The sequence below is a fragment of the Pseudomonas sp. R2-7-07 genome, from assembly GCF_003852355.1.
Taxonomy (GTDB): domain Bacteria; phylum Pseudomonadota; class Gammaproteobacteria; order Pseudomonadales; family Pseudomonadaceae; genus Aquipseudomonas.
This window is the reverse complement of record NZ_CP027759.1, coordinates 3834071-3891741: the sequence shown is the minus strand read 5'-3', so window position 1 is coordinate 3891741 and position 57671 is coordinate 3834071. Positions and strand designations below refer to the sequence as shown.

Sequence of the window (57671 nt, the reverse complement as noted above, 5' to 3'; positions counted from 1 at the left end):
CGGCCGTTGTCCTTGATCGCCCGTACGGCGGCGCCGATGGTGTCCAGATGCGCGGAGACGGCGCGGTCAGGGCTGTTCTTCTGGCCCTTGAGGGTGGCGCGAATCGTGCCGCGCCGGGTCATTTCAAACGGGATGCCGAGCTCTTCCAGGCGTTCGGCGACGTAGCGCACGATGGTGTCGGTAAACCCTGTGGGGCTGGGAATGGCGAGCATTTCCAGCAGGACTTTCTGCAGGTAGGCGAGATCCGGTTCGGGAATGGTTCGGGTCATGGAAACTCCTGATGGGTTGAGGGCGATCGTTCCCACGCTCTGCGTGGGAATGCAGCCCGTGACGCTGCGCGTCACAACAACGGACGCAGAGCGTCCCTTGAGGCATTCCCACGCGGAGCGTGGGAACGATCAGAGGTCAAGCGGCCGGCTGACTATGTGGAAACAACAAATCCACAAACTTCTCAGCGGTAGGTTGCGGTTCATGATTGGCCAATCCGGCCCGTTCATTGGCTTCAATGAACACGTAGTCGGGTTGATCCGCTGCAGGCACCAGCAGGTCCAGGCCGACCATGGGGATGTCCAGCGCACGGGCGGCGCGGACGGCGGCGTCCACCAGGGTCGGGTGCAGGGTCGCCGTGACGTCTTCCAGGCACCCGCCGGTGTGCAGGTTGGCGGTGCGACGCACGGCCAATTGCACGCCGCGTGGCAGGATGCTCTGGTAGTCATACCCGGCGGCTTTCAGGGTGCGCTCGGTTTCCGCGTCCAGCGGGATCTTGCTTTCGCCGTCGGTAGCGGCCTGGCGCCGCCGGCTCTGGGCTTCGATCAAGGCACGGATCGAATGCTGACCATCGCCTATCACTTCGGCCGGGCGACGAATCGCGGCGGCGACCACTTCAAAACCGATCACCAGGATGCGCAGGTCCAGGCCTTCATGGAAGCTTTCGAGCAGCACCCGGCTGTCGAACTGGCGCGCCGCGTCAATCGCCGCTTGTACTTCCTCGATAGTTCGCAAGTCCACCGCCACGCCCTGGCCCTGCTCGCCATCCAGTGGCTTGACCACGATGCGTTGGTGCTCGTCGAGAAATTCCAGGTTGTCATCGGCGCTGCCTGCCAACTGCTGCGAAGGCAGCTGCAAACCAGCGGCCTTGAGCACCTTGTGGGTCAGGCTCTTGTCCTGGCACAGGGTCATGCTGATGGCGCTGGTCAGGTCGCTCAACGACTCTCGGCAACGCACGCGGCGCCCGCCGTGGCTGAGGGTGAACAGCCCGGCATCGGCATCGTCCACGTGCACATCGATACCGCGTCGATGGGCTTCTTCGACGATGATGCGCGCATAAGGATTGAACCCCGCCTGTGGCCCAGGGCCGAGAAACAGCGGCTGGTTGATGCCATTCTTGTGCTTGATCGCAAAGGTGGTCAGTGCGCGGAAACCGAGCTTGGCATAGAGGCTCTTGGCCTGGCGGTTATCGTGCAGCACCGACAGGTCCAGGTAGCTCAAGCCACGACTCATGAAGTGTTCCACCAGGTGGCGCACCAGCACTTCACCCACACCGGGGCGCGTGCATTGCGGGTCTACCGCCAGGCACCACAGGCTGCAACCGTTTTCCGGGTCGTGAAAGGCCTTCTGGTGGTTCAGGCCCATCACGCTGCCGATGATCGCGCCGCTGTCTTCGTCTTCTGCCAGCCAGTACACCGGGCCACCTTGATGGCGCGGGGTCAGGCGTTCAGGGTCGATGGGCAACATGCCGCGTCCCTGGTACAGCAGGTTCACCGCCTGCCAGTCGGCCTCGCTTTGTACCCGACGGATACGAAAACCGCGAAACACCCGCGTGGCCGGGCGGTAATCGCTGAACCACAGGCGCAGGGTGTCGGAAGGGTCGAGGAACAGCTGCTGCGGATCGATCCCCAGGATCTGCTGGGGTGCGGCGACATACAGCGCGATGTCACGCTCGCCGGGCTGCTCGTTGAGCAGCTCCTGGGCGAGGCTGGCGGGGTCTGGGAAGGTATGCCCGATCAGCAAACGGCCCCAACCGCAGTGCACGGCAATCGGTTCGGGACCTTGGGCGCTGCCGTCTTCGGCAAGCCGGGCCTGCAGGCGCTCGTAGGTCGGCGCCTGGCCCTTGAGTAAGCGTTGGCTATATGCCGCAGCGTTAGGTTTCATCGATCAGATTCCTTGTTCGCTGAGCCACAGGTTCAGCGCCGCCAGTTGCCACAGCTTGGAGCCGCGCAACGGGGTCAATTGGCCCTGTGGGTCCGTCAGCAAGCGGTCAAGCATGGCGGGGTTGAACAGGCCACGGTCCTGGCTCGGGTCCAGCAACAGCTCGCGTACCCAGTTGAAGGTGTCGCCCTGTAAATGCTTGAGGCCTGGCACCGGGAAGTAGCCTTTCTTGCGGTCGATGACTTCGCTGGGGATCACGCGGCGCGCGGCTTCCTTGAGCACCTGCTTGCCGCCGTCGGGCAACTTGAACTTGCCCGGCACGCGGGCCGAGAGTTCCACCAGGCGGTAGTCGAGAAACGGCGTGCGCGCCTCCAGGCCCCAGGCCATGGTCATGTTGTCGACGCGTTTGACCGGGTCGTCCACCAGCATCACCGTGCTGTCCAGGCGCAGGGCCTTGTCTACCGCAGCGTCCGCGCCCGGCATCGCGAAATGTTCGCGCACGAAGTCCCCGGCGGCGTCGTTGGCGGTCAGCCATTTCGGCGCGACGGTGGCGGCATAGTCGTCGTAGCTGCGGTCGAAAAATGCCTCGCGGTACGCCGCATACGGGTCGCTGGCGCCGTCCACCTGCGGGTACCAGTGGTAGCCGGCGAACAATTCGTCGGCGCCCTGGCCGCTCTGTACCACCTTGCAATGCTTAGCCACTTCCCGCGAGAGCAGATAGAAGGCGATGCAGTCGTGGCTGACCATCGGCTCGCTCATGGCGCGGAAGGCCGCTGGCAGCTGCTCGATGATCTCGCTTTCGGCGATGCGCAATTGGTGGTGACGGGTGCCGTAGTGCTTGGCGATCAAGTCCGAATACTGGAACTCGTCGCCGCGCTCGCCGCCGGCGTCTTCAAAACCGATGGAGAAGGTCGACAAGTCTTCGACGCCCACTTCGCGCAGCAGGCCGACCAGCATGCTCGAGTCGACGCCACCGGAAAGCAGCACGCCGACGTCAACCGCCGCGCGTTGACGGATAGCCACGGCTTCGCGGGTGCTGTCGAGCACGCGGTCGGTCCAGTCTTCCAGGCTCAGGTTTTTTTCGTCATCACGGGGACCATAGGGCAGGGTCCACCAGGTTTGCTGTTCGGTCTTGCCGTTCGCCTCGATGCGCATCCAGCTCGCTGGCGGCAGCTTTTCAATGCCCGCCAGCAGCGTGCGCGGCGCAGGCACCACGGCGTGAAAATTGAGGTAATGGTTGAGTGCGACCGGATCGAGAATCGGGTTGATATCGCCGCCCTTGAGCAGCGCCGGCAACGCCGAGGCAAAGCGCAGGCGCTGGCCGGTGCGCGACAGGTACAGGGGCTTTACGCCGAGGCGGTCGCGGGCGATGAACAGACGCTGGGCATCGCGCTCCCAGATGGCAAAGGCAAACATGCCATTGAGCTTAGGCAGCAGCGCTTCGCCCCAGGCGTGATAGCCCTTGAGCAGCACTTCGGTGTCGCCGCCGGAATAGAAGGCATAGCCCAAGGCTTCCAGCTCTTGGCGCAGTTCCGGGAAATTGTAAATCGCGCCGTTGAACGCCAGGGACAAGCCCAGTTGGGCGTCGACCATCGGTTGGGCGGAGCCGTCCGACAGGTCCATGATTTTCAGGCGGCGATGGCCCAGGGCAATCGGCCCTTGGGCATGGAAGCCCCAGGCGTCGGGGCCACGAGGGGCGAGGTGATGCGTGATGCGTTCCACGGCTGCCAGGTCGGCAGGTTGATGATCAAAGCGTAACTCGCCAGCTAATCCACACATAAGTTCCTTACCGGTTTTTCCGTTGGGGAGGGGTCAATACTCAATACGCACCAAAAGGGCGCTTACCCAGAAACTGACCCCAGGCACAACCCGGGAGTTTTAGAACGATAAGTTATAAGTGGACTTTGGCTAATGGCACCGCCGCTTTCGCCGTTTCGCGATCAGGGCGCTGGTCGCGCTTTGCCGCGAATCAGTTCGCGCAGGGCAAACCGATTGGGATGACAAGCCTGGGCAACGCTGACGGGCAACGGCAGCGGTTCGTTATCCAGCCACGCCGCCAGCAGTTGCGCCGATAAAGGCGCGGTGATCAGGCCGCGAGAACCATGGCCGCTGTTGATGTACACACCGTCCAGCCACGGGCACGGCGTATCGGGTACCTGGCGGGCGTCCTTGGCCAATACGCCATACGCCTCGGCAAACGCGCTTGCATCGGCCAGCGGACCGACAATGGGTAGATAGTCGGGGCTGGTGCAGCGGAAGGCCGCTCGGCCCTCCAGGCTTTCAAGCGGCTGGGTGTCGGCGTGCAAGGCGTGCAGCAGGGCCGGGGAAATTTCCCGCAGCAGCGTCAGGTTATCGGCGTGTTCGGCGAGGGTAGGCGTGAGGCCCTCGCTCTTGAAATCGAAACTGGCGCCCAGGGTGTGTTCGCCCAAACGTGCCGGCGCGACATAGCCTTGCCCGCACACCACCGTGCTCAACGCTCGGCTTTCGACAGTCTGCGCAAGGCTCGTGATTTGCCCGCGAATCCGCTTGAGCGGCAGCGCGGCGCTGAAGGGAAAGCGCTTGATCTCGGCGGCGCCGGCGAGCACCACCACGGGCGCGCTGGCGACCAGCGTGTCACCGTTGCGGGCCTGCCATTGGCCGTCGACGCGCTGCAAGGTGAGCGCCTCCTGATGCAAGCGCACGTCCACGCCGGGATGCCGCGCCTGCCACGCGCACAGGGCGGGCGGATTGACCCAGCCGCCCTCAGGGAAAAACAGCCCGCCCATCTCCAGCGGTATACCCGCGTGGGCTTGGGCCTGGGCCGCATCCACGCGGTGCAGCAGGTCCGGCGCGAAGGCCTCGGCCAGCTGGGCCTGGCGTTCGGCTTCCTTGGGATTGAACGCCAGTTGCAGTACACCGCAGGCGTCCCAGTCCACCCCGCGCTGCAAATGCTCCAGCAGCCGACGGGTGTAGCCGAAGCCGCTGACAATCAACTGCGACAGCGCCGTGCCATGGGCCGACAGTTTCAGGTACAGCACGCCCTGCGGATTGCCCGAGGCTTCCTGGGCCAGGGCCGCATGACGCTCCAGCAGGCACACCTGCCAGCCGCGCGCGGCCAGACTGGCTGCGGTGCAGCAACCGGCCAGCCCACCGCCAATCACCAAGGCCCGGCGTTCGCCCGGCTCCGGCGCCGGCCGGGCGAACCACGGCGCGCTGGTGACGGGACGCGTTGTGTGCTCGGGCCAACCGAGAAACTCCCCGCGCAAAATCTCCCACTTATGGCCAATGCCCGGCGTGCGTTTCATCTTGAACCCGGCGGCGTTGATCAGCCGCCGTACCCAACCGGTGCTGGTGAAGGTGCTGATGGTCGAGCCCGGTGCCGCCAGGCGCGCCAGTTCAGCAAACAGCTCGGCGGTCCACATGTCAGGATTTTTCGCCGGGGCGAAGCCGTCGAGAAACCAGGCATCGACCTGCGCATCCAGTTGCGGCAATTGCTCCAGGGCATCGCCGATCAACAGCGTCAGGGTCACGCGGCCGTGGTCCAGCACCAACTGCTGGAAGCCTGGATGGATGGCGATGTACTGCGCCAGTAATTGCTCGGCATAAGGTGCCAGCTCCGGCCACAGGCCCAGGGCGCGTTGCAGGTCGGCATGGCTCAGCGGGTATTTCTCCACGCTGACAAAATGCAGGCGTGCCCCGGCCACCGCGTGTTGGGCGAACAGCTGCCAGGCGCACAAAAAATTCAAGCCCGTGCCGAAGCCGGTCTCGCCGATGACCAGCCGCCCGCCCGCCGGCAAGGCGGCGAAGCGCTCCTGCAAACGGTTCTGTTGCAGGAACACATAGCGGGTTTCTTCAAGGCCTGACTGGGTGGAGAAATACACGTCGTCGAACATCCGCGAATGCGGGCGGCCGTGGTCGTCCCAGTCGAGCTGGGCGTGGGCGATGGGGGTCATGGGCGGCTCATAAATAGACAGCGGGCAAACACAGGCGGCCATTCTAGCCGATCGACACGCCATGAATTGAGCCATGGCAAGCCTCGGTGGAATTTCCTGCCGCGTGCCGCTGCCCAATCCGCTAATCTTGAGCCATCTTGAAACGGAGCTGCCCATGTTCGAATCCGCCGAAATCGGTCACGCCATCGACAAAGACACCTTTGAGGCCGCAGTGCCGGCCCTGCGCGAAGCCCTGCTGGAAGTGCAGTACGAGCTGCAGCAGCAGAAGCGCTTCCCGGTGATCATCCTGATCAACGGCATCGAGGGCGCGGGCAAGGGCGAGACGGTCAAGTTGCTCAACGAGTGGATGGACCCGCGCCTGATCGAAGTGCGCACCTTCGACCAGCAGACCGATGAGGAACTGGCGCGCCCACCGGCCTGGCGCTACTGGCGGCAATTGCCGGCCAAGGGGCGCATGGGGATTTTCTTCGGCAACTGGTACAGCCAGATGCTGCAAAGCCGCGTTCACGACCAGATCAAGGACGCCCGTCTCGACCAGGCCATCGCCGGGGCCGAGCGCCTGGAGAAGATGCTCTGCGATGAAGGTGCGCTGATCTTCAAGTTCTGGTTCCACCTGTCCAAGAAACAGATGAAGGCGCGGCTCAAGGCGCTGGCCGATGACCCGCTGCACAGTTGGCGCATCAGCCCGCTGGATTGGCAGCAGTCCGAGACCTACGACAAATTCGTGCATTTCGGCGAACGCGTGCTGCGCCGTACCAGCCGCGACTATGCGCCGTGGCATGTGATCGAAGGGGTCGACCCCAATTACCGTGGGCTCACCGTGGGCAAGATTCTGCTCGGGGGCCTGCAGAATGCCTTGAAGCTGCCCAAGGGCAAGGCCAGCGGCATGAACCCGGCGCCGTTGATCGCGTCGGTGGACCAGAAGAGCCTGCTCGACAGCCTCGACCTGAGCCTGCGCCTGGACAAGGACGATTACGAAGAACAGCTGATTACCGAACAGGCGCGCTTCTCCGGCCTGATGCGCGACAAACGCATGCGCAAGCACGCCCTGGTGAGTGTGTTCGAGGGCAATGATGCGGCCGGCAAGGGCGGAGCGATCCGTCGCGTGGCCGCCGCGCTGGACCCGCGCCAGTACCACATTGTGCCGATTGCCGCGCCCAGCGAAGACGAGCGCGCCCAGCCCTACCTGTGGCGGTTCTGGCAGAAGATCCCGGCGCGGGGCATGTTCACCGTGTTCGACCGCTCCTGGTATGGCCGGGTGCTGGTGGAACGCATCGAAGGCTTCTGCACCCCGACCGATTGGATGCGCGCCTATGGCGAAATCAATGACTTCGAAGAGCAATTGCGCAATGCCGGTGTGATCGTGGTCAAGTTCTGGCTGGCCATCGACAAGGACACCCAGCTGGAGCGTTTCCAGGCCCGCGAAGAGATTCCCTTCAAGCGCTTCAAGATCACCGAAGACGACTGGCGCAACCGCGACAAGTGGGATGACTACCGTGCGGCGGTGGGCGACATGGTCGACCGCACCAGCACTGAAATCGCGCCCTGGACTCTGGTGGAAGCCAACGACAAGCGCTGGGCGCGGATCAAGGTGCTGCGCACCCTCAACCGCGCGCTGGAAGACGCGTTTGCCAAGAGCGACAAGCACGACAAGAAGAAAAAGAAATAGCGGGCTGCCCAGCTCAATAATGTGGGAGGGGGCTTGCTCCCGATAGCGGTGGGTCAGCTTCGAATGTGCTGACTGACCCATCGCCATCGGGAGCAAGCCCCCTCCCACAGTTTGACCTCATTCACTCAAGCCAGTGGCCGCACTTCGGCAACCCGCAGCTGGCATTGCCTGGCGCGTGATCCCTGACAACGCAAATCAAATGTGGGAGGGGGCTTGCCCCCGATGGCGGTGGGCCAGCTTCGAATTTGCTGACTGATACACCGCTATCGGGGGCAAGCCCCCTCCCACAGTTTGACCTCATTCACTCAAGCCAGTGGCTGCACTTCGGCAACCCGCAGCTGGCATTGCCTGGCGCGTGATCCCTGACAACGCAAATCAAATGTGGGAGGGGGGCTTGCCCCCGATAGCGGTGGGTCAGCTGCGAATTTACTGACTGACCCACCGCCATCGGGAGCAAGCCCCCTCCCACATTTGATCTCCACACATCAGGTAGACCGCATCCCGGCCTCATGCTTTTGCATCCATGCAGTGAATGATCATCGCGCCTGCCCAGGGCCCGGCTCTATCCTCGATCCACAACCACAAGATCGAGGAAGCCCCATGCGTGAAGTAGTGATCGTCGACAGCGTGCGAACCGGCCTGGCCAAGTCTTTTCGCGGCAAGTTCAACCAGACTCGCCCTGATGACATGGCGGCCCATTGCGTCAACGCGCTGTTGAGCCGCAATGGCATCGACCCGGCGACGGTGGAGGACTGCATCGTCGGCGCCGGCTCCAACGAAGGCGCCCAGGGCTACAACATCGGGCGTAACGTGGCGGTGCTGTCACAGCTGGGCACCGGCACGGCGGGCATGACGCTCAACCGTTTCTGTTCGTCGGGCTTGCAGGCGATTGCGATCGCGGCCAACCAGATTGCCTCGGGTTGCAGCGACATCATCGTCGCCGGCGGCGTGGAATCCATCAGCCTGACCATGAAGAGCGTCAACACCGACCACCTGATCAACCCGCTGCTCAAAGAGCAGGTGCCCGGTATCTACTTGCCCATGGGCCAGACCGCCGAAATCGTCGCACGGCGCTACCAGGTCAGCCGCGAGGACCAGGACCTGTACGCCCTGCAAAGCCAGCAGCGCACGGCACAGGCCCAGGCTGATGGCCTGTTCGACGATGAAATCGTGCCGATGGCGGTCAAGTACAGCGTCGAAGACAAGCACACCGGCCAGGTGCAGGTACTCGATGGCGTGGTCGACCGCGACGACTGCAATCGCCCCGACACTACACTGGCCAGCCTCAGTGGCCTGAAGCCGGTGTTTGCCGAAGACGGTTCGGTGACGGCGGGTAACTCGTCGCAGCTGTCCGACGGCGCCTCGATGACCCTGGTGATGAGCCTGGAAAAAGCCCTGGCGCTGGGGCTCAAACCCAAGGCGTTTTTTCGCGGTTTTACCGTGGCCGGTTGCGAGCCGGACGAAATGGGCATCGGCCCGGTGTACTCGGTGCCTAAACTGCTCAAGGCCAAGGGCTTGCAGGTGGCGGATATCGACCTGTGGGAACTCAATGAAGCGTTTGCCTCACAGTGCCTGTACGCCCGTAATCGCCTGGAAATCGACAATGCCCGCTACAACGTCAACGGCGGCTCCATCGCCATCGGCCATCCATTCGGCATGACCGGCTCGCGGCAAGTGGGGCACCTGGTGCGGGAGCTGCAACGGCGTGATTTACGCTATGGCATCGTCACCATGTGCGTGGGTGGCGGGATGGGGGCAACCGGGTTGTTTGAAGCTGTGCGCTAGGCTCTATCAAAGGCAGGAGTCCTGGCACCTCGCGATCCAAATGTGGGAGGGGGCTTGCCCCCGATGGCGGCCCGACAGCCGACACAGAATGTTGGATCGAGAATGAACAAGCGTTGCACGCAAGCCATCCTGCACCGAAAAGATCAAAGTTTTTTAAACTGTTCCGTCAGCAAGGCTGCGAATGTGTCTTTCGCAGGATGAAACTTGACGTGTTTATTCCAGATGAAATAGTTCTTTATGGGTGGTAACTCACTGAATTCATAGCCGCTGATTCCACCCATTTTCCGAAACTGCTCATACATCCCCTTAGGCACTAACGACACTCCCGCCCCGGAACTGACGCACCCCAGTATGGTGCCATAGCTGGCAATGCTTGTGATGGTGCTTGCTACGTCGCAATCAGCCAGCCAGTTTTTCAGTGACTTCCTATAAGGACATCCTTCGGGCCACATGAATATGTTTTTCCCGCCAAGATCCTGCGGCCCTCGAATTGTCCCTGCAGACGCCGACGCAATTAGCACGAGCTCTTCCTGGTAGATTTCCACAGATTCAATATCTGCGTGCTCAGGGCTCACAGCAATAATTGCACCATCCAGCTTAAGGTCAACCACATCATTAACCAACTGTGACCAGGTTGCCGTACTGAACTCCATTTGCACGGCAGGGTAGTGTTGATGATAAGCGGATAGCAGCTTGGGCAGTCTTCCTGTCGCAGCAGACTCTATTGCACCAATCTTCAATACCCCGCAAGCCACTGATGCAGGGTCAAGCGCTCTTCGAGATTCCTGGCACAGTGACAAAATTTTATTTGTGTATTCAAGAAACAATCGTCCGGAAGGGCTGATGACCAGCCCGCGGCCTTTTCGTATGAATAAGGAAGCGCCAAGCTCCTTCTCTAACGCTTTTATTCTGTTTGTTATGTTTGATGGGACGCAATGCAATAGTTCGGAGGCTCGAATGATACTGCCCTGATCGGCAACCACCTTGAACATAGTCAACTGTGAGAGTTCCATTGCATTGCTCACTAAAAGTGAATGATCGGCTCAGTATAAGTTACTTGTTGCAAGCTAATCAATAAATTATGTTATTGGCCCTGAACCTGAATGCTGGCCGGAAATTCATATGGATTTTGAACACGCTGTGATTGCATTAGGGTTCTTTGCTTTTTGCGGCGGGTTAATAGACGCTGCTGTTGGCGGCGGAGGGCTTGTACAATTGCCAGCGCTGCTGCACGCTTTACCTCAGTACAGTCTCGCCACGGTGTTTGGAACAAATAAGCTTGCCGTACTGGCGGGGAATTGTTCCTCTATATTCAGCTACCTGAAAAGGATAAAGATCATATGGAAGTTAATGCTTCCCACCATGGTCTCGGCTTTTATTTTTGCGTTTGTTGGGGCCATGTCCGTCTCTATCATCCCTAAGAGGCTGATGGAGTACGTTGTGTTCTTTCTCTTGATAGCCATGGCAGGCTACACGTTTATCAAGAAAGATTTAGGATTGGCGAGCTCACACAAGCACTGCGGCACCAGGGAAGTTTTGTTGGGCATTTTCTTCGGTGGTGTAATTGGTTTCTACGATGGTGTGTTTGGGCCCGGCAGTGGCAGTCTATTGCTCTTTGTGTTCGTTAAATATTTCGGTTTTGATTTTCTAAATGCCTCCGCTTCTGCAAAGCTGGTTAATTTAGGGACTTTCAGCGCGGCCCTTATATTTTTTGTGCCGTCCGGCAACGTGTTGTGGGCAATAGGTGGAGTGGTGGCCCTGTGTAATATTGCAGGTTCCCTGACCGGGGTTTTCCTGGCGCTAAGATATGGCAGCAGGTTTATCAGGGTGTTCTTTTTGATTCTGCTGATATTTTTAATAGGAAGAATGGGGCTGGCGCTCGGTTCGTAGCCCGTTGCCATCACCTATCCGTTCGGACATACCCCCCGCTCCGCAGCTATATTCTTCGGTTGCAAATCCCCAATAAAGTTTGTTGTTTGTTTAGTGCGTGTAGCCCTATTCTTACGGACATGCCCTGCGCTAAATTATTCGCATTAACTCGCGTGTAGTCCCATTCCTTCAGTCAATTTCAAAGTTTTGGCAAAGTGCCATAATTTTCCTGCAAGCCTTGATATCAAAGGCTACATCGTTAAAAGAAACAGCTGGCTTACTTCTTCAAGTGTGAAGCGGACACTTGCCCGGCGTTGAGTGTGGTCCTGAAATGCAATACAAAAAGTTGGAAAAGCAGCTCAGGAACACCCCCCTCAATGCATGGGTGAAACCGCCTTTTTAACCAGCCCTGCGCCTAACGGTGACAGGGCTTCTTAATGACACTTGTTAAGTGGGAATCTGTAGATGAAAACCAAAATGAAAGCTGTGCTGTTGTCTGTCGGTCTGCTGGCGGGTTCGGTGTCTATGGCGCACGCGGCAGATGGAACGGTTACGTTTTTGGGGTCGGTCCATTCGGGCGCTTGCTCTATCAAGCCTGACTCCGTTGATCAAACTGTTCGCCTGGGGGCAATTGCCAAGCATCAGTTGCAATCGGGGGGCAAGTCGGAGGCCCGGCGCGTGCTGATCGAACTGGAAGGGTGCGACCTGACGGGCCTCACTGACAATACGGTCACCACCACCTTCACCGGTGCGCCATCCGGCGCTGTACCGGGCGCGATCGGTACGGTCGGCGGCGCGGGCGGCGTGGGCATCATGATGACCCACGGCGGCGCGCCGGTTGAGTTGGGCGTACCTACCGCCCCGCAAATCATCGCCGCTGGGGATAACACCCTGGAATTCGGTGCCTATGTACAAGGCGCCGCCACCGCCCCGATCGTGCCCGGCGACTTCAGCGCGGTCACCAATTTCACCTTGGCTTATCAGTAAGTTGTGCCCCCGCCACCCGGTGTGGCGGGGGAACGCTGACGGGAGATCCAGGTGAACACATTCCTACGTCTGGCTATCGCCTCTTCACTGACGACGTTCATCAGCCCTTGCGTGGTCGCCCAGGCTTCTGCGCAAGGCGATGGGGTCGTGCAGCTGGGAGGGGAAGTGGTTGATTCCGCCTGCGGGCTGGAATTGGCCAGTATCGATCAAACCATCGAGATGCCGCCCGAACCGGTTGGCCGGCTCCTGCGCAACACACGGGGCGAAGACCATCCCTTCCAGTTGCGTCTGGTCAATTGCTCGTTGACCCGCCCGGACCCGTTGCGCCCAGGTGAAACCCTGCCGGACTGGGAGCACATGCGCGTGACGTTCGATGGCCCCACCGACAGGGCAGGGCTTTCCTTCGCGGTCTTTGGCGAGTCGCAGGGGGTTGCCCTGCACATCGTGGACGCTGCCGGCGAGGAAAGCCTTCCGGGGCAACGCATGGCGCCGGTGCCGCTGGCGGAGGGCGACATGACACTCAACTACCGGTTTTTCCTGGTCGGCAACGGCTTGCCATTGGCAGTCGGGGCTCACAGTGCCGCGGTGCGGTTCAAGTTGGAATACTTTTGAACAGTGATGGACAGGCTTGCATGTTGAATACGTCGAAAATCAAAAATACGCTCCGTCCCGGACTGTTGGGCGGGTTGATGTCACTGGCGGGCACTGCAATGGGCGCTGGCGATATCGAGTTCAATACCGACGTTCTCGATTTGGGTGATCGCACTAATATCGACTTGTCTCGATTTGCGCGCAGCGGCTTCATTCTGCCAGGCACTTATACAATGGCTGTGCAACTGAACGCCCAGCCTATTCCTGAACAATCGGTGGCGTTCTATCCCCCCGATAATGACCCCAAGGGCAGCCAGGCCTGTTTGTCGCACAGTCTGGTCGAGCAACTGGGCCTGAAAGCCTCCGAAGCCGACAAACTGACCTGGTGGAAAGACGGCGAGTGCCTGGATATCACCAGCTTGCCGGGCATGGAGGTGAGTGGCGATCTGGCCACCTCGAGCCTGAGCATCAACCTGCCCCAGGCTTACCTTGAGTACAACGCCATCAATTGGGACCCACCTTCGCGCTGGGACGAGGGGGTGCCGGGGCTGCTGCTGGACTACAGCCTGACGGCGCAGTCCAACTACCAGAAGAATGACGGCCAGCGCAAAAACCTCAGTGGCAACGGCACCGTCGGGGCCAATGCCGGCGCCTGGCGCCTCAGGGCCGATTGGCAAGGGCGCGTGGAGAGCGGCCGGCAGGAAGCGGCGGGGCCGCAAAAGCTGGAGTGGAGCCGCTACTACGCGTATCGCGCCATTCCTGCGCTGCAGGCGCGCCTGGTGGTGGGTGAGAGCTACCTGTATTCGGACCTGTTCGACAGCTTCCGCTTCACCGGCGCTTCGCTCAACTCGGATCAGAGCCAGCTGCCCCCCAACTTGCGTGGTTACGCGCCGGAAGTGGTCGGGGTGGCCAAGACCAATGCGAAAGTCATCATCAGCCAGCAGGGGCGTGTGCTCTACGAGACGCTGGTCGCGGCCGGTCCTTTTCGCATTCAGGACCTCAATGATGCGGTGACCGGCAAGCTGGATGTGCGCGTGGAAGAACAGGACGGTTCGGTGCAGACCTTCCAGCTCAACACCGCCGGTGTGCCTTACCTGACGCGCCCGGGCCAGGTCCGCTACAAGCTGGCGAGCGGGCGACCGTCCAATCTGCAGAACGGCTCCGATGGCAACGTCTTCGGGACCGGAGAGTTTTCCTGGGGCGTGAGCAATGGCTGGTCGTTGTTCGGTGGGGGGATCACCGATAACAACTATCGGGCGTTATCCGTGGGCGCGGGCCGCGACTTGCTGGCGTTCGGCGCCGTCTCGCTGGATGTCACGCAGTCCCATGCCAGCGTGTGGAACGAGACGCTCTCGGGTAAATCCTACCGCCTTCAATATTCCAAGAATTTCGAACAGTACGACAGCCAGGTGACGTTCGCCGGCTACCGCTTTTCCGAGAAGAACTTCCTGAGCATGAGTGAATACCTGGATGCCCGGTATTACGGGCTGAACGGCGAACTCGGCGGGCGAGGGGATTATCGGGACGCCAATGAGGGGTGGAAGCCGATCGGCGGCAGCAAGGCGCTGTATACGGTGACGGTCAACAAGCAGTTTCGTGACCTGGGCGCCACCGTCTACGCCAGTTACAACAAGCAAACCTACTGGGACCGGCCGGACACGCAGCGCTGGAACCTGTCGCTGTCGCGCTACTTCAATGTGGGCACGGTCAAGAACATGAGCCTGTCCCTGAACATGTACCGCACCCAGGAATACAACTATCAGGATAACGGCATGGCGCTGACGGTCAGCCTGCCGTTGGGGCGTACCGGCACGCTCTCGCTGGACGCCAGCCGAGCCGCCGGCAACAACAATGTTGCCACGCGCTACAGCGACCGCCTCGATGAGCGCAACAGCTACCAGCTCAGCGTGAGCGACACCTCCGCCAGCGGTTACCTGAGCCATATGGGCGACCACGCCGACATCGATGTGAGCGCCGGCAGGCAGCAGGGCGGTTCCGGCAGCCTCAGTGTCTCTGCGCGCGGCGGTGCCACGGTCACGGCCTACGGTGCCGCGCTCCATCGCACCACCAGTACTGGCGGCACCCGCCTGATGGTCGACACCACCGGAGTGCCCGATGTGCCCGTACGCGGTTATGGCGCGCCGACGCGCAGCAATGCCTTCGGCAAGGCCGTGATCTCGGATATCAGCAGTTATCAGCGTACCGCCGCCAGTGTCGATCTGGAGCGCCTGCCGAGCAACGTCGAAGCCACTCAGTCGGTCACGCAACTGACGCTCACCGAAGGCGCGATCGGTTATCGCTCGCTGGACGTGATCGCCGGCGAAAAAGCCATGGCGGTGCTGCGCCTGGCGGATGGCAGTTCGCCGCCCTTCGGCGCGACGGTGAAGAACCTCAAGCAACAAGACACCGGCATTGTGAATGACGGCGGCCACGTCTACCTGAGCGGCATCCAGGCCGGCGAGCAGATGTCTGTCAGTTGGGGCGGCGACGAGCGCTGCCTGCTCACGCTGCCCGCCACCTTGCCCGCCGATGGTTTGACCGACGCCCTGCAATTGCGCTGCCAGGTGGTAGCCGCTGACCCAACCTTGCCCGAGCCCGCCGGGCTGACCGGCAAGCCTACCGATACGGAGAACACAGCCTCATGAGACCGACCACACGTTCCACATTCCCGGCCTTTGCGTTGTTGGCCCTGGGCTTGAGCCAGAGCGCCAACGCGGCGGTGGGCCTGGACCGTACCCGGGTGATTTTCGACGGTGGCAAAGACGCCACCAGCGTGAACATCACCAACAACAACACCCAACTGCCCTATCTGGCCCAGGGTTGGATCGAGGATGAAGCCGGTCAGAAAATCACCACGCCGTTGATCGTGCTGCCACCGGTGCAACGCTTGGAGCCGGGCAAACAGAGCCAGGTGAAAGTCCAGGCATTGCCGGCGGCCAAGGCGCTGCCGCAGGACCGGGAGACGGTGTACTACTTCAACCTGCGGGAGATCCCGCCGCGCAGTGATAAGTCCAACACCCTGCAGATTGCCCTGCAAACCCGCATCAAGTTGTTCTACCGGCCGCAAGCCATTGCGCCGAGCCAGCAGGACCTGTCCAACCCCTGGCAGGAGAAGCTGACCCTGACCCGTGAAGGCGATCAATACCGGGTGAACAACCCGACGCCGTATTACGTGACCCTGGTGGATGCGCGCAGCAGCAAGGATGGCAAAACCGTGCCGGGCTTCACGCCGCTGATGGTGCCACCCAAGGGTGCGTTGACCCTGGGCGCCACGGCCAAGGCCCTGGGGACAAGCCCTTATCTGGCCTATGTAAACGATTATGGCGGGCGCCCGGTGCTGGCCTTCAGTTGCACGGGCGACACTTGCAAGGTGAACCCCCAGGCCGCGCCGGCGAACGAGTAATGCTGCTGGAGAACGTCATGAAGTCGCAAAAAGTGAAGGTCCTGGGCGGCCTGTTATGGGTCATGGCGATGGGGGCACAGGCTGCGGATGAGGAGGATATCGAAGGCATGAGCGGCATGCTCAATGTGCTCGGCTCCATGCATGAGTCGCCTTGCAGCCTGGAAATGAGCTCCCTGCACCAGACCGTCGATCTGGACGCGGTGTCGACCAGCCAGTTGCAACGCCCCGGTGACCAGGCGACCGCCAAGGCCTTTCAGCTGCGGTTCACCGATTGTCTGCGCACCGCCGGCCGCATACGCAATGAGCGTACGGGGAACCTGACCTGGAGCGCCTACCAACCGGTGCTGTCGGTGCTGTTCGAGGCGCCGGCCGATGCCGACGATCCACGGCTGGTCAAAGTGCAGGGCGTCACCGGCATGGGCCTGCAGTTGACCGATGCCCTCGGCCGGGACGTGCAACTGGGCACACGCGGCCAGCCGCTGTTTTTGCCCGTGGGCCGCAATACCCAGACCTGGAATGTGCGGCCCACGCGCACCGCTGCGCCGTTGACCAGCGGGGCATTCAGGGCCGTCGTGGAAGTCAGGCTCAATTATGAATAAGGGGGCAGCGATGGCTAAATCAATCGGTTTGATCGCCGGCGGCGTGTTGCTGGCGGTCTGCCAGGGCGTGCAGGCCGAGACCAGCTTGACCATTCGCGCGGTGATCATTGCGCCTCCGCCGTGCGTCATCAACGGTGGCAGCACGCTTGACGTGCCGTTTGGCAATGACCTGCAGACGTCACGGGTCGACGGGGTCAACTACCGTCGCGATGTGCCGTATACCGTCACCTGTGATTCGCCGTTCAGCAATGCGCTGACCCTGGAACTCAAGGGCACGGTGGCGTCGTTTGACAGTCGCGTGCTCTCGACCCGCAAGGCCGATCTTGGGGTCAGGCTGTTTGTGAATGGCGCGGACTGGCCGCTGAATACCGCAGTGAATTTTACCTACCCCAATTTCCCCGTGGTGCAGGCGGTGCCGGTCAAGCGTGCGGGCAGCAAGCTGACCGGCGGGATCTTCGACGCGACCGCGACCCTGGTGGTCGATTACCAATGATGGTTACCAATAAAGAGAGGAACGACCCATGACAGCTTGGCAGCCGCGAGCGTTGCTCGCCCTGTGGGCCATCGGCCTGTGCAGTGGCGCGTCGGCCAACGTGACGTTCAGCGGCACGTTGAATGAGCCGCCGCCCTGCACCATCGATACGGGCAACACCATTGAAGTCGACTTTGGCGATGTCGGGGTAAAGCGCGTCGACGGCGTGAGGTATCGCAGGGGCGTCGGCTACGCGATCAACTGCGGCACCGACACGCTGCCGTGGGCGCTGAAACTGAGCATCAACGGCACCCCCACGGCGTTTGATGGTGCAGCGGTGCAGACCAGCGTACCTGCGCTGGGCATTCGGGTTTTTCAGAATGACCTGCCATTTTCACTCAATACGCCGCTGGATATCACCCTGTCGTCACCGCCTACATTGGAGGTGGTGCCGGTGCAGCAGCCCGGCGCAACGCTGCCTCCCGCCAGTTTCACGGCGGTGGCCACGTTGTTGGCCGAATACCAGTAGGAGCTGAATCGATGCGATATCAACGGGTTCAAAAGCACGGCCTGGCACTCCTGCTCATCTGCGGCCTGATCCCCATGGGGCACGCAGCGGACAATCTGCGTTTCAAAGGCAACCTGGTCGAAGAAGCCTGCACCCTGCGCCCTGGCGACGAGGCAATTACGCTGGAACTCTGGGACCTGACCAGCAAACACCTCTATATCAACACGCGCTCGGTGGGTAAGCGTTTCAAGCTGCACCTGGAAGACTGCGACACCACGATCGGCAATTCGGTGACCATCACCTTCGGCGGTAGGGAAAACACAGAACTTCCCGGCTTGCTCGCGCTGGACGGTGGCAGCGGCGCCTCTGGCATTGGCGTCGGCATCGAGACCTTAAGCGATAAACCCTTGCCCCTGAATGCCGTCAGCGACGAGCAGGTGTTGAGCGACGGCAGCAATGCCATCGAGCTCAAGGCCTATGTGCAGGGCGAGCCGACAGCCCTCGCGGATCAGACCATCGGACACGGTGCATACACGGTGACCTCAACGTTCACGTTGGACTATCCATAGCGCTGGGCCTGGGTAGGGCAGAGGAATGAGAGCTCAAGATGAAACGATTATTTGGCGCCACCGTGCTTCTGGTATCGACCGGTGTGAGTACCGCTGTGACAGCCGCCGATTGCCGTGTGAATGGTGGCAGGTGGGTGTATGTGGGTGCAGGCGGTACGCTGAACTTGCAGGTGCCCGTCATGGTGCAACCGGGTTCGGATAACTCGCGTATCTACCTCGAAGGAGCCCGGTTGGAATGCCGATTCACCCCGGGCCAGCCTTTTCCCTCGTTCGTGGACTTGTGGCGGACCGCCACACAGGCCGGGCCTCCGTGGACGCCCGGCGCCAAATTCACTCAGCTGGGCACCGGCTTGCGCATCAACGGTGCTTACCTCAATACCCCGGTGCCGTATGACATCCAGTTGGCGGTCATGCCCAACAACGGTGTGGGCGTCCCCATCGACGTCACGCCCTACATCCTGATACGCAACAACCCGACGAACCCTGTCGACGTGCGGGTAGGGGATAACCTGGGCGTGCTGCGCCTGCGTCAGACAAACAACTACAACGGCACCAGCACGGTGCTTGCGCTCACGTACCTTGCGGCGAATAACTTTTCCGTGTCCCCCTCAACCTGCACGATCAACAACAACGCGCCCATCGAGATCGATTTCGGCAACGTGCATCAGCGGGCCATCGGCACGGACCCGCTGACGTCCTCCATCGTCAGCAACCGCAGGCTCACCTATTCATGCCCCGATGGCGGGATCAATACACCCATCACCATCACCTACAAAGGCAGCCCGTCTTCGTTCGACCCACGGCTGCTGCTGATGACCAATCCAGACGTGGGCACGGCGCTGATTCGCGCGGGCTCAGCGGTGCCTGTGAACGGTTCGTTCCGGACCCAGATCACCAATAGCGTAGGCGGGGACGATGTGACGTTTTCGCTCGTTCGGCGCACTGGGTCCCTGCCGGCCGCGGGGGCCCTGAGCGGGAGCGGTGTACTTGTCATGGGCGTGCCCTGATGCGTGCAGCTCCACATGCCGGCGCGGGCTTGTTCGCGAATACGGTGGATCAGTTGATACATACCTGACTGATCCACCGCATTCGCGAGCAAGCCCGCTCTTACAGGGACGTGCTCTCATTTCAGATGTTTGATGGAGTTCAAGATGCAACGACTATCTGGAGCCTTGGTGCTTCTCGTTCTGACGGGTGTAACCAAGACCGCGCATGCTGTCGATTGCCGTGTCAACGGCGGCCCCTGGCAAAATGGCAACCCGAACCTGCAGGTCCCCGTTACCGTCACCCTGAGTGCCGACCGCAGCAGGATCATGCTGGAAGGCGCACGGCTGGAATGTCGATTCACCTACAGCGGCGGCCCCGCCTGGCACGCGGACTATTGGACAACTGGGAGTTCGGTAGGCACCGCCTGGACGCCCGGCCCAAAATTCGCAAGCGAAAGAACCGGGTTACGCATCAATGGCGCTTTCCTCAACACGCCGGTGCCGTCGGGTATCGGCATCGTCACCATCCCCAACAACGGGAGCGTTCATCTGATCAATGTCACACCCTATATTCTGCTACGTAACTATCCCTCCAACCCGTTCGATGTGCGAATAGGCGACGACCTCGGTCTGCTGCGCCTCACCAGTTCGAACAACTACGACGGCACTCGACCGCAGCTCACCGTCAGGTATACCGCTGCCAACAATTTCACCGTTTCCCCGTCTACCTGCACGATCAATAACAACAACCCCATCGAGATCAACTTCGGCAACGTGCACCAGCGGGCCATCGGCACCGACCCGCTGACATCCACTATCGTCAGCAACCGCAGGCTGACCTATTCGTGCCCGGATGGCGGGATCAATACACCCATCACCATTACTTACAAGGGCACCCGCTCTTCGTTCGATTCACGCCTGCTGATGATGACCAATGGGGATGTGGGCACGGCGCTTGTTCGCGGCGGCGCAGCGGTGGCTGTGAACGGTTCGTTCCTGACCCGCATCACTAACAGCACGGGCGCCGACGACGTGGCATTTTCCCTGGTACGTCGAGCGGGTTCATTGCCGGCCGCAGGCCCCATCAGCGGCAGCGGGGTACTGGTGATGGGCGTGCCATGAACACAGCGTGATACCCAAAGCGCACCGCCTGCCCCTAGAATGCCGGTTCCAATTCCTCTGGCATCTGGGGCACTCATGCACATTTCTTCCGGCCGCTGGGTCTACGGTTTTTTCCTGACCCTGTTGACCGCGCTGCTCTGGGGCATTCTGCCGATCAAGCTCAAACAGGTCTTGCAGGTGATGGACCCGATCACCGTCACCTGGTTTCGCCTGATAGTGGCCGGCAGTTGCTTGTTTGTTTACCTCGCCGCGACCCGGCGTTTGCCCGGTCGCAAGGTGCTCGGCCCCAAGGGCGGCTGGCTGGTGGCGATGGCGGTGTGCGGGCTGGTCGGCAACTACGTGTTGTATCTGGTCGGCCTGAAAATGCTCAGCCCCGGCACCGCGCAACTGGTGGTGCAGATGGGGCCGATTTTTCTGATGGTTGCCAGTGTGTTTGTGTTCAAGGAGCGTTTCAGCCTGGGGCAGGGCGCGGGGCTGGTGATATTGATCGTTGGCTTCGGGCTGTTCTTCAACCAGCGCCTGCTGGAGCTGCTCACCTCGATGGGCAGCTACACCGCCGGGGTACTGACCGTCCTGCTGGCGACCAGCATCTGGGTGTTTTACGCCCTGGGCCAGAAACAGTTGTTGACCGTGTGGAATTCGCTGCAGGTGATGATGGTGATCTACCTGTCGTGCGCCGTGTTGCTGACACCCTGGGCGCACCCGCTGGAGGCGCTGCAACTGAGCCCGCTGCAGGGTTGGCTGCTGCTGGCGTGCTGCATGAACACCCTGGTGGCGTACGGCGCGTTTGCCGAGGCGCTGGCCCACTGGGAGGCCTCACGGGTGAGTGCGACCCTGGCGCTGACGCCGCTGGTGACCTTTGTGGCGGTGGCGTTGGCGGCGTGGCTGTGGCCGGAGTTTGTGCAGGCCGAAGCGATCAATGCCTTGGGGTATTTTGGCGCGCTGGTGGTGGTGATCGGCTCGGCGATGGTGGCATTGGCGCCGTCATTGATGGCCGGGCTCAGGGCCCGGCGATTGCGCATGGCTTCATGAGTATTTGAGCGGTACGCCGATCCAAATGTGGGAGGGGGCTTGCTCCCGATAGCCATGGATACCTACACAATTTTGGTATGGCCCTGAACCAGTGACGGCTCGGAAGCCGAAGCCTCTCTAACTGATGCCCCGCGTCCAAAATGTGGGAGGGGGCTTGCCCCCGATGGCGGCCTGACAGCCGACCGTGATGTTGGATCAGAGCGAGTACATATCCGTTGCTGCGGTAACGGCTGCTATGGGTTCCGCCCTTACGGCGTCTCACTTTTGAAAAGCGCAAAAGTAAGCAAAACGCTCTTGCCCCACCACTCGGCACCTCGCCTAGGCTCGGTGTGCCCGTAATCCGACATTGATTTGGGGGGCCGCCGCCACGCGCCATCCATGGCGCGGGGCGGCTAAACCGGCATCCCTGCCGGTTTACCCCCCAAATCACTGTCGAATTCCGGCCAGCGTGGTTTAACGGGGCGCCTAGATCAAGAGCAAGATCAAGAGCGGCTCGCTTCGCATCGTGGTTAGCGTAGGCTGCTGCTACCAAGTTGTGTAGATACCTATGCTCCGATAGCGGTGGGTCAGTGTGCGCATTGGCAACTGATCCACCGCCATCGGGGGCAAGCCCCCTCCCACATTTGGAGCGCGGGGCGTCGGTTAGAGAGGCTTCGGCTGCCGAGCCGTCACCGGAGCAAGCCTTTTCCCACATTTGCCTTGGGCTTTTAGTGCCCGGCTTCCAACATATTCTCCGGGCGTACCCACTGGTCGAACTGCTCATCGGTCAGATAGCCCAGCGCCAGCGCCGCTTCGCGCAGTGTCAGCCCTTCGGCATAGGCCTTCTTGGCGATCTGCGCGGATTTGTCATAGCCGATATGCGGGTTCAGCGCGGTCACCAGCATCAGCCCGCGTTCCAGGTGTTCGGCCATCTGTTCGGCGTCCGGTTCGAGGCCGGCGATGCAGTGTTCCTGGAAGTTGTTGCAGCCATCGGCCAGCAGGCGGATCGATTCCAGCAGGTTGTGAATGATCACCGGTTTGTACACGTTCAACTGCAGGTGCCCCTGGCTTGCGGCGATGCCAATGGTCACGTCGTTTCCCAGCACCTGGCAGGCCAGCATCGACAGCGCTTCGCACTGGGTGGGGTTGACCTTGCCGGGCATGATCGAGCTGCCCGGTTCGTTGGCTGGCAATTTGACTTCGGCCAGCCCGGCGCGAGGGCCGGAGCCCAGCAGGCGCAGGTCGTTGGCCAGTTTCATCAGCGCCACGGCGAGGGTTTTCAGCGCGCCGTGCAAGGTCACCAGCGGCTCATGGCCGGAGAGAGCGGCGAATTTGTTCGGTGCTGTGACGAACGGCAAGCCCGACAACGCCGCCAGCTCGGCGGCAATCGCTTCGCCAAAGCCGTGGGGCGAATTGAGCCCGGTGCCGACGGCGGTGCCGCCCTGGGCCAGCTCGCACACGGCGGGCAGGGCGCTGCGGATGGCGCGTTCGGCGTAGTCCAGCTGCGCGATAAACGCCGAGACTTCCTGGCCGAAGGTGATCGGTGTTGCGTCCATCATGTGGGTGCGGCCGGTCTTGACCAGCTTCATATGCCGCGCCGCCAATTCCGCCAGCCCACCGGACAACACCGTGATGGCCGGCAGCAACTGCTCGTGAACCGCCTTGACGGTGGCAATGCTCATGGCCGTGGGGAAGCAGTCATTGGAGCTCTGTGAGCGGTTCACATGGTCGTTGGGGTGCACCGGGCTTTTGCCGCCGCGGTTGTTGCCGGCCAGTTCATTGGCGCGGCCGGCGATCACTTCGTTGGCGTTCATGTTGCTCTGGGTGCCGCTGCCGGTCTGCCACACCACCAGCGGGAACTGGTCGTCGTGCTGGCCGTCCAGCACTTCGTCGGCGGCCTGTTCGATCAGGCGGGCGATGTCGGCGGGCAAGTCGCCGTTACGGTCGTTGACCCGTGCAGCCGCCTTCTTGATCAGGGCCAGGGCATGCAGCACCGCGAGCGGCATGCGCTGTTCGCCGATGGCGAAGTTCACCAGCGAACGTTGGGTCTGGGCGCCCCAGTAAGCGTCATCCGGGACGTGGACGTCTCCCAGGCTGTCAGTTTCGATACGGCTCATCGGGCACACTCCTTCAGGTTCGTTTGCGCAGTTTAGGCTGTGATCGGCCCAGGGGGTTCCAAAAAACACGCTTCATCGGATTTGCCCCCCGCAAAACCAGGCCCGACAAGGCCTGGGGTTGAGCCGCGAGGTTTTTTAGGCGCAGAATGGTCGCCCTTGGGGTTTTACCTCGCCTGCTAGAAAGGAAACTCGATGACTCGTCTTCGTGCCATCTGTACCGCGGTTGCTCTGGTTTGCGCCAGCGGCCAGGTTTTTGCCGATACCGCCAGCCACAACGCCAGTGCCGAAGCCTTCCTTACCCTGGCCCACGCTGACAAGCTGGGTACCCCGGTATACATGCAAGTGCAACAAATGTTCGCCCAGCGTTTCGAACAGACCAAGGCGCCTGCCGCCAAGCAGTCGGTCCTCGACAGCTACCAGGCCAAGGCCAATGCCGCCCTGGACCAGGCTATCGGCTGGCCGAAGCTGAAGCCGGACATGGTCAAGCTCTACACCACCAACTTCAGCGAATCGGAGCTCAAGGACCTGGTTGCCTTCTACCAGTCGCCACTGGGCAAGAAAGTCCTGGAAAAAATGCCGCAACTGACCCAGCAATCGGCCCAGATGACCCAGGCCAAGCTGGAAAGCGCCGTGCCGGTGGTGAACAAGCTGTTGGAAGACATGACCAACGAGCTGACGCCCAAAGCCGCCGCACCGGCCAAGAAGAAGTAAGCAGCAATGACCATGCAACTGCGTATCGAAACGGCACTCGCCGCCCTGAACCCGCAGCACTTGAGTGTGCTGGATGAGAGCCACATGCACAGCCGTGGGTTGCAGACCCACTTCAAGGCCGTGCTGGTCAGCCAGCAATTCGAGGGGCTCAACCGCGTCAAGCGCCACCAGAAGGTCTACGCCAGCCTGGGTGACCTGATGACCGAGTTTCATGCGCTGGCGCTGCATACCTATACGCCTGAAGAATGGGCGAACATCGACGCAGCGCCGGCTTCGCCGACCTGCGCCGGCGGGCATTGAGCGCAGCCTCGACCCGCGCGAGCGGGTCGGGGCGATGCCAGTACCCGGATACACAAAACATCCTCCAGCACCACCTTGCTCCACCCCCGCATCCCTAGGCTTTCAGGACTACTTATTGAGCAATAAGGTCTTGAGGTCATGCCTGATTCCATCCATCGAAACACGCCGTCCCTGGCCGCAGTCGACCCGCGTGGGTTAATTGTTCGTAACATCAACTACCACCGCGCAAGTGCAGAGGTTGAACCGCAGGTGCGCGTTCATCGCCAGGTGTTTGGCAGTACGGGCTTGATGATTGAACAATGGGACCCGCGTTTGTTGCAGTTGGCCCGCGCACAGCCGGACACTGCGCCCAATCAACGCACGGTCTATAGCCTTGGCGGACAAGCGTTGCGCACCGACAGCGTGGATGCCGGCTGGCGGCTGACGCTGCTGGGGGAGGCCGGGCATTTACTGGAAGAATGGGATGGGCGGGGCGCGCACCAGGCTCATCGCTACGATCAGTATCTGCGTCCGGTCGCCGTGTTCGAGCAGGCGGCCATTGATGAGCAAGCGCGGTGCGTCGAGCGTCTTGCCTATGCTTTATCCTCGGCTGAAGAGGCCGCACGCAACCGCTGTGGCCGGGTGATCCGCCACGATGACGGCGGCGGCTCATTGTTCCACGAGGCGTATGGGCTGCACGCGCAGGTTGCGCAGCAAACCCGACGCTTCCGGCTGGCGGGTGCCGCGCTGGATTGGCCGCAGCCCGCTGCACAACGTGAGCGGCGCCTGGAGGCCGAGACGTTCCAGACAACCGTGGGGTTTAACGCCCTGGGTGAGCGCTTGCATCACACGGACGCCAAGGGCAATCGCTTCGACTACGCCTACGGCATTGACGGCCAACCGGCGAGTATCGCTGTGACGCCAAGCGGCGGCATGCGTACGCAGGTGCTGGGCGAGCGCCGCTACAACGCCGCCGGCCAGGTGCTTGGCGAGCGCGCCGGCAATGGCGTTGTGCGGGCCATGCACTACCGTGAGTTCGATGGTCGCTTGCGGCAAATGACTGCCCATCTGCCTGCACAACCGGGTGCGGCGCTGCAAGACCTGCGCTACGCCTATGACGGCGTTGGCAACGTCGTGCGGATCGACGACCTTGCCCAGCCGACGCAATGGTCCAGCAACACCCAAGTCGGTTCGGCCAGCCTTTATGAGTACGACACGTTGTCGCAACTGACCAAGGCCACCGGCCGCGAAACCGCCGGTAACCCGGGAGGTTCGGCGTTGCCGGCCAGGGTAGCGTTTGGCTCGACTGACGACAGCGTATGGCGTCGCTACACCCAGCGGTTCAGCTATGACGCCGCCGGCAACGTGCTCACGTTGCAACATGTGCCCAGCAGCGGCACGGGCTTCACGCGGCAGATGAGCGTGGCCGCAGGCAGCAATCATTTTCGGCCCCAGGCCGATGGCAACAGCGCGCCGGGGTTGGGCCAGGGCTTTGACCGCAACGGCAACCTGCAAGCGCTGACAGGCGACCATCCGATGGGCTGGGATGTGCGCAATCAACTGGTGCGCCTCACGCAGGTACGACGCGCCGGCGGCAACGACGATGAAGAACGCTACGCCTACGATGCCACCGGCCAGCGCATCCTCAAACGCCGGGTCGCCCAGGCCCGGGGCGTGATGCACACCGCCGAGGTGCGCTACTTGCCGGGACTGGAAATTCGCCATGACAGCGCAACGGGGGAGCAACTGAATGTCCTCAACCTCGATGCCGGAACTACCACCGTCCGTGTCCTGCTTTGGGATCGCCACCCTTCGGGAGGGCGCCAGGACGCGCAGATCCGTTACGGCTTGTCGGACCACTTGGGCAGCAGCAGCCTGGAACTGGGCGAGCAGGCGCAACTGCTCAGCCAGGAAAGTTATTACCCCTATGGTGGGACCGCGTGGTGGGCGGCGAAAAACGCCAGCGAGGCGAGTTACCGGTTCATCCGTTATTCAGGCAAGGAGCGCGATGCCAGCGGACTGTCTTACTACGGCTACAGGTACTACGCACCGTGGTTATGCCGCTGGATCAGCCCGGACCCGACCGGCGATGCCGATGGCTTGAACCTGTACGCGATGGTTGGCGGTAATCCGGTCACCAGGGTCGATGCGCAAGGGCTGGCCGCAACCCCGGCTTTGGAGGCGCCCCGGGACAAACAAATACGCCGGCTTTCCATCAGCCGCAGGCTGGCGAATATAGGGTGGATTATGCGCTCGAGGATACAAGCGGCCTCGTCGGCCGCGATTCGCGATGGTTTATCTACCTATATCGCCAATGCCGTCGCGACGGGTGTCGAGCTGGCGGTATTCAGCACTCTCCAGCCCACGCCGGAACGCAATCAGGCCTTGCGCTATAGCGTCGCCGCGCTGGATGCCCTGGTCACGTTCCATATGAGCACCGGTATCGCCGGTAACTGGACCCGCATGGCGCCACAGATCGGTGTTATTTCGGCAAGCCTTGTGGGCGCTGCATATGCCGTCCAGGTTGACACGCTGAGCGTTCAAACCGAGGAACAGTGGGACCCCATAGCGGTGCAGCGGTTGAGCGGGCATGTTCGCTCGCTCTCCAGGGAACTGGTGCAGCAGATCATGCGTGGTCACGGCAGCGGGTCATCCTGGGGCAGCACGCCCCTGCGAGCCAGGCTCGGCCGCACCGCCGGCGCGACGGCAGCGTACGCGGTCGCCACCGTCGCCAACGCGGTGTACGGCGGCGAAGTGCCTGCGCTGATGCAGCCCAATGTGTCCCCTGCAGTTGAAGCCTACGATGGGGCGATGGGAGCGATGATTCGTAGCGGTCACCCCACGGCCGCCCACGATTCCCATGGCCTGACCGTGCAGGCGCCGGACCCTGCGGCGCTGATGCACGGCGGGCTGAGTAGAATGTTCAATCAGGTGTGGACGTACTGGGCCGCGACCGGGATTGAGGCGTTGGCCGTTGCGCTCACGGGCCTGCCCCAGGCTGCGCAAAGCGGGAGCACTCGCACGATAGTGAGGGTGGCCCGCGGCCTGATTGCAGCACTGACCGAATGGCGCGGCTTTTTCGTAGTGTATGCCAGGCGCGGGTACACAACCCTTGCCTCGAACTGGAGCGCAGCCCGGCGATCCTGACAAGCACAAGGATGGGCCGTCGCGGCGGCCCATGTTTGCGTGTTACCAAAAGTTGTTTACATAGCGACAGCCCTCAGGGGTTGTCAGTCAGTACCCTGGGCGGGGTGCAGCTCGTCGTAGGTGTCGTTTTCATCCTCATTGACGGTGTACCAGGCCCAATAGGTGGTACGCCGCATGAATCCTCCTGCGGTGAGTGTCTGTGTCGGGCGCCCGAGAGGGTCATACAATTGCCGGTCGCTGTGGCCCAGCTCGCGCATGGAGTGATCGTTGACGTAGGCGTGGCTGTTGGCGAAGTAGGCGCGGTAGAGGCGTATGACCAAGCCCTTGTTGTTGTATTCAACGCGCTCGCTGACGCGCCAGCGGGGGTCGGCATGCACTTGGCGCAGCTGCTGCTTCAAGATGCCGGATGCGTCCGCCAGCTTGTCGACCAACAGGTCGCCCTTCTCGTCGACCGCATGGGCCGGGCCTGGTTCGGTCTTCTGCTTGGTCTGCAATGAACGGCCGAAGCCATCCCAGCAAGTCAAGGTCATGCGCACCTGTCGTTCGGCATCGCCGGGGTAGCGGTCGGCTTGCAGCACGAGCCCATGTACCGGCGTCCGGCTGGCCGCATCGATCAACGCCTTGAGTTGTACTTCGCTGTCGCTGAGCGTTTGACGACCGTCACTCAGGCGCAATCGCGCGCTCATGCGGATATGCCCGCCGGGGAGCAGGTAGCCTTTGGTAATCCACTCGGGCTTGACCTGGGCCGGGTCGATGCTGCCCATCCAACTGAACGGGGCGTAGCAGTGCGCGCTGGCCATGTCTTGCAACACGCTTTGCGCCTGTTCGATGGCAGACCCAGGCGTTACATGCTTGAGCGGACGGTAGCTGTCCAGCGCGGCGAAGCCCACCCTGAGGCTTTGTTCATGGCCGTGAAAGCTGCTGGCAAGCAACTGTCCAAAACCGTCATAAAGCGCCTCTTGAACCGTGCCGTTTGGGTCGACGATTTTTGTCGGCAGCAGCAATCGATAGTCGTATTCGGCTACGGTCACGCAATCGTCGGGGGCTTTCACCCGCAGGGTTTGCAGCGTGTAGGCGTCGTATTGAAGGGTCGTTTCGCCGTGGGCCTTGGTGGCCTGCAGCGCCCTCAACCGACAAAACCGGCTGGGCTTGTCATAACGGGGAAAGTAGCGGCAAATCGACCACAGGCGGTTTTGCGCGGGCGGCGCCTCGCCGTCGAACAGAAAAAACATCGCCATGGTGCGATAGCCACTCTCGGTGAGCGTTTGCACCAGGTCCACCGTGGGTTGGTTGGGCATGGCCGGGATGTCGTTGTAAACCTTCAAGGCCTGGTCATCCAGCTCGGCGGTTTCCAGGTAATCGGTCAGTGCCTGGGTTGTGGCGACGCCGGGGTCCAGGGTTTTACCTAAGCCACCGGCCTGCCGGTAGCGCTGCACCGACAAGCCGCTCAGTGTGCGCAAAGCCCCTGCGGCCAATGGCCCGTCGCGAGTGTCGATGAACCGTTCATAGGTGATGCGCCCGGGGGCCAGCCCGCCAGGCGCCGGCGCTTTGCCGAGCACCAGGGCGTTGTCTCGTTGGCTGTAGGGCAAGGCCAGGCGCCACTGCTGTGCGCCGTCCAGGTGAATCGGCTGTGCCAGCGTTTCGCTCAGGTAATAGAACTGTTGCGCGCTGTCATGGGTATCGCGCCACCAGCGCTGTTGGTGCTCATTCACCAGCACGGCGGGTGGCGGATCGCTGGCGGTGGTACGGCGCGCATAATGCAGGGTCACGCCATGCGCCAGGCAACCATAGGCGTCCCAGCGCAGGTTGATCTGGTGCTGGCAGAGGGGATCGTCTGCCACGCCTTCATATTGATAGCTGATCGACTCCAGGGCTAATGGCAGCAACCGGGCGTAGGGCGTATGGGCACTGGCCGGCGCCAGTTCGCGGACCAGATACCGCTGGTGTTTGACCGAGTAGGGCACGGGCACGGCGTCGTCCGTGGGGTCCGCCGCCATCACCTCGACCCGCAGCACACTGCCACTCAGTGCACGGGCCGCCTCGCGTGCCAGCGCCGGCGCAGGATCGCTGATCAAGTCGTCGTGATGATCCAGCGGCCCTGCCTGGGCCGTCGTCCTGTAGCGGCTTACCAGCGTGCGCCCGAGAGTCTCGGCTTGCGGGTCGTGAGGGCTTTGGTCGAGGGTGGGCATGTCAAGGGATCGACCGGTATGAAACCAGGTTTTGCTGCGCAAAGGTGCGCTGGAACCTGGCGGGTTGCGTGCGTCCTTGCGGCGTTCGGTGTCGGTTTGCAGCACCAGCCCGAAGCCACGGAACTCGCGATCCAGGCGGTCGTAATACGCCTGGCGATAGCTCATGCGCTGGGTCAGTTGGTTGCCGGTGATCTCGTCCCGTTGGTTTTGTTGGCTGACCAGCAGCAGCGCAAAGGGTAACCGGCTGATTGCAGGCTGACCCGTGGCATGCAGCTCGCGTTTTTCGTCCAGCCACTCCTGGGCACTGCTGCGATAGTTGATCAACGCCTGGGCGCCCATGTTGTTATCGGTGCGCCTGAGGAGCCAGGGCTTGTGGCTGAAAAAGTCATAGCGCCAGTGGATGGAGCTCTGGTGGGCAGCGGTCAGGATCAGGCTCGGACAGCCCAGGCCGAGCACGTCGATAACGCTGACCTGGCAGTGGTCGTCATATTGCACGCCATCTGGCCACGGGACGTTGATCGCTTGTGTCTCGAAGCCGTTGCCGCCTTTGTTGAGGAAAACACTCAGGTGAGCGGCGCTCAAATACAGCAGGTCTGCCGCGCCGCCGCCATTGAGGTCGACGAGCAGTACATGCGCCGCTTTGAACGTTTGATAACGCAACGGCAGCGTGGCCAATACGAACCCCTGGCCAAAACGGCCGCGACCCAGGTTCGGCCAACATTTCACTTCGTTATGCCGGATACGCACCAGATGCTGTTGGCCGGTGGCGAGTACATCGCTGAACGCCACCAGTTCGTTGGGCGAGGAGGAAATGACCGGCAAGCCATCGTCGGGCCCATGCGGCACCTCGGTGGCGGGTGCGAAGCCGGATGCCCGGCGATGTTCATACAGGCGCACGCTACGCGGGCCGATCATCGCAAAATCATGACGGCCTGCCCCCATCAAGTCAGCGAGCGTGCCCTGCGGGTGGAAGAACTCCGACGGGAATGCATCGAACGGCGTATAGGCTGACCAGTTGCGCTGTTCGTCCAGGCTGAAAAAACCGTTCATCCCGGGCCCCGCCACCAGCCAGTCCAAACGCCCGTCGCCGGTCACATCGGCCAGCGCCTGGTGGATGGGCCGGGTGCTGTCGGCCACCGGCAGCCGCGTCAACTCCACGGCCGCGCCGTAGGTCACCTCGTCGCGGGTGCGCGGGTGTTGCGGCCTGAGCGGTTCATGGTAATACCAACATTTGTCTGCGCGGTACAACACACCGGGCAGGCCTTCGCCATACAGATCCACCAGTTGATAACGAGCGCCGCCATGCGGCTTGGGCAATGCAGCGAATGCCTGGTAGCGGCCTGGGTCAACCTTGAGCTGGCTCGACTCATAAAGGCACTCCAGCGGCGGGCGGCTCACGCTATTGCCCGCGCTGTCGAAGGCTTGCTCATGCACCGCGCTCAACAGGCTGACTTGCGAAGAGATGCGGTATTCCAGCAGCAGGCGCTGGACCAGCACCGGGTCGGCGCCCATTTGCGCTTCTTTGGGGAAGTGGTGAAACATCAGGATCTGGCTGCAGCGGCGCAGGGTGCGTAACTCGAAGCCGAAGGCAAAATCCGAGCAAGGGTCGGGGCGTGTCGGCCAGTCCTGGATTTTCCGATACGTCGGGCGCTTATCCAGTTCGAGGGCGCGTTCGCCATAATCGAAGAGCAATTGAAAGTGCCAGCCCACGTCCGGTTTATCGTCGGTTTGCCAGAGGTAAAGCTGCTCCTGCTCCCTGGCGGTGAAGTTGCCGTAGCAGACGCTTTGCAGGTAATGCCGGGCGCGGCAGTCCCTGGGGTAGCGCGCGGTGTCGGTTTCTTTCGTGTAGTGATAATAAATGTGCTCGCCGTGGGCGTTCAGGCTTTCCTGCAACAACCACTGCGCCACATGGTGCGGCTGGTCTGGATCGGCAATCCGGGCCAGCGCGGTTTTTCCGTAAAAGTGCTGGCTGCCATCGGCACCCTGTATCAACCAGAAGCCGGCCGTGTCGGTTGCCGATTGCCAGTGTTCGATACGGTCGAAGCGGCCCTCGACCCTGGGGAAGTGGCGGGTGACCGTATACGCGATGGGCAGTGGCAAACCATTGAATGCCGCGTGGCTGCTGCTGATGATCGCGCCCTCGGCGTCGCGTTCCGGTAGCCAGATTTGCGCGTCGGGGCCCACCAGCACATCGTGCATCGTGTAGCCAGGCACGCCATGGGAGGTGCGCCGGCTGACGGCAGGCTGGGGCACCCCCCAGCCGAGGCCGAAGGGGCCGTTACCGGCGCCGCTGTGGTAGGTCAGCGACATGGCCGGCGCGTAGCCACGCCCGGGCGAAATCGGCAAGGCAATTTCAAAGCTTGCCGTACCGCTGGAGCCGATATCGCCCCAGCCCTTGCCGGTGCCCTGGATGGCCGCACCGCCTTTGGGCAGGGCCGGGGTATTGACCTGTAGCAGGGAAGTGTCGTCGCTCATGCCTGACCCCCACTGGCAGCGGCTGCCCTGGCGGTGTAGCGCAGGTGAATGACAATATCGTTGATGGATTCCAGGACGGCTTTTTGCCCGCTCGGGTTGGGGAATTGCAGGGTCCAGTCGGAGATGGCCCCCGTGTATTCGAACGGCAAGTAACGCTCGTTGCTGTCGAACGTGAGGGTGAACAGGCCGTTGTCATCCAGCCCGGTGGACAGTGCGATTTGCTGATGGGCACGCCGGTCCGTGCGCTGCTCGCCGGTGGGCAGTTCGATTTGGTTGCGGGTCTGGGTCAGTATCGCCTTGATGTCTTCATAGGGGCCCAGGGTCGCGGGCAACGATACGCTGATGCCCTTGATCCGTCGCAGGATGTGCCCGGGGTAATCCTCTTCGAACAGTGCCGCGGGTAATTTGAAGCACAGCGTGCCTTTAGTGACCAGATGTCGTTTATGAGCGGTCCATTTCTCTTCAGTCGTGGGAGGCGGCGTCTGGGAGGTGTCGGTTGCGGGGGGGGAGAGCTCGCACTCGTGCAGGCGGTGGCGCAGGGAAATGGTCTTGACGATCTCCAGATCCCGCACGTTATGGTTCAAATAGGCCGCGTTCATGTTCAACAGCGACAGCTTCAGGGCTTCACCCGCCAGATAGCCTCGGTAGTTGTTGTTCCAGGCGCCAGGCTGGATAAACGTGCGCGCATAGTCCGCTATCTCGTACTGCCAGCACGCCTGGGCGCTGCGGCACAGGGAAAGGCTAAGGTCATAGACTTGGTAATAGAACGTGCTCAACTGAGCGTTGAGCCAGTCATACAGCTGTGCCTTGGAAAAGCGCTTGGCCAACAATTGGTAGTTCGACCAGGCTTGGGCCAGGGAGGTCTGGGCCAGGCGCAATTGCAGGCGCGTGGCTTTTTCCTGCTCGGCATAGGCCTGTAATTGGGCATCGACCTGGGCCAGTTCGAGTCGGGCCTGCTCCTGGGCATGGGCCCACTCTTGCGCCCGGCGGTTGAATTGCTCGGAACGATCCAAGTCTGCGGCGGTGCCGCGCAGCGCCGTGGCAACGCCTTGGGCGATGGCTTGGGCGGCATAGAACGGGCCTTCCCAACGCGAGCCGCCGACACTGGTACCGAAGATATTGGGTGCCACCATCGCGACGCCGGCCGCTGCGGCGGCGGCGCAAGCGGCGGTGTCGAACCCGGTGCTGATCAGGTAGAGCAAGCCTGCCTGGGATTCGCCGGGGCTGATGCCTTCGGTGAGCTGGTGTGCGTAGTAGTGCATCCGCGACTCGATCATGCGTCGGCTGGCGTCGAGCGCCTGGCGGTTCCTTGCGTCGATCTGCAACGCCTGGGTTTGCTGGGTCACGACGATATTGGCCAGGTCCCACGCCTGTTGTTGCTGTAACTCCAGATATTCCGCCTGTTCCTTGCGTTCAATCAGGGTCAGCACCGTACTGCCGAATTGAATCACCGCTTCGGCGGCCGTGAGCGCGTGGCCCGACATGACCTGGAAGCGATAATGGCCGACGTGCGCGTCGACGAACGGCGCGGCACCACCTTCGCCGAAAGCCCCTTGGCCTTGGGCGGCCAGCAGTTTGAGCGGCGACAGCGGCGCCCCGTAGAGCGGCAGGTGCAAAGGTTTACCGGTGATGTCCAGATTGTGCCGCAGATTATGCAGACGGCTTTCGAGCTTGTCCCAGCGCGTCACCAGTTCGGCGTTGAAAGGCAGGCGCAGATTATCGGTGTCCGTGAGCCAAGGCAGTGCATCGCCTTCGACCGACAGGTTGACGTCGATGGTCGGGTTGGTTTGCTCAAGTTTGGCCAGGGCCTCAGAGCCCTGCGTGGCCAGCGCGCCAAGGGTGATCTGCGCCCACGGTTCAGTGATGCTGACCTTGGGGCGTGAGCCAAGGAAATGCTGGGCTCGGGTGTACCAGAGTTTGGCTTGGGTCAGGCTGTCCGGGGTGAGCTGGCGATAGTCTGCATCGCCGCGATTGAGCATTATATCCAGGTAAAACAGGTAGATCGCCTTGCGAAAATGCACGGGTGAGCGTATCGCCAGTTCGTGGGGATCGTGGCTGGTGTAGCCGGGCAGCCGTTCTTCACGGGCCAGTTCGCGCAAACCCCAAAAGGCAGGCCGTTTGCTGGACGCCTCGGCGGCACGCCCAGGGTCGAACAGATAGCCGAGCCAGGCTTGCGCTTCGGCATAGCGTTGCTCCTGATTCAGGCGATGGGCTATCAGCCAGGGCGCGTACAGGAACAGCTCCCAGAAGTACTTGCCGTTAGCACCCGTGAAGTCGATGCCTTCTGCTGTGCCGCCAGGTGTGAGTGGCGGCTCTTTCCAGGTTTCTGGCGTTAACGAGAACAAATGGTCAAGGCTGACATTGGCCGCCTGGACCAGCTTGGCGGCAATACAGGTATTCATGCGCAGGGTGGCGGGCATGCCGGCAGGCAGGCTTGCCGAATTGTTGGAAAAGTCGATGAATTCAGCGGTGCCGAGTTCGCCCGATTCGAGTCTTTTGATCGTCGGCGCCAGTTGCGGGTTGAGCGTGGGGTCAGAAACAGGTGTGGTCAGCGTCAGGGTTGCCGTATTCAACGCATAGCCGAGGATTTTCGCGCCGCCTTCGCCAGGCTCAAGCGTCACCACCCCATGTAGCAGGGTGAAACCGGACTTCATCTGCGCCTGCGTCACCGGAATGCGCGTCGTGACCCGATGCCCCTCAGGCAATTCGGGACTGGACCCGGTGAGGCTTTCGTGAGCGGTGTCCTGGAAACTGATGATGCGATGAGAGTTGGCAGTGATGTTTTCGGTGAATGGGTAGTCTTTGAAGTTCGCACTCATGATGACGTGTTTATAGGCGCGTAAGTTGGGCGTGGTCACGTTTGCCTTTTGGACTATCAGTGTGTTTTCCGAATGCAGCTTGTTTTTATTATCCTCTGGACTGGTGTAGACGTGATAACGGTCGAGGTTGATATGGAACTGTTTGTGTGTGTATAGATTTACGAAAGCGTTTTTGTCGACATAGTTACCGTCCAACAAAAGGTTGTTTTGCGCGTCTGTTCGATGGGTAAACAGTGCGCCGTCAGCATCACATACAGCGTTAGGGAATTCCTCATGGGTGGTCGAATTTTTAAAATACAGTGCGCAGTACTCAGTTCTCTGCTTTGTGGAGGCACCGCTGATCATAGAGCCCTTGCTCAATTTAAGTTGAGTGGCTTTGGGGTCATCCAGCGCATCACGGGTCATCAGCTTGATAGTGACATCCCGCTGTTTGTCTAAGGTGACGGCGTACTGGTGCTGGAAACGGCCACTGAGAGTAGAAGAGAACACAAGTTCCTGAGTGTTTGAATCGAAAGAAACGTCAGTGGTATCGGTGTTTTTTATGTTTGTCTGTTTTTTTTCAAAATTCCAATGGTCGTTTTCTTTGAAAATCATCTGCGACGCGATAGTAATTTCGTAGTCGGCTTTGGGCGCTATTTTAAACTGCAAGTTGCCCTGATTCTTGTGAGCGAAGAGCGTGAGAAACTGCCGGGCGCTGTCAGGCAGCAATTCGCTGTAATACCCGTTAGTGCTCTGCACCTCGCCCTTGAGTATGGCCTGTACTTCGGTCTTCTGGGACGGGTCGAAGGGTTCCATCAGCCGGTTTATTTCTTCGGCCAGCGCTGAGCCGGGCAGCACGCTATAGCGTCCGGGGCTGCCGCCATCGGCGACGGTGGTGATAGTGAAGGACTGGTCGATATGGACGGCCTGGAAAAACCTGCCAATGAAATTATCCTGCTGTTTAGGATCTTTACGGCTGGTAGCGAGCACACTTAAAAAAAGCACGGGCGTACTCTTGCTGTCGACGATTGCCACCGTTTGCGTAATGCCTTTGAGCAGCTCCGAACTGGATGCGTTAACGTCTTCGGTGGCGCAATATTGCTCAATGCACGCCTGAGGCACGCTCCAACTGCCATCATGCTTCTTATACGAAAAATTGAGCCGGAATTTGACGTAGTGGGTGTTGATCCAATCGGCCAGATCTTCCTTTTCCTCCGAATCCGATCGCGCCGGCTTGAACGAACTGGACGGGGTGGGTTTGATGCACTCGGCCCAGATGAAAAATAGCCGGCTATTGAAGTACACCGGCCGGATACTTTGCTCGGCGGTGGCGTCGGAGACCGACAGGTTGATTTTTTTCCAGTCTGACCAGGCGTCCTGCAAGAGCACCGCGCCGGAGCGCCTGGACAGGTCCAGCGAGCGCCAGTAATAGGTGTTCTCGGAGGTGGATTTACCGACGAAGTAATAGGTGCCGCTGTGCAGGTTGTTCAAGTCGGCGTCTATATAGCCGTTGAGTGTGCGTATGTTGGCGGTTTCCTCGAACCTGGCCAGATACTGCTGAACCGCCGTGGTGACGGTGTCCGCTTGAATTCGGTATTGGCTGAGGTCGTTTTGCAACTGGTGAAAACTGTCGGTCTTGTTCCGTCGTAACGTCGGGTCCAGATAGTTGGCCGGGTGGTAGTGCAATTGCTGACTGGCACTCCACAGCGGGTAGGTGTGCAACTGTTCGCGCCAGATCTTGTTTTGTTGCGCGGTCATGCCCTGATGGGCATAGCCCGGCTCCAGGCCCAGTTCAATACGGCTGATGTATTGCTGCAGGCTGGAAATGGCACAGGCTACCGGGCTGGTTGGCACGGCTTGGCTGACTTGTACGTCGAGTAGCCAATACGCATAAAGGTCATCGGCATTGCCGATGGTTGCCTTAAGCGCATCAGGCACTTTATGGGTGAGGTAGTACGCGAGCATGGCGTCGCGAAGGCTTTCATTAAGCTGTTGGTCAAGCGAGTGAGACATGATCAGTCCTTGAGCAGGTCGGTAGGAAAAGGCGTGTTGACGGGAGAGGCATGGGCACTCGTGAGCGCCTCACCGACTGCCTTCCATTGAGCGAACGTCGAGTTGGTTTCAAGTTGGCTGGCTGCAATCAGCAGGGTGGCCGACAGGCCGGTTGCAGTGCTGGCTTGGCGGCAGCGCAGCAGCCAGTCCAGGCGATCCATGGAGGTAATGCGTGGAGGGTTCAGTTGGCTGCTGAAGACGGTTATTTCGCTGGCACTCCAGCCAAAAAGTCGGGCGAGATGCTCGCTGGTTTCTTCAGTGTTGTGTTGTGCCGCGCGATTGGGCCGCGCGTTGGCCTGTCCGAAGTAATCGAGAATTTGCCCTTCCGTCAGGCCAAAACGCTCAATGCAATGGTTGAACTGCTGAATGAGGTAGAGGGTGTGCGGGGTCAGTTCAAGGACCGAAGACGCTTGATAGTCATTGTCCAGCCAGTGTGGGTTTATCAGAAACTGATCAAGCGCCTGGCGGCTGAGCGGCAATTGCAGAACATCGACGGCGTGGGGGAGCAGCAATATCAGATAGCCGAGGGTTTGCAGGGGTGGGGCTGCAGGCGCGTGCAAGCGCAGGAAATGGTTGTCATATTTTTGATGACCGTTGGCATCGCCTGGCAGCTGGGGTACGGCGCGGATGATCTCTTTGAGGCGTAGATACAGCGCCCAGAACTCATTACGCACCGTCTCCATCAGGGTACGGAGCTTGGGTTTGGTGCTCTCGATATAGTAGGTTGTGCGATTAGTGTCCGTGCTGATGGCAATGGCGGACAGCGCTTGCTCGACCGCCACCTCAATGCTCGTGTTTGAGCGCATCCGTTGCAGTACTTGCTGGGCCAGGGCTTCCCAGTCCACGGCGGGCAAGCGAACGGCTTCATCAGCGGGTTGCTGGGGAAGTTCAAGCAGGTTCAGCTGTTTGGAGAGAGAAGCCTGATCATAAGCCGCGAACTCTTTCAACAGCAGGTTGATGGCCGGGTCCTGGACCTGCTGATCGAGCAATAGCTGGTGCCTCAACAGTGACAGGCTGTTGCCATTCTCCTTGAGCCAACGGCTGGCCCATTCCAGGTGCATGAGCATATCGAGAAAGTCAGCCGCGCCCTTCGGCTTGCGTCTCAGCGTTGGGTGACGCAGTTGCGTAAGAAAGGGCGTCGTGCCGGGCAACTGCAGCAGTTGCTGGCATTCCATGACCGACAAGCCGAACAGCCGAGCGATTCGCGCTTGCCGATAGAGTGCGCTGACGGTCTCGACCGTGCGGGTTTCGGGCTCATCGGCGATCAGCAATTGCAGCGAGTCCTGGGTGTCTTGCAGGCCCAGCGCGGCGCAGAGTTGTTGGCGGGTGGTTGCGTCGAATGCCTGCTCGTCCAGACACAGCGCAGGCAGGGCCGAACCCACGCGGTTGAACACCTGATCGAACAACGACACGCGCTCACCCGAACCGTGAACGGGCAACTGATGGAGCCAGGCGGCAAACTCTTCGGCTTGCAGGCTGTAGCGCTTGCTCAGATAGCAAAAGACTCCCAGCGCCCGAAGGGTGTTATGGGTGATCAGCAGCGCGCGGTTGCTGGCGCCTTCGCAGCGCATCGCGCTGACCAGCAACGTGTCCAGTTGCGCGAAAGGCAGGCCGAGCCAGCGCTGCAGGCGAATCATTCGTTGCAGCCTGTCGAAGCGTTCAAGGCTCACGTTGACCAGCTTGGCGGGGGCGTCTTTGTTCAGGCTGATCGCGAGTGTGGGGGCAGATGCAAGCGCGCCGTTGATGTAACAGGCACCGTAAGTGAGGCCGATGGGCTGTTTGCAGTTTGGCGATTGGCGCGGTGCTTGTGTCTGCTGTGCCAGCAGCGCTTGAAGTTGTTCGGCATCCAGTTGCGTATGCTGCAGGAAATCAGTGACGTCTTCCGGCCCCTTTTCAGCCGTCCAGTTGAAGTACGTGCGATAGAAGGTTGGCGCGCCCTGCGCCGTTACCCAGTCTCTTTTCAGCAGGGCCTGTTGTTCGGGGCTCAGCCCGGATAACAGGCATTGCACCTCATTGTTGCGGGTAACGACTTGCCCGTAAGTGCTGGTTGCTCCCGCCAGGGGCAACTGGCGACTGATGCGATAGTTCAACTCACCCAACATCGGCTTGTCGCCCGACAAGCCCAACCGGCATTGCTGGTGGTGGAAATGATACGGCAGCGAAAACGGGTACCAGGTGTTGCTCAGCAGCGAGTAGGCGTCGTTGGCGTCGGCGATATTGCTGAGCAAGGTCTGATTGATGATCGACAACATGGGCACCTGGCCCGTAACGCTGTGTTGGTCGATCAACAGGTCCTTGAGGTCTGCACGCCGGGCGGACAGCTTGAGCACGTCGGCCCCCTTGGCATTCTGTTCCAGTTGCAGGGCGAACAGATAAAGCGCGCGCAGGTAGGCAGCCGGCGAATCGACCGCGGCAATGGACGCGTTGGCGCAGAACTGTTCGCGATTTTCGTTGAACAAGGCCTGGTAGGTGGCATCGGTATCGGCGGCGACATCGCGTTTAGCGCGCAGGGTAGGGCGCTGCGACGAGACCTGCTGTTCGCGAAACAACCTTTCCAGTTGCGCTGCAGCGCTCTTGGCCTTGCGGTATACCGCGTGGGCATCGTCATCGTTGCAGGTGGCCAGTTGCTCTGCGAAGGCCTTTTCGCTGAGACGCACAATGTCGAATACCGAATGAATGTCGAGGCGCTGCAGCGCGGTGTTGAAATCGTCCCGACCGGGGGCGGGAGGGTGTGCGTGATCAATCAGTTGAGCGAGCAAGGAGCTGCTGTCGGCTTGCATATTCATACGTTCCTTCACGCCCGCCGATGGGTCCGGCGGGCAATCAAAAACGCTATCACGCAGGTTAACGGGGCCAGGCATAGCTATTTACAGGCTGCGTCGGCCCCCGCCGGTTGAGGCATCCATACACCGATACCACCTATGTGCAGACATGGACCCTAGGCTTTGCTGACCATTGTGCAATTCAGGTCATGTGATCATGTCTGCTTCACTTCATCGAAACACGCCCTCGCTTGCGGCCTTCGACCCCCGTGGATTGACCGTGCGCAGCGTCGCTTATCTATGCGCTACCTCCCAGGCTGCGCCGACGGCCCGTGTCAGGCGTCAAGTCTATGGGGCCAGCGGCCTTTTGCTTGAGCAGTGGGACCCGCGCCTTTCTGCCCTTAAATCGCGCGAACCGTTGACCGAGGCGAATCAGGCCTCGGTGTACAGCCTGTCTGGTACCTTGATCCGCAGCAACGATGTGGACGCCGGCATGCGGCTGATGCTGGCGGCGCCTTCGGGACAGCTGTTGCATGCCTGGGACGGCCGCGGTGCCTATCAGCGCCACGACTACGACACCTTGCAGCGTCCGGTGGCGGTGTTCGAACAAACTGCCGACGAAGCGCGACTCCGGTGTGTCGAACGCCTGGCGTATGCCGCGCCAACGCCTGAGCACCGCGCACTTAACCGCAGTGGCCGCCTGGTACGCCATGCCGACCCGGCGGGCACGCAGGTGTTCGACGCCTATGGAATGACCGGGCAGGTGCTGCGCCAAACCCGGCGGTTTCGCGAGGCCCCGGGCACTGTTGACTGGCCGCTTGCCCCGGCCGATCAGGACCAGCAACTGCAACCTGAGCTTTACACCACACGCTGGGCGTTTGACGCCCTGGGCACCACGGTGGAACAGCTCGACGCCAAGGGCAATGCCCGACAGTTCGCCTATGGGCTGGACGGGCAGGCGAAAAATATTCACCTCACCTTGAAGAGTGGTACGCGCAAGACCGTGGTAGAGGGCTACGTCTACACTGCCGCCGGCCAGGTGGAGACGGCCCTGCTGGGCAATGGCGTGAGTAGCCTGGCCACCTATCGGGCCGAGGATGGCCGTATGCGTCGGCTGATGGCGTACCGCAAAAACGAGCGGGCGGCGCCGCTACAGGATTTGAGCTACGACTATGATCCCGTGGGAAATGTTTCAAGCCTGCAGGATCAGGCACAACCGACCAGGTGGAGCCACAACACGCAAGTAGATGCCTCCTGTCGCTATGAGTACAACTCGCTGTACCAACTGACCCAGGCCACAGGCCGGGAAAGTACTGCCGCCGCCATCGGCCCGGCACTGCCCGCGCGTATTTCGTTCGGTTCGACCGACACCGGTTTATGGCGCAACTATACCCAGCACTATGCCTATGACGAGGGGGGCAACCTGACCCGCCTGCGCCATGTGCCATCCAGTGGTGTCGGCTATACCCGCGACATGCAGGTCGCAACTGGCAGTAATCGTGCGTTGTCGAGCGAGCATCCGGTTGACGAGTGGGCGCAGGGTTTTGATGCCAATGGCAATCAGCAACAGCTGGGGCGTGGCCTGCCGATGGCGTGGAACGTGCGTAATCAGTTGACCAAGGTCACGACGATTCTGCGAGAGGAGGGGGACCCGGATGAGGAGGCCTATGTGTACGCAGGCGACGGCCAGCGCGCGCTCAAGCTCACGCACCGGCAGGTCGCCGGCAGTCGGCAGACGGCGCGTGTGTATTACCTGCCAGGCCTGGAAATTCGCCATCGACCGTTGCGCCGGCTGAATGTTGTGCGTCTTGAAGTGGAGCGGTGCACGGTTGAGGTCTTGCAATGGGAGCTGGGGCTCGATGAGGGAGCAGCCGATGCAACCCTGCGCTTTTGCCTGACGGATCAGCAATCGAGTCATGGGCTGGAGTTGGGCGAACAGGCAGAGTTATTGAGCCAGGAGAGTTATTTTCCCTATGGAGGGACGGCGTGGTGGGCATCGCGCAGCGAGGTGGAGGGTCGCTGCAAGACGCGCCGATATTCAGGCAAAGAGCGTGACAGCAACGGCTTGTATTACTACGGTTTCCGCTACTACGCCCCTTGGTTACAGCGCTGGATAAGCCCCGACCCCCTAGGGGACGGGGCAGAGTTGAATCCCTATCTCATGGCGTTCAACAACCCGATCACATTCGTTGATTCAATGGGGCTGCTGCCGGCCGATGTGGAAAATACCCAAATACAGGGCGGTACTGTAATCCTCCTGCTTTTGGTCTTGCTGGGCCTGGGCGTGGGGGCGCTGCTTGGGAATGCGACGGTGGGGGCTTCCATCGGGGCTCTGGTGGGCGGTGTACTGTTTGGTACCAGTCGCCTGAATGCCTATCTGCAAATGCAACCGCAGGCCGTGGCAAGGGCCGCCGAACAAGTGGAAGAACAATTCGCCAGGGATATTTCAGAGCTGGCGATCAAGTTGGCGCAGCAGGCACGGTTGAGTCACGAAGAAACGGAGCGGCTGGTGAATTTTGCCTATGCGCGCCGCCCTGCCGAGGGAGGCATGTCCCTTTACCTCCATGCATCGGAAGGGGCCATCTATGGCTATGCGGGGCCTGTGGGTGAATCGGGGGGCGTCGAGGGCGTACTGATGGACAGTCGTAACCCGATGCCTGAGTTGAAACGCATGGGCTATGGCGCGGCACTGCTGCGAAGACCAGGGCGTGAGTCCGCTGCCGCTGTCGGTCAGCAGGCGGGGGCAAGCACGTTTGAGGTGGGGGCGACGACACAGGTTGCCGGTTCCAGTCGCGCACGCGGTGGTCGGCAAGCGCAGGCCCAACTGCCGATGAGGGTGCCGAGGGCGATAAGAGGCGCTGCTCCACGGATGCAGATCGATACCGAGGTGCTTGGAGATATCAGTTCGTCGAGCCGCGAGGACCGCAGTATCGCCCTTACCCTCAGTCATTTGCAGGAAGGGCGTTTTGGCGCGGTTCATTGGCATCTCCACAGAGATCAACTGTGGTCTGCTGACTTGCACGGTTACGCCGCTTCTCGTGGTCGCAGTGCCTATCGTTTGATGTTCAAACACCTCGGCGGCCAGAAGTACCGAGTGGAGGGCGTACGCAACCCACACCGCTGAAGTCGATCGCCGCCAGGATGTTGAGGCAATATCAGCGGCTGTGTGTCGATGCGGCGGCGGCGTGGTTTTGCTAGAATGCGCGCCGCGCCGCCTGGCCGGCGCGTTTTTTTATCCGGTTCACCCTTTACGAGGGTAGCCACCTGGAGAGAACACCCATGACCCAACCTATCGTCGTGGCGGCACTGTACAAGTTCGTCACCCTTGAAGATTACGTTGCCCTGCGCGAGCCACTGTTGCAGGCGATGGTCGACAACGGCATCAAAGGCACGTTGCTGATCGCCGAAGAAGGCATCAACGGCACCGTTTCCGGCAGCCGCGAAGGCATCGATGGCCTGATGGCCTGGCTGAAGAACGACCCACGCATGGACGACATCGACCACAAAGAGTCGTACTGCGACGAGCAGCCGTTCTACCGCACCAAGGTCAAGCTCAAGAAAGAAATCGTGACCTTGGGCGTCGACGGCGTCGACCCGAACAAACAGGTCGGCACCTACGTCGACCCAAAGGACTGGAACGCGCTGATCAGCGACCCCGAAGTGCTGTTGATCGACACCCGCAACGACTACGAAGTGTCGATTGGCACCTTTGAAGGCGCGATCGACCCGAAAACCACCAGTTTTCGCGAATTTCCCGACTACATCAAAGCCAACTTCGACCCGGCCAGGCACAAGAAAGTCGCCATGTTCTGCACCGGTGGCATTCGCTGCGAGAAAGCCTCGAGCTATATGCTCAGTGAGGGCTTTGACGAGGTCTATCATCTCAAGGGCGGCATCCTCAAATACCTCGAAGAAGTGCCGCAGGAAGAGACCAAGTGGCAGGGCGACTGCTTTGTTTTCGACAATCGCGTGACGGTGCGCCACGACTTGAGCGAAGGCGACTACGATCAATGTCATGCCTGCCGCACACCGGTCAGCGTCGAAGACCGCGCGTCCGAGCACTACGTGGCCGGCATCAGTTGCCCGCATTGCTGGGATAAGCTGCCGGAGAAAACCCGTCGCAGCGCCATCGACCGGCAAAAGCAGATCGAACTGGCCAAGGCCCGCAACATGCCGCACCCGATTGGCTTCAACTACAAGCAAACCCCTTCCGAGGCTTGAACCATGCCCGCGCGCCTGCTCTATGTGATGGACCCGATGTGTTCCTGGTGCTGGGGCTTTGCCCCGGTGGCGCAGGCGCTGGTTGAGCAGGCCCGGGCGGGCGGTGTGGAGTTGCACCTGGTGGTGGGCGGCTTGCGCACCGGCAGCGGCGCGGCGCTGGAGCCGAACACCCGGCGCTATATCCTCGAGCACTGGCAGGCGGTGACTGACGCCACCGGCCAGCCGTTCAAGCGCGAAGGCGCGCTGCCCGATGGGTTTGTCTATGACACCGAGCCTGCGTGCCGCGCCATCGTCACGGCGCGCAGCCTGGCGCCCGATTGCGCCTGGAAGCTGCTTGGGCTGATCCAGCACGCGTTCTATGTAGAAGGCCGTGACGTCACCTCTGCCCATGTGCTGGTGGAGCTGGCCGAGCAGGCCGGTATTCCGCGTATCGAGTTTGCCGGCGAGTTCGACCGCGCCGAACAGCACGCGGCCACGGCCGCCGATTTCACCTGGGTACAGGACCTGGGCATCGCGGGCTTCCCGACCTTGCTGGCCGAGCGCAATGGCCAGTTGGCGCTGCTGACCAATGGCTACCAGCCCTTGTCCGAATTGTCGCCATTGCTGGGGCGATGGCTGGAGCGCGCCACCTGTGCATGATCAGCCCGACACGCCTGAACCCAAGCGCACCGACCGCCTGACCTGGGCGGAAATTCGCCGCCTGGCCCTGCGCCACAGGAAATCCCTGTGGATCGCCAACAGCGTGGCCGTGCTCGCGACCTTGTGCAGCGTACCCATCCCGTTGCTGTTACCGCTGTTGGTCGACGAAGTGCTGTTGGGCCGTGGCGATGCCGCGCTCAAGGTGATGAACCACGCCTTGCCGCTGGGCTGGCAGCAGGCCGCCGGCTATATCGGCCTGATGCTGGTGATCACCCTGGTCCTGCGCTGCGGCGCACTGGTGTTCAACGTGGTGCAGGCGCGGTTGTTTGCGCGACTGGCCAAGGACATCGTCTACCGCATCCGCGTGCGGCTGATCGAGCGGCTCAAGCGCATCTCCCTCGGCGAATACGAAAGCCTGGGCAGCGGCACGGTGACCACCCACTTGGTCACCGACCTGGACACACTGGACAAATTCGTCGGCGAAACCCTCAGCCGCTTTCTGGTGGCGATGCTGACCCTGGTTGGCACCTCGGCCATCCTGGTGTGGATGCACTGGCAACTGGCGCTGCTGATCCTGCTGTTCAACCCGCTGGTGATCTACGCCACGGTGCAGTTGGGCAAGCGCGTCAAACACTTGAAGAAACTGGAAAACGACAGCACCTCGCGCTTCACCCAGGCGCTGACCGAAACCCTGGACGCCATCCAGGAAGTGCGCGCCGGCAACCGCCAGGGCTTTTTCCTCGGGCGCCTGGGCCAGCGTGCCCAGGAAGTGCGCGACTACGCCATTCACTCGCAATGGAAAACCGACGCGTCCAGCCGTGCCAGTGGCTTGCTGTTCCAGTTCGGCATCGACATTTTTCGCGCAGCGGCGATGCTCACCGTGCTGTTTTCCGACCTGTCCATCGGCCAGATGCTGGCGGTGTTCAGCTACCTGTGGTTCATGATCGGCCCGGTGGAGCAATTGCTGAACCTGCAATATGCCTACTACGCGGCAGGCGGCGCGTTGACGCGCATCAACGAGCTGCTGGCCCGCGCCGACGAGCCGCAGTACGCCGGGGGGAGCGATCCGTTCACCGGGCGTGCAACCGTTGGCATCGACGTGCGCGGCCTGAACTTCGGCTACGGCGATGACCTGGTGCTCGACCAATTGAACCTGGCCATCGCGCCGGGGGAGAAGGTGGCGATTGTCGGCGCCAGCGGCGGCGGCAAAAGTACCCTGGTGCAACTGTTGCTGGGCCTCTACACACCCCAGGCCGGCAGCATCCGTTTTGGCGGCGCGACCCAGCAGGACATCGGCCTGGCGACCATTCGCGAAAACGTCGCGGTGGTGCTGCAACACCCGGCACTGTTCAACGATACCGTGCGCGCCAACCTGACAATGGGCCGCGAGCGTACGGATCAGGCGTGCTGGCAGGCACTGGAAATCGCCCAGTTGGAGGCGACCGTCAAGGCATTGCCGTTGGGCCTGGACAGCATAGTGGGTCGCTCTGGCGTGCGCTTTTCCGGCGGCCAGCGGCAACGCCTGGCCATCGCGCGCATGGTGCTGGCCGAGCCCAAGGTGGTGATCCTGGATGAAGCCACCTCGGCGCTGGACGCGGCCACCGAGTACAACCTGCACCAGGCACTGGCGCGGTTTCTCAGCGGGCGTACTACACTGATCATCGCCCACCGCCTTTCAGCGGTGAAACAGGCGGATCGGGTGTTGGTGTTCGATGGCGGGCGTATCGCCGAGGATGGCGACCATCAGCAATTGATTGCCGACGGGGGGCTGTACGCCAAATTGTATGGACACTTGCAACAAGTGCGGTGATTTAGCTTAGGTTGTGCGACCGGGAGCGGATTTTCGCGTGCGTATTGAGCTGTGCATGTGCAAGGGACTTCATGAAGCAAAAGCGGACTCTCGGAACGCCACGGTTGCTGGGCATTGTCTGGCCCTTCATTGCCGTCGTGCTGTTCCAGGCATTGTTAGGCTGCGTCAGTCTCTACGTGCTCTCGGCGGTGCGTGGCTATGTGGCTGGCGAAAGTCTGTGGTCCAAGGGCCAGAAGGACGCCATCTACTACCTGACCCTTTACGCCGATAACCGCGAAGCCGCCACTTACCTCAAATATCAGCAAGCGATTGCCGTGCCCCAGGGCGGGCATGAATTGCGCGTTGCGCTGGACCGTCCCACCCCGGATATCCCCGCCGCACGCCAGGGCATCATCAAGGGTGGCAACCACCCGGACGACGTCTCCAGCCTGATCTGGCTGTACCTCAACTTCCGCCATTTCAGTTACCTGGAAAAAGCCATCGAACTCTGGACGGTGGGCGACGGCTACTTGTTGCAGCTGGACGACCTCGCCCAGGCAATGCATGGCGCCGTTACTGCCGATCGGGTCAATGCTGACGATGTGCGCCTGTGGAAGGCGCGCATCACGGCCATCAACGAAGGTGTGACACCGGCGGCCAAGGCGTTCAGTGATGCCTTGGGTGAAGGGTCGCGGATGATCCTGCGCCTGTTGTTGATCACCAATTTGGCCACGGCCCTGGGGCTGATCGTGCTGGCGTTGCTGCGCACGCACAAGTTGCTGGCCCAGCGTCACGCGTTTGCCGATGCCCTGCAGGCGGAGAAGGAGCGGGCGCAGATTACCCTGGAGTCGATTGGCGACGGTGTCATCACCACCGACGTGGACGGTGCGATTGCCTACATGAACCCCGCCGCCGAAGCGCTGACCCACTGGCAGTCGGCCCAGGCCCAAGGCCTGCCGCTGGCGGCGTTGTTCAAGTTGCTGGATGAAAACGCGGAACCGGATGGTTTCACCCTGATCGAGCACATCATCAAGGGCGAACTCAGTGGCGGCAGTGAACATTCCAAGTTGATCCAGCGCCTGGACGGCAGCACCGTTTCCGTGACCCTGGTGGGCGCGCCGATTCGCAGCGCCGGCAAGGTCAGTGGCGCGGTGCTGGTGCTGCATGACATGACCCAGGAGCGCCAGTACATCGCCAATCTTTCCTGGCAGGCGACCCACGATGCCTTGACTGGCCTGGCCAACCGGCGTGAATTCGAATACCGCCTGGAGCAGGTACTGCAGCAGGTGACACGCCAGCAAAACGGCCGCCATGCCTTGATGTTTCTCGACCTGGACCAGTTCAAACTGGTCAATGACACCTGCGGCCACGCTGCGGGCGACGAGTTGCTGCGGCACATTTGCGCGCTGCTGCAATCGGACTTGCGCGAAGGCGATACCCTGGCGCGGCTGGGCGGCGATGAGTTCGGCATCCTCCTGGAGAACTGCCCGGCGCCAGTGGCCGAGAAGATCGCCGAGAGCCTGCGTCATACCGTGCAGAACCTGCATTTCGTGTGGAAGGGCCGGCCGTTCATGACCACCGTCAGCATCGGCCTGGTGCATATCTCACACACCCCGACCACCCTGGAAACGTCCCTGCGCGCCGCCGATATGGCGTGCTACATGGCCAAGGAAAAGGGGCGTAACCGAGTGCAGGTGTATCACGCCGATGACTCGGAGCTGTCCCTGCGCTTTGGCGAAATGGCCTGGGTACAGCGCTTGCACATGGCGTTGGAAGAGAATCGTTTTTGCCTGTACTCCCAGGAAATCTCGCCTCTGGGCCATACCGAAGCGGGCAATGGGCACATCGAAATTCTCCTGCGGCTGCACGACGAGGCGGGGCGAATCATTCTGCCCGACAGTTTTATTCCGGCGGCCGAGCGTTACGGCTTGATGACTTCCCTGGACCGGTGGGTGGTGGAGAACGTCTTCAAGATCATCGCGCGTTGCATGCACGAGCGTCCGGGCCGACCTATGGCCATGTGTGCGATTAATCTGTCAGGAATAACCATTGGCGATGACGATTTTCTTGGTTTTTTACGTGAGAAATTCGGCACTTACAACATCCCTCCGGAAATGATTTGTTTTGAAATAACCGAGACAAGCGCTATCGCCAATTTAGGCAGTGCCATTCGTTTTATTAATGAACTCAAAGCGTTAGGTTGCCACTTTTCCCTGGATGACTTTTGTGCCGGAATGTCCTCGTTCGCCTATCTCAAACATTTACCTGTAGACTTCCTGAAGATCGATGGAAGTTTCGTAAAGGATATGCTGGACGACCCGATTAACCGCGCCATGGTCGAAGTGATCAATCACATAGGCCATGTGATGGGTAAGCGCACTATCGCCGAGTTTGTTGAAACGTCGCAGATCGAACAGGCATTACTTGAGATAGGCGTGGACTACGCTCAGGGCTATCTGATCGAACGTCCGCAATTGTTTACCTTCGATAGCCTGCAGTGCCGACCTGCGCGGCCGCAGCCCCTGTTATTCAAGGCGCCCGGCACATTCCGCTGAAACTTTGCTGGTCTGTACATCACACTTAAAAAGGAGCCCTACAGTGATCGACACCTTCAACAGAACCGGCCCGCTTATGGAAGCCTCGAGTTACCCCGCCTGGGCGCAGCAATTGATCCTGGACTGTAGCGAGAGCAAGCGTCGGGTTGTCGAACACGAACTGTACCAACGCATGCGCGATAACACGCTCAGCGCCAAGACCATGCGCCACTACCTGATCGGTGGCTGGCCCGTGGTGGAGCAGTTCGCCTTGTACATGGCACAGAACCTCACCAAGACCAAGTTTGCCCGCCATCCGGGGGAGGACATGGCGCGTCGTTGGCTGATGCGCAATATCCGCGTGGAATTGAACCATGCCGATTATTGGGTGCATTGGGCGCGTGCCCACGGCGTCAGTCTCGAAGAGCTGCAGGCACAGGACGTGCCCCCGGAGTTGCACGCATTGAGTCATTGGTGCTGGCACACCAGTTCGGCGGATTCGTTGATCGTTGCGATTGCCGCCACCAACTATGCCATCGAGGGCGCCACTGGGGAGTGGTCTGCCGTGGTCTGTTCCACCGGCGTGTATGCCGCCGCCTTCCCGGAGGAAGAACGCAAGCGCGCGATGAAGTGGCTGAAGATGCACGCCCAGTATGATGACGCGCACCCTTGGGAAGCCCTGGAAATCATCTGCACCCTGGCCGGCACGAACCCGAGCGCGGCTCTGCAGGTGGAGTTGCGCCAGGCGGTGTGCAAGAGCTACGACTATATGTACCTGTTCCTGGAAAGCTGCATGCGCCTGGAGCAAGAGAAAGAAAAGGCGCCCGTACTCGTTCGTGAGCGCCAGGCGCGCGTCGCCAGCGAGGCGTGATGCACCCGTGATGGCTGATGCCACTCACTTAAGAAGGATCGCGGTACTGTGGCGAGGGAGCTTGCTCCCGCTGGGGCGCGCAGCGGCCCTGTTGTTTGTTCAAAAAGAAGGGACTGCTACGCAGTCCAGCGGGAGCAAGCTCCCTCGCCACAAGTTACCGATTACCTGCGCCATCTGTTAACTGACTGGCATTGTGATGGCGGGGTTTTACCCCGCCATTGCCAAGCGGTTGCGGCCTTCGCGCTTGGCCACGTACAAGGCATTGTCGGCCCGGCGCAGCAGGCTTTCCGCCGACTCGGCCGCCAATAACGTCGAACAGCCAAGGCTTACCGTCAAGTCGACCCGCGTACCCTCCACCCAGTAATCATGGGCTTGTGCCGCCTGGCGCAGGCGCTCGCCGACCATCCGCGCCGCATCGCGCCCGGTGTTGGAGAGCAGGATCAGAAATTCTTCCCCGCCGAATCGAAACACCATGTCCACGTTGCGCAACTGGCTTTTGATCGCTGCGGCCACGGCGCGCAATACGCTGTCGCCGGCGGCATGACCATGGGTGTCATTGATCTTCTTAAAGTGATCGATGTCCAGCATCAACAGGGACAGCGGGTGCATATGGCGCCGAGCCATGTCAATTTCCCGTTGCAGGGTCTGGTCCATGGCCACGCGGTTGCCGGTTTCGGTCAAAGGATCGCGCAGGGCACTGCGGGTGGCGGCGCGGTAGAGCAGGGCGTTGCGCATTGGATAGAGCAGCGTTGCGAGCAGGGACTCGAGCTGGCCCAGTTCCTCTTCGAGGAAGCGTTGGTTGCGACGGAACACCAGTTCGCCCAAGTGTTCGCCCTCATGGCTCAAGGTGTAGCTCACCGAATGATGGCCGCGATGGCCGAACTCCAGGCGCAGGTCGCTGATCGCGTAGCGGTATTGCAGGGCGTCCAGCGGCACCAGGCGTTGCACTTCACGGAAGAACAAGCCGAGGATGCGTTCCGGTTCCAGGCTGGTCTGCAATTGCTGGTTCAGTTGCTGGCGAAGCTGACCGAGGGTGGCGGGGCGATGGGGGCGAAGGGACGGCTGACCAAACCCCAGGCGTTGCAATTTGGCACTGTCAAAGTCAATTGCGTTGGTCTGGGTCGGTGTTTTCATACGTAGGCGGCCTCTAAGCACATGACTGTCTTACAGGCGGGATGAGAGTGGCAAGTGCCAAGCGTCTTACTGTTCCTTCAGTTCCGTAAAACATTGGAAACAGTTTAGACCGCTTTACGCCGGGTTATAAGCCCAGGGCACTGCCACACGTCTTGTCATCGCTTGACCTGCGTGAGTGGGTTAGAGCCAGATTCGTGCCAATCGTTTGAATTAATAAATACCTATATAAATCAATGAACTGGTTTTTAATGAAAACCGTCGACAAACAGTCGCGCCATTTCTCTGACTAATATTGAATGTTTGAAGAGGGGGTTACCAACGTAGAACGGTCAATCTGCGCGATGGAAGTGACCCCTGTCAGCGTCATGGCGACGCGCATTTCCTTGGCGAAAATATCCAGCAGGTTTTCCACGCCATGCTGACCATCGGCGGCCAGCGCATACACCGCGGAGCGCCCCAGCAGGCAGGCCTTGGCGCCGAGCGCGAGCATGCGCACCACGTCGAGCCCGGAACGAATGCCGGAATCCACCAGCACGGTGAGGTCATCGCCAACGGCCTCGGCAATCGGCGGCAACGCCTTGGCGGTAGACAGCACTCCATCGAGCTGGCGGCCGCCATGGTTGGAGACCACGATGCCGTCGGCGCCGAAACTTACGGCATCCTTGGCGTCCTGCGGGTCCAGAATGCCTTTGATGATCATCGGGCCCTTCCAGAAGTCGCGGATCCACTCCAGGTCTTTCCAGCTGATCGACGGGTCGAAGTTGGTGGCCAGCCAGCCAATGTAGTCTTCCAGGTGCGTGGGTTTGCCCAGGTACCTGGAAATATTGCCGAGGTCGTGGGGGCGGCCCATCAAGCCCACATCGAACGCCCACTGCGGCTTGGTCACGGCCTGCAATATCCGCCGTTGCGCCGCATACGGCCCGGACATGCCCGAGTGCGCATCACGGTAACGCGCGCCAGGGGTTGGCATGTCAACGGTGAACACCAGTGTCGTCACGCCTGCCGCCTGCGCCCGCTCCAGGGCATTGCGCATGAAGCCGCGATCCTTGAGCACATACAGCTGGAACCAGATCGACTGCGGGCTTTGCGAGGCGACTTCCTCGATCGGGCACACCGACACCGTCGACAGGCAGAAGGGCACACCAGCGCTCGCCGCCGCCTTGGCCGCTTGCACTTCACCACGTCGTGCATACATGCCCGTCAAGCCGACCGGGCTGAGGATGACCGGCATGGCCAGCTCCTGGCCAAATAGCGAGGTCTTCAAGCTCAGGTTGTCGACATTGCGCAAGATGCGCTGGCGCAGGCTGATCTCTGCCAGGTCCGAACTATTGGCGCGCAGGGTGTGTTCGGCGTAGGCGCCGCCATCGATATAGTCGAACAGAAAACGCGGTAACTTGCGCTTGGCGGCAGCACGGTAATCGGAGGCGGACGAAATAATCATGGCTTGGGCTCCACTCGGCAAAGTGGCCCACGATAAGCAAAGTTCTGGCATGATAAAAACAACTTTTATCGCTGCAATCCAGTCGCAAAAGGAATACTGATGAACCTGCGAACCCTGCGAGCGTTTGTCGAAGTGGTGCGCCAGGGTGGTTTTTCCCAGGCGGCCGAGGTGGTGTCCCTGACCCAGTCCACAGTCAGCAAGGCGGTCAAGACCCTCGAAGATGAGTTGGGCACACCGCTGCTCAATCGTCTTGGCCACAAGAACGAACTCACCGCCGCCGGCGAAATTACCTACCGCCGCGCCCTGGTGCTGCTTGCCGAACACAATGACCTGGTGGTGGAGATCAACGACCTGCGCGGTCTCAAGCGCGGCGTGCTGCGCATCGGCCTGCCACCGGTAGGTTGCGGCGTGCTGTTTGCGACAATGTTCGCCACCTACCGCACGCGCTACCCCGACATCGACATCGAACTCACCGAATACGGCAGCAAAAAACTGCGCGAATGCCTGGAAGCCGGGGAGGTCGACCTGGCGGCCCTGCTGCTGCCGGTGGATGAAGGCTTCGACTACCAGCCTGTACGCAACGAACCGCTGATCGCCGTATTGCCTGTCAGCCACCCATTGGCGCGCCGCGAACGCATCGACTTCACCGACCTGGCAGACTCGCCGTTCATCCTGTTCGAAGCCGGTTTCGCCCTCAACGCGAAAATCCTCGCCGCCTGCGAACGCAAGGGCGTAGTGCCAAAGGTGACGGCTCGTAGTGGGCAGATCGACTTTATCGTCGACCTGGTCACCGCCGGCCTGGGCGTCGCCTTCCTGCCACGGATGCTGGCGCACACACACCAACACGCCGGCATCGCATTGATCCCCTTGGACGAGCCCCACACCGACTGGCATATCGCCCTGGCCTGGCGCGCCAGTGCCCACTTGCCACCCGCCGCGCGCGCATGGCTGGAACTGGCCAGGGAGCAGGCGGTTGCGACCGGTCATCCCACCACGGCGTGACACACGTCAGAGGAGGCTTGACTTCTTCTTTTTAATCAGTAACATACGGCGCATTCCGCGATAGCTCAGTTGGTAGAGCAAATGACTGTTAATCATTGGGTCCCTGGTTCGAGTCCAGGTCGTGGAGCCAGACTAGGTTCCAGAGAAAGCTACTAAAATCTCTGAGACCCCCGAAAAACCCGCCTTCTGGCGGGTTTTTTCGTTTTGGCGTTCCGCCGGATTCTGGTGGGTACCAGCCGTTTTAAGGGTAGAGTTTGGGATAAAGATCAGTTCGATAAAAGGGAGTACCCTTATGTCGCGCACCACTGCTCCACTCTCCGACGCCGCTTGCCGTTCGGCCAAGCCCACAGACCGCGCCTACAAGCTTTTCGACGGCGACGGCCTTTACCTTCTAGTCCAACCCAATGGCCGCAAAGGCTGGCGTCTCAGATACGTCAAACCTGATGGCCGCGAAGGACTGACCTCATTCGGCAACTACCCCATCGTTGGCCTCGCGAATGCTCGCCGCAAGCGCTTGGAGGTCAAGCGAATGCTGGCGGATGGCATTGACCCTATAGGAGCCAAGAACCAAGCCAAGACGGACGCTCTGATCAAAGGCCGCACCTTTGAAAGCGTTGCCCTCGGCTGGCACACGGAAATGTCAGCCAAGTGGGCACCGGACTATTCCAAGACAGTGATGAGTCGTCTCAAAACTCACCTCTTCCCGCTGATCGGCACCCGCGCCATTGTCGACCTTGATACCCACGACCTTATGCGGCCCCTGGACGCGATTAAGAAGCGCGGAACGATAGACATTGCTTTAAGGGTACAAAACTACCTGCAGAGCATCATGCGCGAGGCAAAGCGCCTCCGGCTTATCACCGTAAACCCTGCTTACGACCTCGTAGGCTCGATCAAAGCCTCGCGGGTCGTCCACCGCCCCGCCTTATCCTTATCGCGCTTACCTGAGTTGCAGGAACGGATCGACACCTATAAAGGCCGCGCACTTACCCGGCTGACGGTCTTGCTGTCGCTGCACGTGTTTGTCCGCTCCAGCGAGCTGCGCTTCGCCCGCTGGAGCGAGTTCGACCTCAAACGTGGCGTCTGGGAAATACCCGACACGCGACCAGCGTTGGAAGGCGTACCCTTTTCCACAAGGGGTACGAAGATGGCAGGCGATATCCATCTTGTACCCTTATCGCCGCAAACGGTCGCCCTGCTCGAGCAGATCCACGCCCTCACCGGCAAATTTGATTTGGTGTTCGCAGGCGATACCAAGTCTTGGAAACCGATGTCCGAAAACACAGTGAACAGCGCACTTCGGAAGATGGGGTACGACACCAAAACCGAGGTCTGCGGGCATGGGTTTCGGTCGATGGCCTGCAGCGCGCTGATTGAATCAGGACTGTGGTCCGAGACCGCCATTGAAAAGCAGATGAGCCACAAAGAGCGGAACAACGTCCGCGCCGCTTACATCCACAAGGCCGAGTTCATCGAGGAGCGCAGGCTGATCATGAATTGGTGGAGTCGCTACCTTGAGGCTAATCAGCAGAAGCATGTCAGCCCACGCGAATTCGCCAATCAGGCGGGGGCGAATGTCACTCGATTAAAAGCAAAACGTGGCGCAACTGAGTAAGCGCTCGGTTCTCATACCTCAGTGATCCGCTTGTCCACGCGGGTCCATCCAAACAGGGCTGCAAAGCCGCCCTGCTTGGATGGACCTCACTAAAGCCCACGCAATTGTCTGTGGAAAACCACGGTTTTCCATTAGTGGATAATTTCATAAACAGCCGCAGAACTCCCAAAAACTCGAGCCTTGACCCAAATTCTCCACAGGCGTAGAAAAGATCGGGCAAAGCGCTGTCGTTGACAGCAACCCAGGTAGCCAGAACCTTTAAGGCTACGCCATACCGTGGTGGTTCTCCCAAAGTGCGATTAGCATCCGGCGGCTCGCACGGTCACAGCGATGTGACGGATGCCTACTTTTACCAGCGTGCCCACTGCGGCAACTCATTCCCTTTCATAGCTGCCCTGCAGCAACCTATCCGCTTGGCCATTTCCTTGCGCCAACCTGCGCCCGTCTCTTTTTCCCGGAAAGAGACGGGCGCTCCTACCGCTGCTGCAGCCATGTCGTACAAGGCGTTGCCGCAACTATCTTCGTGACAATCGGCGTGACAAACACCGAAGTCACCAGCAACAGCGATGCAGATGATGGTGCCGCAGCCCACGGAATGGACTGCACCTGACTGACAGCCAGGCATGCCCCGGTCATCGCTTCACTGCCTTCACCCGACTCAGGATCTCCCGGCGCTGGTCTCGTCAGTTAGCGCAGCCTCCACCCGCCCACCTCTTCGGAGGTGTTCAGGAGGCCAGATCATGAGATGCCCAAGCTCCCAGTCGTAAGGAGCCGTCAGTCCCGCGTGAGTGGACAACCCTCACAGGTCGCAGGGGCCTTGATCCCTGATAACACTCAACATTCGTGGCGGGATGACGTGGGGATGGTTTTAAAGGTTTGGCTTCGAGAGGAGTTTGATCATGGGATTAGTGGGTAGGCGCGAGACGCCGTTTTCGGCGATTTATGTGCGGCAGATAATCAATGGCCAGGAAGTAGTGTTGCTGGATTATTTGGCGAACATCTTTCGCGTGGGCGGGGAGGATCAGTTGGCCAAGTACAATAAAAATCTTGGGTTCGCTTGATAATAAAAGCCGCTTGTGAAAGCGGCCTGTAAGGCTCAAATAAAACTATTCGGCAGAAATAAAGGGCTGCCATCCGCGAGCTGATCCTGTTTTATTGATGAACTATTGCAGTGATGTCACCCGTTATGGTGCAGCCAAACTCGTCCTGCAATCGGTACAGAGAAAGCCCACACCGTCTCCGAAGTATGTCGATGTACGAGTTAAAGTAACGCTCGTCGCGCGAATTTTCGTTCATCACGTCACGACAGGCACTGATCAAATCGCTACAGATGTCCCTGAGCCTGTTGTCGAGATCAATCTGTCGCAAGCATCGTTGGAGTCTGAGCTTGATCTGATTAATTGACTCGATTGCGTACTGCGGATTTTCCATAACATGCGGTTGAAACATGACACCACGGTGAGAAAGCGTATCGACCATGTCTTGCGCAACCTTGGTGTTAACACTATAGCGCCGCACCAATGGTAGCGGGCTACGGTGTGTTCTGACCAGCACTGACATCAGCTCTTCATGGTCACGCTTCCATTCGATAAGTACTTCCTTTTTATAGTCCGCGCCGTTGTTTTTATCGATCAGCGTGTGGCACCCAACGCAAAGCCACAGTCCATTTTCCGGGCTTTCAATCTGCGCTTTTCCGATAGCTTCGTAGCGTGCTGCGCCAGGTTTTTCACCGACTATGTGAGCTGCCTCTCCTTTCTTCAAACTGAGCAGTGGGTCAGAGGTTGCTGGTCCAATCGTGAGTACGTTGCACGTTGGGTTATTGCAGATGTACCCCGAACGATAGGCTATGAGTGTTGCGGTTTTTACTAAAAACGCCATGGGATTTCCTGATAGTGTTGGTTCGAAAACTTTTATCAGAAATTCGGGAGTACAGCGGCGCAATTTCTGAACTTTCTATGCTGGCGTCGTCGGATGCACGCTTTGGGCTCCACCTTTCCTAGCCGGCAAGTAAAGCCGACGAGCGACTCGTGGAGGATTGCTCTTGGTCAAGAATGTGAGATTGATATGCAAGGGACTTTGGAACATTTCCGATCGACGCTGGGTAGTGTTGGGTGGTTCATACCACCATACATACGCCTCGGTTTTTTGAGTACTGTGTGTACGAATATCAATAAGAAAGGTAAGTCATTTACTCAAAATGATCTGGAAGATGTGCTAGCGCTCGCGTACTCCCCAGTCAATTTA

General features: G+C 60.6%; 39 protein-coding genes and 1 tRNA gene (2 of these 40 running past the window's edge). 28 read left to right on the top strand and 12 right to left on the bottom strand.

The annotated features are described in order from the left end of the window. From C4J86_RS17775 to mnmC, 4 genes are all read right to left on the bottom strand, one after another. Positions 1-269 carry the 5' portion of an osmoprotectant NAGGN system M42 family peptidase gene (locus C4J86_RS17775; RefSeq protein WP_124371361.1) on the bottom strand. The gene continues 931 nt to the left of window position 1, outside the view, so 269 of the gene's 1200 nt are visible here — the first part of the coding sequence; it begins with the start codon at positions 267-269; its stop codon lies beyond the left edge, outside the window. Positions 270-405: 136 nt separating this feature from the next. Further along, complete coding sequence (gene ngg / locus C4J86_RS17770) at positions 406-2151, bottom strand: N-acetylglutaminylglutamine synthetase (RefSeq protein ID WP_124371360.1); 1746 nt, start codon at positions 2149-2151, stop codon at positions 406-408. 3 nt (positions 2152-2154) lie between these two features. Beyond that, positions 2155-3927, bottom strand: coding sequence for an N-acetylglutaminylglutamine amidotransferase (locus C4J86_RS17765; RefSeq protein ID WP_124371359.1), 1773 nt, complete (start codon positions 3925-3927; stop codon positions 2155-2157). 161 nt (positions 3928-4088) lie between these two features. Continuing rightward, positions 4089-6080, bottom strand: coding sequence for a bifunctional tRNA (5-methylaminomethyl-2-thiouridine)(34)-methyltransferase MnmD/FAD-dependent 5-carboxymethylaminomethyl-2-thiouridine(34) oxidoreductase MnmC (mnmC, locus tag C4J86_RS17760; RefSeq protein WP_124371358.1), 1992 nt, complete (start codon positions 6078-6080; stop codon positions 4089-4091). A 154-nt stretch (positions 6081-6234) separates the two neighbouring features. On the opposite strand from mnmC, the gene pap reads away from it, so the two are divergent. Together pap and C4J86_RS17750 are read left to right on the top strand one after the other, a co-directional pair. Beyond that, a complete protein-coding gene (pap, locus tag C4J86_RS17755) occupies positions 6235-7749 on the top strand; it encodes a polyphosphate:AMP phosphotransferase (RefSeq protein ID WP_124371357.1) in 1515 nt (504 codons plus the stop codon). A gap of 600 nt (positions 7750-8349) precedes the next feature. After that, positions 8350-9534, top strand: a complete 1185-nt coding sequence (locus tag C4J86_RS17750) for a thiolase family protein (protein ID WP_124371356.1) — start codon at positions 8350-8352, stop codon at positions 9532-9534. Positions 9535-9677: 143 nt separating this feature from the next. On the opposite strand, the gene C4J86_RS17745 is transcribed toward C4J86_RS17750, so the two are convergent. After that, complete coding sequence (locus tag C4J86_RS17745) at positions 9678-10547, bottom strand: LysR substrate-binding domain-containing protein (RefSeq protein WP_124371355.1); 870 nt, start codon at positions 10545-10547, stop codon at positions 9678-9680. A 109-nt stretch (positions 10548-10656) separates the two neighbouring features. On the opposite strand from C4J86_RS17745, the gene C4J86_RS17740 reads away from it, so the two are divergent. The 12 genes from C4J86_RS17740 to C4J86_RS17685 all read left to right on the top strand — a co-directional run bounded on the left by C4J86_RS17740 (position 10657) and on the right by C4J86_RS17685 (position 21672). Next, on the top strand, positions 10657-11424 hold the full coding sequence (locus C4J86_RS17740) for a TSUP family transporter (RefSeq protein ID WP_124371354.1): 768 nt from the start codon (positions 10657-10659) through the stop codon (positions 11422-11424). 444 nt (positions 11425-11868) lie between these two features. Further along, a complete protein-coding gene (locus C4J86_RS17735; RefSeq protein WP_124367778.1) occupies positions 11869-12390 on the top strand; it encodes a fimbrial protein in 522 nt (173 codons plus the stop codon). Between the two features lie 51 nt (positions 12391-12441). Then, positions 12442-13002: a fimbrial protein gene (locus tag C4J86_RS17730; RefSeq protein WP_124367777.1), complete on the top strand. Its 561-nt coding sequence runs from the start codon at positions 12442-12444 to the stop codon at positions 13000-13002. Positions 13003-13022: 20 nt separating this feature from the next. Beyond that, positions 13023-15626: an outer membrane usher protein gene (locus tag C4J86_RS17725; RefSeq protein WP_164487783.1), complete on the top strand. Its 2604-nt coding sequence runs from the start codon at positions 13023-13025 to the stop codon at positions 15624-15626. After that, complete coding sequence (locus C4J86_RS17720; RefSeq protein ID WP_124371353.1) at positions 15623-16384, top strand: fimbria/pilus periplasmic chaperone; 762 nt, start codon at positions 15623-15625, stop codon at positions 16382-16384. The genes C4J86_RS17725 and C4J86_RS17720 overlap by 4 nt, the downstream gene beginning before the upstream one ends. Before the next feature lie 17 nt (positions 16385-16401). Continuing rightward, positions 16402-16983: a fimbrial protein gene (locus C4J86_RS17715; protein ID WP_124371352.1), complete on the top strand. Its 582-nt coding sequence runs from the start codon at positions 16402-16404 to the stop codon at positions 16981-16983. A 10-nt stretch (positions 16984-16993) separates the two neighbouring features. Then, positions 16994-17476 (top strand): fimbrial protein, encoded by a 483-nt coding sequence (locus tag C4J86_RS17710; protein ID WP_124371351.1) that lies wholly within the window; start codon positions 16994-16996, stop codon positions 17474-17476. A gap of 28 nt (positions 17477-17504) precedes the next feature. After that, the gene (locus tag C4J86_RS17705; protein ID WP_124371350.1) at positions 17505-17984 is read left to right on the top strand and encodes a fimbrial protein; all 480 of its coding nucleotides are present in this window, start codon (positions 17505-17507) and stop codon (positions 17982-17984) included. A gap of 11 nt (positions 17985-17995) precedes the next feature. Then, a complete protein-coding gene (locus tag C4J86_RS17700) occupies positions 17996-18532 on the top strand; it encodes a fimbrial protein (protein WP_124371349.1) in 537 nt (178 codons plus the stop codon). A 38-nt stretch (positions 18533-18570) separates the two neighbouring features. Next, a complete protein-coding gene (locus tag C4J86_RS17695; protein ID WP_124371348.1) occupies positions 18571-19539 on the top strand; it encodes a fimbrial protein in 969 nt (322 codons plus the stop codon). Between the two features lie 144 nt (positions 19540-19683). Beyond that, the gene (locus tag C4J86_RS17690) at positions 19684-20640 is read left to right on the top strand and encodes a fimbrial protein (RefSeq protein WP_124371347.1); all 957 of its coding nucleotides are present in this window, start codon (positions 19684-19686) and stop codon (positions 20638-20640) included. A gap of 75 nt (positions 20641-20715) precedes the next feature. After that, entirely contained in the window at positions 20716-21672 is a 957-nt protein-coding gene (locus C4J86_RS17685; protein ID WP_124371346.1) for a DMT family transporter, read from the top strand. A 707-nt stretch (positions 21673-22379) separates the two neighbouring features. On the opposite strand, the gene C4J86_RS17680 is transcribed toward C4J86_RS17685, so the two are convergent. Further along, complete coding sequence (locus C4J86_RS17680) at positions 22380-23768, bottom strand: class II fumarate hydratase (RefSeq protein WP_124371345.1); 1389 nt, start codon at positions 23766-23768, stop codon at positions 22380-22382. 192 nt (positions 23769-23960) lie between these two features. On the opposite strand from C4J86_RS17680, the gene C4J86_RS17675 reads away from it, so the two are divergent. The 3 genes from C4J86_RS17675 (at position 23961) to C4J86_RS17665 (ending at position 27905) form a co-directional block, all read left to right on the top strand. Beyond that, positions 23961-24479, top strand: a complete 519-nt coding sequence (locus C4J86_RS17675; RefSeq protein WP_003236690.1) for a DUF2059 domain-containing protein — start codon at positions 23961-23963, stop codon at positions 24477-24479. Between the two features lie 6 nt (positions 24480-24485). Then, positions 24486-24779: a BolA family transcriptional regulator gene (locus tag C4J86_RS17670; protein ID WP_124371344.1), complete on the top strand. Its 294-nt coding sequence runs from the start codon at positions 24486-24488 to the stop codon at positions 24777-24779. Between the two features lie 138 nt (positions 24780-24917). Next, complete coding sequence (locus C4J86_RS17665; protein WP_124371343.1) at positions 24918-27905, top strand: RHS repeat-associated core domain-containing protein; 2988 nt, start codon at positions 24918-24920, stop codon at positions 27903-27905. 83 nt (positions 27906-27988) lie between these two features. On the opposite strand, the gene C4J86_RS17660 is transcribed toward C4J86_RS17665, so the two are convergent. From C4J86_RS17660 to C4J86_RS17650, 3 genes are read right to left on the bottom strand one after another with little or no spacing between them, the layout of a single operon-like run. Beyond that, positions 27989-32569, bottom strand: a complete 4581-nt coding sequence (locus C4J86_RS17660) for a SpvB/TcaC N-terminal domain-containing protein (protein WP_124371342.1) — start codon at positions 32567-32569, stop codon at positions 27989-27991. Next, positions 32566-37380 carry a neuraminidase-like domain-containing protein gene (locus C4J86_RS17655; protein ID WP_124371341.1) on the bottom strand — a complete coding sequence of 1605 codons (4815 nt, stop codon included), beginning with the start codon at positions 37378-37380 and terminating at the stop codon, positions 32566-32568. Before C4J86_RS17655 ends, C4J86_RS17660 begins: the two co-directional genes overlap by 4 nt. 2 nt (positions 37381-37382) lie before the next feature. Beyond that, positions 37383-40205, bottom strand: coding sequence for a Tc toxin subunit A (locus C4J86_RS17650; RefSeq protein ID WP_124371340.1), 2823 nt, complete (start codon positions 40203-40205; stop codon positions 37383-37385). 193 nt (positions 40206-40398) lie between these two features. Between C4J86_RS17650 and C4J86_RS17645 the strand changes: the two genes are divergently transcribed. The 6 genes from C4J86_RS17645 (at position 40399) to C4J86_RS17620 (ending at position 50235) form a co-directional block, all read left to right on the top strand. Continuing rightward, on the top strand, positions 40399-43305 hold the full coding sequence (locus C4J86_RS17645) for an RHS repeat-associated core domain-containing protein (protein WP_124371339.1): 2907 nt from the start codon (positions 40399-40401) through the stop codon (positions 43303-43305). 155 nt (positions 43306-43460) lie between these two features. Continuing rightward, complete coding sequence (locus C4J86_RS17640) at positions 43461-44402, top strand: rhodanese-related sulfurtransferase (RefSeq protein WP_124367761.1); 942 nt, start codon at positions 43461-43463, stop codon at positions 44400-44402. A 36-nt stretch (positions 44403-44438) separates the two neighbouring features. Beyond that, the gene (locus C4J86_RS17635; protein WP_177412780.1) at positions 44439-45041 is read left to right on the top strand and encodes a DsbA family protein; all 603 of its coding nucleotides are present in this window, start codon (positions 44439-44441) and stop codon (positions 45039-45041) included. Beyond that, positions 45034-46851, top strand: a complete 1818-nt coding sequence (locus C4J86_RS17630) for an ABC transporter ATP-binding protein (RefSeq protein WP_124371338.1) — start codon at positions 45034-45036, stop codon at positions 46849-46851. The genes C4J86_RS17635 and C4J86_RS17630 overlap by 8 nt, the downstream gene beginning before the upstream one ends. A gap of 71 nt (positions 46852-46922) precedes the next feature. Further along, a complete protein-coding gene (locus C4J86_RS17625) occupies positions 46923-49385 on the top strand; it encodes an EAL domain-containing protein (protein WP_124371337.1) in 2463 nt (820 codons plus the stop codon). A gap of 76 nt (positions 49386-49461) precedes the next feature. Continuing rightward, positions 49462-50235: a TenA family transcriptional regulator gene (locus C4J86_RS17620; protein WP_372238021.1), complete on the top strand. Its 774-nt coding sequence runs from the start codon at positions 49462-49464 to the stop codon at positions 50233-50235. Positions 50236-50442: 207 nt separating this feature from the next. On the opposite strand, the gene C4J86_RS17615 is transcribed toward C4J86_RS17620, so the two are convergent. Both C4J86_RS17615 and lldD read right to left on the bottom strand, forming a co-directional pair. After that, entirely contained in the window at positions 50443-51369 is a 927-nt protein-coding gene (locus C4J86_RS17615; RefSeq protein ID WP_124363669.1) for a GGDEF domain-containing protein, read from the bottom strand. Positions 51370-51655: 286 nt separating this feature from the next. Further along, positions 51656-52810, bottom strand: a complete 1155-nt coding sequence (gene lldD, locus C4J86_RS17610) for an FMN-dependent L-lactate dehydrogenase LldD (protein ID WP_124371335.1) — start codon at positions 52808-52810, stop codon at positions 51656-51658. Between the two features lie 99 nt (positions 52811-52909). Here lldD and C4J86_RS17605 point away from each other — a divergent pair, with 99 nt between their 5' ends. The 4 genes from C4J86_RS17605 to C4J86_RS17585 all read left to right on the top strand — a co-directional run bounded on the left by C4J86_RS17605 (position 52910) and on the right by C4J86_RS17585 (position 56488). Beyond that, positions 52910-53812, top strand: a complete 903-nt coding sequence (locus tag C4J86_RS17605) for a LysR family transcriptional regulator (RefSeq protein ID WP_124371334.1) — start codon at positions 52910-52912, stop codon at positions 53810-53812. Between the two features lie 54 nt (positions 53813-53866). Beyond that, positions 53867-53942: transfer RNA gene (locus tag C4J86_RS17600), tRNA-Asn, on the top strand. A 162-nt stretch (positions 53943-54104) separates the two neighbouring features. Further along, complete coding sequence (locus C4J86_RS17595) at positions 54105-55427, top strand: integrase arm-type DNA-binding domain-containing protein (protein WP_124371333.1); 1323 nt, start codon at positions 54105-54107, stop codon at positions 55425-55427. A gap of 899 nt (positions 55428-56326) precedes the next feature. Further along, positions 56327-56488: a phage major tail tube protein gene (locus C4J86_RS17585; protein WP_256681360.1), complete on the top strand. Its 162-nt coding sequence runs from the start codon at positions 56327-56329 to the stop codon at positions 56486-56488. A 91-nt stretch (positions 56489-56579) separates the two neighbouring features. Here C4J86_RS17585 and C4J86_RS17580 read toward each other — a convergent pair whose 3' ends face one another. After that, positions 56580-57305, bottom strand: a complete 726-nt coding sequence (locus C4J86_RS17580) for an HNH endonuclease signature motif containing protein (protein WP_124371332.1) — start codon at positions 57303-57305, stop codon at positions 56580-56582. Positions 57306-57398: 93 nt separating this feature from the next. Between C4J86_RS17580 and C4J86_RS17575 the strand changes: the two genes are divergently transcribed. Next, positions 57399-57671, top strand: partial view of a hypothetical protein gene (locus C4J86_RS17575; RefSeq protein WP_124371331.1) — the start only. Its footprint extends 579 nt past the window's final position; 273 of the gene's 852 nt are visible here — the first part of the coding sequence; it begins with the start codon at positions 57399-57401; the stop codon falls past the right edge of the window.

Excerpts from the sequence above, each read along its gene's own strand:
- ngg (WP_124371360.1), bottom strand. The coding sequence starts at position 2,151 with ATGAAACCTAACGCTGCGGCATATAGCCAACGCTTACTCAAGGGCCAG.
- C4J86_RS17765 (WP_124371359.1), bottom strand. The coding sequence starts at position 3,927 with ATGTGTGGATTAGCTGGCGAGTTACGCTTTGATCATCAACCTGCCGAC.
- mnmC (WP_124371358.1), bottom strand. The coding sequence starts at position 6,080 with ATGACCCCCATCGCCCACGCCCAGCTCGACTGGGACGACCACGGCCGC.
- pap (WP_124371357.1), top strand. The coding sequence starts at position 6,235 with ATGTTCGAATCCGCCGAAATCGGTCACGCCATCGACAAAGACACCTTT.
- C4J86_RS17750 (WP_124371356.1), top strand. The coding sequence starts at position 8,350 with ATGCGTGAAGTAGTGATCGTCGACAGCGTGCGAACCGGCCTGGCCAAG.
- C4J86_RS17745 (WP_124371355.1), bottom strand. The coding sequence starts at position 10,547 with ATGGAACTCTCACAGTTGACTATGTTCAAGGTGGTTGCCGATCAGGGC.
- C4J86_RS17740 (WP_124371354.1), top strand. The coding sequence starts at position 10,657 with ATGGATTTTGAACACGCTGTGATTGCATTAGGGTTCTTTGCTTTTTGC.
- C4J86_RS17735 (WP_124367778.1), top strand. The coding sequence starts at position 11,869 with ATGAAAACCAAAATGAAAGCTGTGCTGTTGTCTGTCGGTCTGCTGGCG.
- C4J86_RS17725 (WP_164487783.1), top strand. The coding sequence starts at position 13,023 with ATGTTGAATACGTCGAAAATCAAAAATACGCTCCGTCCCGGACTGTTG.
- C4J86_RS17720 (WP_124371353.1), top strand. The coding sequence starts at position 15,623 with ATGAGACCGACCACACGTTCCACATTCCCGGCCTTTGCGTTGTTGGCC.
- C4J86_RS17715 (WP_124371352.1), top strand. The coding sequence starts at position 16,402 with ATGAAGTCGCAAAAAGTGAAGGTCCTGGGCGGCCTGTTATGGGTCATG.
- C4J86_RS17710 (WP_124371351.1), top strand. The coding sequence starts at position 16,994 with ATGGCTAAATCAATCGGTTTGATCGCCGGCGGCGTGTTGCTGGCGGTC.
- C4J86_RS17705 (WP_124371350.1), top strand. The coding sequence starts at position 17,505 with ATGACAGCTTGGCAGCCGCGAGCGTTGCTCGCCCTGTGGGCCATCGGC.
- C4J86_RS17700 (WP_124371349.1), top strand. The coding sequence starts at position 17,996 with ATGCGATATCAACGGGTTCAAAAGCACGGCCTGGCACTCCTGCTCATC.
- C4J86_RS17695 (WP_124371348.1), top strand. The coding sequence starts at position 18,571 with ATGAAACGATTATTTGGCGCCACCGTGCTTCTGGTATCGACCGGTGTG.
- C4J86_RS17690 (WP_124371347.1), top strand. The coding sequence starts at position 19,684 with ATGCAACGACTATCTGGAGCCTTGGTGCTTCTCGTTCTGACGGGTGTA.
- C4J86_RS17685 (WP_124371346.1), top strand. The coding sequence starts at position 20,716 with ATGCACATTTCTTCCGGCCGCTGGGTCTACGGTTTTTTCCTGACCCTG.
- C4J86_RS17680 (WP_124371345.1), bottom strand. The coding sequence starts at position 23,768 with ATGAGCCGTATCGAAACTGACAGCCTGGGAGACGTCCACGTCCCGGAT.
- C4J86_RS17675 (WP_003236690.1), top strand. The coding sequence starts at position 23,961 with ATGACTCGTCTTCGTGCCATCTGTACCGCGGTTGCTCTGGTTTGCGCC.
- C4J86_RS17670 (WP_124371344.1), top strand. The coding sequence starts at position 24,486 with ATGACCATGCAACTGCGTATCGAAACGGCACTCGCCGCCCTGAACCCG.
- C4J86_RS17665 (WP_124371343.1), top strand. The coding sequence starts at position 24,918 with ATGCCTGATTCCATCCATCGAAACACGCCGTCCCTGGCCGCAGTCGAC.
- C4J86_RS17660 (WP_124371342.1), bottom strand. The coding sequence starts at position 32,569 with ATGAGCGACGACACTTCCCTGCTACAGGTCAATACCCCGGCCCTGCCC.
- C4J86_RS17655 (WP_124371341.1), bottom strand. The coding sequence starts at position 37,380 with ATGTCTCACTCGCTTGACCAACAGCTTAATGAAAGCCTTCGCGACGCC.
- C4J86_RS17650 (WP_124371340.1), bottom strand. The coding sequence starts at position 40,205 with ATGAATATGCAAGCCGACAGCAGCTCCTTGCTCGCTCAACTGATTGAT.
- C4J86_RS17645 (WP_124371339.1), top strand. The coding sequence starts at position 40,399 with ATGTCTGCTTCACTTCATCGAAACACGCCCTCGCTTGCGGCCTTCGAC.
- C4J86_RS17640 (WP_124367761.1), top strand. The coding sequence starts at position 43,461 with ATGACCCAACCTATCGTCGTGGCGGCACTGTACAAGTTCGTCACCCTT.
- C4J86_RS17635 (WP_177412780.1), top strand. The coding sequence starts at position 44,439 with ATGTGTTCCTGGTGCTGGGGCTTTGCCCCGGTGGCGCAGGCGCTGGTT.
- C4J86_RS17625 (WP_124371337.1), top strand. The coding sequence starts at position 46,923 with ATGAAGCAAAAGCGGACTCTCGGAACGCCACGGTTGCTGGGCATTGTC.
- C4J86_RS17620 (WP_372238021.1), top strand. The coding sequence starts at position 49,462 with ATGGAAGCCTCGAGTTACCCCGCCTGGGCGCAGCAATTGATCCTGGAC.
- C4J86_RS17615 (WP_124363669.1), bottom strand. The coding sequence starts at position 51,369 with ATGAAAACACCGACCCAGACCAACGCAATTGACTTTGACAGTGCCAAA.
- lldD (WP_124371335.1), bottom strand. The coding sequence starts at position 52,810 with ATGATTATTTCGTCCGCCTCCGATTACCGTGCTGCCGCCAAGCGCAAG.
- C4J86_RS17605 (WP_124371334.1), top strand. The coding sequence starts at position 52,910 with ATGAACCTGCGAACCCTGCGAGCGTTTGTCGAAGTGGTGCGCCAGGGT.
- C4J86_RS17595 (WP_124371333.1), top strand. The coding sequence starts at position 54,105 with ATGTCGCGCACCACTGCTCCACTCTCCGACGCCGCTTGCCGTTCGGCC.
- C4J86_RS17585 (WP_256681360.1), top strand. The coding sequence starts at position 56,327 with ATGGGATTAGTGGGTAGGCGCGAGACGCCGTTTTCGGCGATTTATGTG.
- C4J86_RS17580 (WP_124371332.1), bottom strand. The coding sequence starts at position 57,305 with ATGGCGTTTTTAGTAAAAACCGCAACACTCATAGCCTATCGTTCGGGG.